Annotated in this window: 53 protein-coding genes, 1 tRNA gene and 1 pseudogene (2 of these 55 cut by a window edge); 38 read left to right on the top strand and 17 right to left on the bottom strand. The window is 54.2% G+C overall.

Annotated features, from left to right (window positions below; genetic code table 11):
- On the top strand, positions 1-260 hold the end of the coding sequence (locus tag HCH49_RS12145; RefSeq protein WP_023310496.1) for a class II glutamine amidotransferase. It extends 508 nt beyond the left edge of the window; 260 of the gene's 768 nt are visible here — the last part of the coding sequence; the start codon falls outside the window, past its left edge; the stop codon is at positions 258-260.
- On the opposite strand, the gene dpaA is transcribed toward HCH49_RS12145, so the two are convergent.
- Positions 231-971, bottom strand: coding sequence for a peptidoglycan meso-diaminopimelic acid protein amidase (gene dpaA, locus HCH49_RS12140; RefSeq protein WP_033144698.1), 741 nt, complete (start codon positions 969-971; stop codon positions 231-233). The genes HCH49_RS12145 and dpaA overlap by 30 nt on opposite strands.
- Before the next feature lie 298 nt (positions 972-1,269).
- Here dpaA and HCH49_RS12135 point away from each other — a divergent pair, with 298 nt between their 5' ends.
- From HCH49_RS12135 to dinB, 8 genes are all read left to right on the top strand, one after another.
- Positions 1,270-2,613, top strand: coding sequence for a Na(+)-translocating NADH-quinone reductase subunit A (locus HCH49_RS12135; RefSeq protein WP_221702741.1), 1,344 nt, complete (start codon positions 1,270-1,272; stop codon positions 2,611-2,613).
- Positions 2,614-2,616: 3 nt separating this feature from the next.
- Positions 2,617-3,852 (top strand): NADH:ubiquinone reductase (Na(+)-transporting) subunit B, encoded by a 1,236-nt coding sequence (locus HCH49_RS12130; RefSeq protein WP_029739701.1) that lies wholly within the window; start codon positions 2,617-2,619, stop codon positions 3,850-3,852.
- A complete protein-coding gene (locus HCH49_RS12125) occupies positions 3,845-4,639 on the top strand; it encodes a Na(+)-translocating NADH-quinone reductase subunit C (protein WP_033144700.1) in 795 nt (264 codons plus the stop codon). Before HCH49_RS12130 ends, HCH49_RS12125 begins: the two co-directional genes overlap by 8 nt.
- Positions 4,632-5,270, top strand: a complete 639-nt coding sequence (locus tag HCH49_RS12120) for an NADH:ubiquinone reductase (Na(+)-transporting) subunit D (RefSeq protein ID WP_033144701.1) — start codon at positions 4,632-4,634, stop codon at positions 5,268-5,270. Before HCH49_RS12125 ends, HCH49_RS12120 begins: the two co-directional genes overlap by 8 nt.
- Positions 5,271-5,276: 6 nt before the next feature.
- A complete protein-coding gene (gene nqrE, locus HCH49_RS12115) occupies positions 5,277-5,873 on the top strand; it encodes an NADH:ubiquinone reductase (Na(+)-transporting) subunit E (protein ID WP_008500255.1) in 597 nt (198 codons plus the stop codon).
- A 10-nt stretch (positions 5,874-5,883) separates the two neighbouring features.
- A complete protein-coding gene (gene nqrF, locus HCH49_RS12110) occupies positions 5,884-7,107 on the top strand; it encodes an NADH:ubiquinone reductase (Na(+)-transporting) subunit F (protein ID WP_023310501.1) in 1,224 nt (407 codons plus the stop codon).
- Entirely contained in the window at positions 7,107-7,310 is a 204-nt protein-coding gene (gene nqrM / locus HCH49_RS12105) for a (Na+)-NQR maturation NqrM (protein ID WP_023615899.1), read from the top strand. Before nqrF ends, nqrM begins: the two co-directional genes overlap by 1 nt.
- A gap of 108 nt (positions 7,311-7,418) precedes the next feature.
- Complete coding sequence (gene dinB, locus HCH49_RS12100; RefSeq protein ID WP_023334616.1) at positions 7,419-8,477, top strand: DNA polymerase IV; 1,059 nt, start codon at positions 7,419-7,421, stop codon at positions 8,475-8,477.
- A gap of 77 nt (positions 8,478-8,554) precedes the next feature.
- Here dinB and pepD read toward each other — a convergent pair whose 3' ends face one another.
- Positions 8,555-10,012, bottom strand: coding sequence for a cytosol nonspecific dipeptidase (pepD, locus tag HCH49_RS12095; protein WP_221702740.1), 1,458 nt, complete (start codon positions 10,010-10,012; stop codon positions 8,555-8,557).
- Positions 10,013-10,272: 260 nt separating this feature from the next.
- On the opposite strand from pepD, the gene gpt reads away from it, so the two are divergent.
- From gpt to crl, 3 genes are all read left to right on the top strand, one after another.
- Positions 10,273-10,731 (top strand): xanthine phosphoribosyltransferase, encoded by a 459-nt coding sequence (gpt, locus tag HCH49_RS12090; protein ID WP_010427903.1) that lies wholly within the window; start codon positions 10,273-10,275, stop codon positions 10,729-10,731.
- A 104-nt stretch (positions 10,732-10,835) separates the two neighbouring features.
- Positions 10,836-12,080 carry an esterase FrsA gene (gene frsA, locus HCH49_RS12085; RefSeq protein ID WP_221702739.1) on the top strand — a complete coding sequence of 415 codons (1,245 nt, stop codon included), beginning with the start codon at positions 10,836-10,838 and terminating at the stop codon, positions 12,078-12,080.
- Positions 12,081-12,137: 57 nt separating this feature from the next.
- On the top strand, positions 12,138-12,539 hold the full coding sequence (gene crl / locus HCH49_RS12080; protein ID WP_023310506.1) for a sigma factor-binding protein Crl: 402 nt from the start codon (positions 12,138-12,140) through the stop codon (positions 12,537-12,539).
- 138 nt (positions 12,540-12,677) lie between these two features.
- Here the strand turns inward: crl and phoE are convergent, their stop codons facing one another.
- Positions 12,678-13,730: a phosphoporin PhoE gene (gene phoE / locus HCH49_RS12075; protein ID WP_033144705.1), complete on the bottom strand. Its 1,053-nt coding sequence runs from the start codon at positions 13,728-13,730 to the stop codon at positions 12,678-12,680.
- A gap of 304 nt (positions 13,731-14,034) precedes the next feature.
- On the opposite strand from phoE, the gene proB reads away from it, so the two are divergent.
- The 4 genes and pseudogenes from proB to HCH49_RS12055 all read left to right on the top strand — a co-directional run.
- Complete coding sequence (proB, locus tag HCH49_RS12070; RefSeq protein ID WP_221702738.1) at positions 14,035-15,138, top strand: glutamate 5-kinase; 1,104 nt, start codon at positions 14,035-14,037, stop codon at positions 15,136-15,138.
- 11 nt (positions 15,139-15,149) lie between these two features.
- Positions 15,150-16,403 (top strand): glutamate-5-semialdehyde dehydrogenase, encoded by a 1,254-nt coding sequence (gene proA, locus HCH49_RS12065; protein WP_069303699.1) that lies wholly within the window; start codon positions 15,150-15,152, stop codon positions 16,401-16,403.
- Between the two features lie 111 nt (positions 16,404-16,514).
- Positions 16,515-16,590: transfer RNA gene (locus HCH49_RS12060), tRNA-Thr, on the top strand.
- 165 nt (positions 16,591-16,755) lie between these two features.
- Positions 16,756-16,888 (top strand): annotated as a pseudogene (locus HCH49_RS12055) (integrase arm-type DNA-binding domain-containing protein); the annotation flags it as partial.
- 766 nt (positions 16,889-17,654) lie between these two features.
- Here HCH49_RS12055 and HCH49_RS12050 read toward each other — a convergent pair.
- Positions 17,655-19,010, bottom strand: a complete 1,356-nt coding sequence (locus HCH49_RS12050; RefSeq protein WP_221702737.1) for an FRG domain-containing protein — start codon at positions 19,008-19,010, stop codon at positions 17,655-17,657.
- Between the two features lie 383 nt (positions 19,011-19,393).
- Between HCH49_RS12050 and HCH49_RS12045 the strand changes: the two genes are divergently transcribed.
- Positions 19,394-20,332, top strand: a complete 939-nt coding sequence (locus HCH49_RS12045; RefSeq protein WP_221702736.1) for a HEPN domain-containing protein — start codon at positions 19,394-19,396, stop codon at positions 20,330-20,332.
- Positions 20,333-20,552: 220 nt separating this feature from the next.
- Here the strand turns inward: HCH49_RS12045 and catA are convergent, their stop codons facing one another.
- From catA to HCH49_RS12020, 5 genes are all read right to left on the bottom strand, one after another.
- On the bottom strand, positions 20,553-21,230 hold the full coding sequence (gene catA, locus HCH49_RS12040) for a type A chloramphenicol O-acetyltransferase (protein ID WP_221702735.1): 678 nt from the start codon (positions 21,228-21,230) through the stop codon (positions 20,553-20,555).
- A gap of 63 nt (positions 21,231-21,293) precedes the next feature.
- On the bottom strand, positions 21,294-23,225 hold the full coding sequence (locus tag HCH49_RS12035) for a putative bifunctional diguanylate cyclase/phosphodiesterase (protein WP_087822967.1): 1,932 nt from the start codon (positions 23,223-23,225) through the stop codon (positions 21,294-21,296).
- A gap of 17 nt (positions 23,226-23,242) precedes the next feature.
- Complete coding sequence (locus HCH49_RS12030; protein ID WP_039263874.1) at positions 23,243-23,737, bottom strand: molybdopterin-dependent oxidoreductase; 495 nt, start codon at positions 23,735-23,737, stop codon at positions 23,243-23,245.
- Between the two features lie 400 nt (positions 23,738-24,137).
- Positions 24,138-24,725 (bottom strand): cytochrome b, encoded by a 588-nt coding sequence (locus HCH49_RS12025; RefSeq protein WP_221702734.1) that lies wholly within the window; start codon positions 24,723-24,725, stop codon positions 24,138-24,140.
- Positions 24,722-25,795: a catalase family peroxidase gene (locus HCH49_RS12020; protein WP_047061213.1), complete on the bottom strand. Its 1,074-nt coding sequence runs from the start codon at positions 25,793-25,795 to the stop codon at positions 24,722-24,724. Before HCH49_RS12020 ends, HCH49_RS12025 begins: the two co-directional genes overlap by 4 nt.
- Before the next feature lie 365 nt (positions 25,796-26,160).
- Here HCH49_RS12020 and HCH49_RS12015 point away from each other — a divergent pair, with 365 nt between their 5' ends.
- Positions 26,161-26,454: a hypothetical protein gene (locus HCH49_RS12015; RefSeq protein WP_221702733.1), complete on the top strand. Its 294-nt coding sequence runs from the start codon at positions 26,161-26,163 to the stop codon at positions 26,452-26,454.
- Here the strand turns inward: HCH49_RS12015 and HCH49_RS12010 are convergent.
- Both HCH49_RS12010 and HCH49_RS12005 read right to left on the bottom strand, forming a co-directional pair.
- A complete protein-coding gene (locus HCH49_RS12010; protein WP_221702732.1) occupies positions 26,451-28,235 on the bottom strand; it encodes a diguanylate cyclase in 1,785 nt (594 codons plus the stop codon). The two genes, HCH49_RS12015 and HCH49_RS12010, sit on opposite strands and share 4 nt — an antisense overlap.
- 120 nt (positions 28,236-28,355) lie before the next feature.
- Positions 28,356-29,465 (bottom strand): AI-2E family transporter, encoded by a 1,110-nt coding sequence (locus HCH49_RS12005; protein ID WP_033144729.1) that lies wholly within the window; start codon positions 29,463-29,465, stop codon positions 28,356-28,358.
- A 362-nt stretch (positions 29,466-29,827) separates the two neighbouring features.
- Here HCH49_RS12005 and mmuP point away from each other — a divergent pair, with 362 nt between their 5' ends.
- The 6 genes from mmuP to tauD all read left to right on the top strand — a co-directional run bounded on the left by mmuP (position 29,828) and on the right by tauD (position 35,738).
- Complete coding sequence (gene mmuP / locus HCH49_RS12000; protein WP_023334652.1) at positions 29,828-31,228, top strand: S-methylmethionine permease; 1,401 nt, start codon at positions 29,828-29,830, stop codon at positions 31,226-31,228.
- Positions 31,215-32,147 (top strand): homocysteine S-methyltransferase, encoded by a 933-nt coding sequence (mmuM, locus tag HCH49_RS11995; RefSeq protein ID WP_196354777.1) that lies wholly within the window; start codon positions 31,215-31,217, stop codon positions 32,145-32,147. Before mmuP ends, mmuM begins: the two co-directional genes overlap by 14 nt.
- A gap of 178 nt (positions 32,148-32,325) precedes the next feature.
- On the top strand, positions 32,326-33,288 hold the full coding sequence (gene tauA / locus HCH49_RS11990; RefSeq protein ID WP_023293188.1) for a taurine ABC transporter substrate-binding protein: 963 nt from the start codon (positions 32,326-32,328) through the stop codon (positions 33,286-33,288).
- A 10-nt stretch (positions 33,289-33,298) separates the two neighbouring features.
- Entirely contained in the window at positions 33,299-34,066 is a 768-nt protein-coding gene (tauB, locus tag HCH49_RS11985; protein WP_023334655.1) for a taurine ABC transporter ATP-binding subunit, read from the top strand.
- Positions 34,063-34,890 (top strand): taurine ABC transporter permease TauC, encoded by an 828-nt coding sequence (tauC, locus tag HCH49_RS11980; RefSeq protein ID WP_010427972.1) that lies wholly within the window; start codon positions 34,063-34,065, stop codon positions 34,888-34,890. Before tauB ends, tauC begins: the two co-directional genes overlap by 4 nt.
- Positions 34,887-35,738: a taurine dioxygenase gene (gene tauD, locus HCH49_RS11975; RefSeq protein WP_221702731.1), complete on the top strand. Its 852-nt coding sequence runs from the start codon at positions 34,887-34,889 to the stop codon at positions 35,736-35,738. The genes tauC and tauD overlap by 4 nt, the downstream gene beginning before the upstream one ends.
- A 69-nt stretch (positions 35,739-35,807) precedes the next feature.
- On the opposite strand, the gene HCH49_RS11970 is transcribed toward tauD, so the two are convergent.
- Positions 35,808-37,532 (bottom strand): lysophospholipid acyltransferase family protein, encoded by a 1,725-nt coding sequence (locus tag HCH49_RS11970; protein WP_033144733.1) that lies wholly within the window; start codon positions 37,530-37,532, stop codon positions 35,808-35,810.
- A 120-nt stretch (positions 37,533-37,652) separates the two neighbouring features.
- Entirely contained in the window at positions 37,653-38,627 is a 975-nt protein-coding gene (gene hemB / locus HCH49_RS11965; protein WP_221702730.1) for a porphobilinogen synthase, read from the bottom strand.
- 451 nt (positions 38,628-39,078) lie between these two features.
- Here hemB and HCH49_RS11960 point away from each other — a divergent pair, with 451 nt between their 5' ends.
- Positions 39,079-41,853, top strand: a complete 2,775-nt coding sequence (locus HCH49_RS11960; protein ID WP_221702729.1) for an autotransporter outer membrane beta-barrel domain-containing protein — start codon at positions 39,079-39,081, stop codon at positions 41,851-41,853.
- Between the two features lie 94 nt (positions 41,854-41,947).
- Positions 41,948-42,571, top strand: coding sequence for a helix-turn-helix domain-containing protein (locus HCH49_RS11955; RefSeq protein ID WP_033144736.1), 624 nt, complete (start codon positions 41,948-41,950; stop codon positions 42,569-42,571).
- A gap of 1 nt (position 42,572) precedes the next feature.
- Here the strand turns inward: HCH49_RS11955 and ampH are convergent, their stop codons facing one another.
- Positions 42,573-43,733, bottom strand: coding sequence for a D-alanyl-D-alanine-carboxypeptidase/endopeptidase AmpH (ampH, locus tag HCH49_RS11950; protein WP_221702728.1), 1,161 nt, complete (start codon positions 43,731-43,733; stop codon positions 42,573-42,575).
- 204 nt (positions 43,734-43,937) lie between these two features.
- Here ampH and HCH49_RS11945 point away from each other — a divergent pair, with 204 nt between their 5' ends.
- The 3 genes from HCH49_RS11945 to HCH49_RS11935 all read left to right on the top strand — a co-directional run bounded on the left by HCH49_RS11945 (position 43,938) and on the right by HCH49_RS11935 (position 46,919).
- A complete protein-coding gene (locus HCH49_RS11945) occupies positions 43,938-44,471 on the top strand; it encodes an isochorismatase family protein (protein WP_221702727.1) in 534 nt (177 codons plus the stop codon).
- 115 nt (positions 44,472-44,586) lie between these two features.
- Positions 44,587-45,807 (top strand): peptide antibiotic transporter SbmA, encoded by a 1,221-nt coding sequence (sbmA, locus tag HCH49_RS11940; protein WP_033144739.1) that lies wholly within the window; start codon positions 44,587-44,589, stop codon positions 45,805-45,807.
- 14 nt (positions 45,808-45,821) lie between these two features.
- Positions 45,822-46,919 carry a DUF1615 domain-containing protein gene (locus HCH49_RS11935; RefSeq protein ID WP_126796918.1) on the top strand — a complete coding sequence of 366 codons (1,098 nt, stop codon included), beginning with the start codon at positions 45,822-45,824 and terminating at the stop codon, positions 46,917-46,919.
- Here HCH49_RS11935 and HCH49_RS11930 read toward each other — a convergent pair.
- Entirely contained in the window at positions 46,916-47,215 is a 300-nt protein-coding gene (locus HCH49_RS11930) for a DUF2755 family protein (RefSeq protein ID WP_008503287.1), read from the bottom strand. The two genes, HCH49_RS11935 and HCH49_RS11930, sit on opposite strands and share 4 nt — an antisense overlap.
- Positions 47,216-47,464: 249 nt before the next feature.
- Here HCH49_RS11930 and HCH49_RS11925 point away from each other — a divergent pair, with 249 nt between their 5' ends.
- Positions 47,465-47,692, top strand: coding sequence for a DUF2754 domain-containing protein (locus tag HCH49_RS11925; RefSeq protein ID WP_094934777.1), 228 nt, complete (start codon positions 47,465-47,467; stop codon positions 47,690-47,692).
- On the opposite strand, the gene ddlA is transcribed toward HCH49_RS11925, so the two are convergent.
- Positions 47,689-48,789 (bottom strand): D-alanine--D-alanine ligase, encoded by a 1,101-nt coding sequence (gene ddlA / locus HCH49_RS11920; protein ID WP_033144742.1) that lies wholly within the window; start codon positions 48,787-48,789, stop codon positions 47,689-47,691. The two genes, HCH49_RS11925 and ddlA, sit on opposite strands and share 4 nt — an antisense overlap.
- 103 nt (positions 48,790-48,892) lie before the next feature.
- Between ddlA and HCH49_RS11915 the strand changes: the two genes are divergently transcribed.
- The 6 genes from HCH49_RS11915 (at position 48,893) to adrA (ending at position 54,562) form a co-directional block, all read left to right on the top strand.
- Positions 48,893-49,576, top strand: coding sequence for an extensin family protein (locus HCH49_RS11915; protein ID WP_221702726.1), 684 nt, complete (start codon positions 48,893-48,895; stop codon positions 49,574-49,576).
- 168 nt (positions 49,577-49,744) lie between these two features.
- A complete protein-coding gene (locus HCH49_RS11910) occupies positions 49,745-50,959 on the top strand; it encodes a multidrug efflux MFS transporter (protein ID WP_029739748.1) in 1,215 nt (404 codons plus the stop codon).
- A 210-nt stretch (positions 50,960-51,169) separates the two neighbouring features.
- The gene (gene iraP / locus HCH49_RS11905; protein WP_024906786.1) at positions 51,170-51,430 is read left to right on the top strand and encodes an anti-adapter protein IraP; all 261 of its coding nucleotides are present in this window, start codon (positions 51,170-51,172) and stop codon (positions 51,428-51,430) included.
- A 100-nt stretch (positions 51,431-51,530) separates the two neighbouring features.
- Positions 51,531-52,946, top strand: coding sequence for an alkaline phosphatase (gene phoA / locus HCH49_RS11900; protein ID WP_221702725.1), 1,416 nt, complete (start codon positions 51,531-51,533; stop codon positions 52,944-52,946).
- Positions 52,947-53,035: 89 nt separating this feature from the next.
- Positions 53,036-53,356, top strand: coding sequence for a phosphate starvation-inducible protein PsiF (gene psiF, locus HCH49_RS11895; protein WP_023334671.1), 321 nt, complete (start codon positions 53,036-53,038; stop codon positions 53,354-53,356).
- Positions 53,357-53,458: 102 nt separating this feature from the next.
- Positions 53,459-54,562, top strand: coding sequence for a diguanylate cyclase AdrA (gene adrA / locus HCH49_RS11890; RefSeq protein ID WP_047061223.1), 1,104 nt, complete (start codon positions 53,459-53,461; stop codon positions 54,560-54,562).
- Between the two features lie 14 nt (positions 54,563-54,576).
- On the opposite strand, the gene proC is transcribed toward adrA, so the two are convergent.
- The gene (gene proC, locus HCH49_RS11885; protein ID WP_023310536.1) at positions 54,577-55,386 is read right to left on the bottom strand and encodes a pyrroline-5-carboxylate reductase; all 810 of its coding nucleotides are present in this window, start codon (positions 55,384-55,386) and stop codon (positions 54,577-54,579) included.
- 97 nt (positions 55,387-55,483) lie between these two features.
- Here proC and HCH49_RS11880 point away from each other — a divergent pair, with 97 nt between their 5' ends.
- Positions 55,484-55,942 carry a YaiI/YqxD family protein gene (locus HCH49_RS11880; RefSeq protein WP_033144747.1) on the top strand — a complete coding sequence of 153 codons (459 nt, stop codon included), beginning with the start codon at positions 55,484-55,486 and terminating at the stop codon, positions 55,940-55,942.
- 143 nt (positions 55,943-56,085) lie between these two features.
- Positions 56,086-56,156, top strand: the beginning of a protein-coding gene (gene aroL, locus HCH49_RS11875) for a shikimate kinase AroL (RefSeq protein WP_039263897.1). It continues 454 nt past the right edge of the window; the window shows 71 of its 525 coding nt (coding positions 1-71); its start codon is at positions 56,086-56,088; its stop codon lies beyond the right edge, outside the window.

The raw sequence follows: 56,156 nt of genomic DNA, 5'->3' as shown, positions 1-56,156 counted from the left end.
GCGTGTTCAACATGCTGCTCTCTGATGGCCGCTATGTGATGGCGTTCTGCTCGACGAATCTGTTCTGGATCACCCGCCGTGCGCCGTTTGGCGTTGCGACGCTGCTCGATCAGGATGTGGAGATAGACTTTCAGAAGGAGACCACACCGAACGATGTGGTCACTGTTATCGCAACGCAGCCGCTGACGGGCAACGAAACCTGGCAAAAGATTATGCCAGGCGAGTGGGTGCTATTTTGTCTCGGGGACCGTGTAATTTGACGCCAGCTGTGGATGGACGACTTCGTGGCTCAGCGGTTTGCTGACCACGTAACGGCCATCGACGATAGAGACCACAGGTGGCTTGTGGGTCTGCTCAAAGTAGTCGTAACCCGGCTTCAGCTGTTTCCAGAAATCCGCGTAGTATGAGTACTTGTGACGCGTCATGTTGGCGTCCGTCATGCGGAACGGATAGATGCTGACCTGTACGTTAGGCTGCCCAAAGACCAGCGCGCCCGTCACGAACTGGAAAATCTCATCAATGCCGGAGTCGGTCATCGCATAACAGCCGATAGACACGCAGGCGCCGTGGATCATCAGATATTTACCTTCATAACCGTGTGCACGGTCATAGGCATTCGGGAAGCCGATATTAATGGCTTTATAGAAGCGGCTGTCAGGCTTGAGCTGGCTGCGCTGAACGTTGTAGAACCCTTCCGGACTTTTGAAGTCGCCCTGACGCTGTTTTGGCCCCAGTCCGCCGGAGTAGTTACAAATTTTGTAACTATCAAGCAGCTGATATGTCTCGCCCATTTTGACAAACAGATCGAGAGTGCGCTCTTCCTTGAAGATCTGAATATAAACCGGCGATCCCATTAACTGCTGTTTATATTCCTTGCTGACCGGCGTCGTTGAGCTATTACTGCTGAGCAGTCCGGCAAACGACATGCACGGCATCAGAAGCATCGCAATGAACAATGCGATTTTACGCATACTACTAGTTCCTTGATAAAACCATGACCAACTTGCCAGGACGGCAAAAGAGACCCGAAATCAGATTATTCTGTTAGGAGCGCTCACATTAGCACCGCTATAGATTTTCGCAAGAGCCGGGCAGTGAGTTTACAAATTAGTTTTACTTTATAAACCATCAAAATTGCGATGGCTCCAGGAACTTTGCGCATTAGCTCGCAATTTGGCGCGCGTGACGGCGGATTCCCTGCCCGCGTGAAGGGGAAAATGTTACACTTTGCGCCCACTGGATTGTTGTTCATGGAAACCTGCTAACCACATGTTTAAAATTAAAAAAGGACTTGATCTGCCGATTGCAGGCGTGCCAGCGCAGCACGTTTCGACAGGCGCAAGTGTCCGTCATGTCGCCATTTTGGGCGAAGACTACCTGGGTATGCGTCCTTCAATGCTGGTACAGGAGGGCGATCGCGTTATCAAAGGACAGCCGCTCTTTGAGGACAAAAAAAATCCCGGCGTGATGTTCACGGCCCCCGCGAGCGGCACCGTTGTGGCCATCAACCGTGGCGAACGGCGCGTTCTGCAGTCGGTGGTTATCCGCATTGAGGGCGATGAAAAGCGTGAATTTGCCCATTACGATATAGCAGAACTCGCGTCGCTGAACCGCGACGCCGTTCAGGATCAGCTCCTGGCATCCGGTTTATGGACCGCGCTTCGTACGCGCCCCTTCAGCAAATCCCCTGTTCCGGGCACGGAACCGGCCGCGATTTTCGTCACGGCCATCGACACCAACCCGCTCAGCGTGGATCCGGAACCGATTATCCTGGCGCAGCGAAAAGCTTTTGATGCTGGTCTAACCGTTTTAACCCGCCTCACATCCGGAAAAGTGCACGTTTGCCAGGCCGGCGGCGGCAAGCCTGGCGGGCATCCGCAGGGGCAGGTCACGTTTAATGAATTTTCTGGCCCGCATCCGGCGGGGCTGGTCGGGACGCACATCCATTTCCTTGAGCCGGTGAGCCTGACGAAACAGGTCTGGCACCTTAACTATCAGGACGTCATCGCCATCGGTAAGCTCTTTACTACGGGTGAACTCTGCGCTGAACGGATAATCGCCATCGGCGGACCGCAGGCTGCAAATCCGCGCCTGGTGAAGACGCTGCTGGGTGCTGACATCAATGAACTGCTGGTGGGGGAAACGAAAGAGGGCGAAAACCGCCTGATTTCCGGCTCGGTCCTCAGCGGCCGCCATGCGGCCAATGCGCACGCGTACCTGGGACGCTTCCATTTGCAGGTCAGCATTGTGCAGGAAGGGCGTGAGAAAGAGCTGTTTGGCTGGGTTCTGCCAGGCGCAGAAAAATACTCCGTCACCCGAACCACGTTGGGCCACTTCCTGCGTAATAAGCTGTTTAGCTTCTCAACCAGCACGCACGGCGGCGAGCGCGCCATGGTCCCGATTGGCAATTACGAACGCGTCATGCCGCTGGATATTCTGCCCACCGTGCTGCTGCGCGATCTGCTTGCTGGCGATACCGACGGCGCGCAGGCGCTGGGCTGTCTGGAGCTTGACGAGGAAGATCTGGCGCTCTGTACCTATGTCTGTCCGGGCAAATACGAATATGGACCGGTATTGCGCGAGGTGTTAACCCGCATTGAGCAGGAAGGATAACCGATGGGCTTAAAACACCTCTTTGAAAAAATTGAGCCGCACTTTACCGAAGGAAAGCTCAAAAAGTACTACCCGCTGTATGAAGCAACGACGACCATTTTCTACACGCCGGGGCTGGTGACGAAAGGGGCGGCGCACGTTCGCGATGCTATCGACCTGAAGCGCATGATGATCCTGGTGTGGTTTGCGGTCTTCCCGGCGATGTTCTGGGGAATGTACAACGTCGGCCTGCAGACCATTCCGGCGCTGCACCACATGTACGATGCACAGCAGCTGGCGCAGGTGATCCAGTCCGACTGGCACTACCGTCTGGCCCAGTCGTTAGGGGTAAGCTTCGCTGCAGACGCGGGCTGGCTGAGCATGATGACGCTGGGTGCCGTGTTCTTCCTGCCGATTTACATCACGGTATTTGTCGTGGGCGGCTTCTGGGAAGTGCTGTTTGCCATCATCCGTAAACATGAGATCAACGAAGGCTTCTTCGTGACCTCTATTCTGTTTGCCCTGATTGTTCCCCCGACGCTACCGCTCTGGCAGGCGGCGCTTGGCATCAGCTTCGGCGTGGTGATTGCCAAAGAGATCTTCGGCGGCACCGGGCGGAACTTCCTCAACCCGGCGCTGGCGGGACGCGCGTTTCTATTCTTTGCTTATCCGGCGCAAATCTCGGGCGACCTCGTGTGGACGGCGGCAGACGGTTTTTCCGGCGCAACGCCGCTTTCACAGTGGGCGGCACACGGCGGCGAAACGCTGGTTAACAACGCGACGGGTCAGCCAGTCACTTGGTTTGATGCCTTTATTGGCAACATTCCGGGCTCCATCGGAGAAGTCTCTACGCTGATGATTTTGCTTGGCGGCGCGATCATTCTTTTTGGTCGCGTGGCCTCCTGGCGGATCGTTGCGGGCGTGATGATCGGCATGGTGCTGACCGCCACCCTGTTCAACGTTATCGGTTCGACCACCAATCCGATGTTCTCCATGCCGTGGTACTGGCATCTGGTGCTGGGTGGCTTCGCGTTCGGCATGATGTTCATGGCGACGGACCCCGTCTCTGCCTCGTTTACAGACAAAGGTAAATGGAGCTATGGCGTGCTCATTGGCGCGATGTGCGTTCTGATCCGCGTGGTCAACCCGGCGTATCCGGAAGGGATGATGTTGGCCATTCTGTTTGCCAACCTGTTTGCACCGCTCTTCGATTACCTGGTGGTGCGGGCCAACATTAAGCGGAGGAAGGCGCGTGGCTGAGGTTAAAAATAACGACAGCATCAGCAAAACGCTGCTGGTGGTGCTGGTGCTCTGTCTGGTCTGTTCTATTGTCGTAGCCGGTTCTGCCGTGGGGTTAAAACCCCTGCAGCAGGAGCAACGTGCGCTGGATAAACAGCGCAACATCCTGGCCGTCGCCGGGCTGATGCAGGAAGGAATGAGCGCGGACGACGTTTCGGCCGTCTTTGCTGAACGTATTTCGGCGCGTCTGGTGGATTTAAAAACGGGTGAACTGCTGGATAAAGACCCGGCAAAATTCAACCAGGCGCTGGCGCTTAAAGATCCGCAGATGAGCCTGACGCTGGAGGCATCGCAAGATCCCGCCGGGATTAAGCGTCGCAGCAACCTGGCCGAAATCTATCTGGTTCGCGATCCCCAAAAACGCATTCAGGAAGTGGTACTGCCTGTTTACGGTAACGGTCTGTGGTCAATGATGTACGCGTTTGTGGCCCTTGATACCGATGGGCGCACGGTCAAAGGCATTACGTATTACGACCAGGGTGAAACGCCGGGGCTGGGTGGCGAAGTTGAAAACCCTAACTGGCGGGCACAGTTTGTCGGCAAAAAAGTGCTCGACGATAACGGCCTGCCTGCGCTGAAGGTGATGAAAGGGGCGGCACGTCCCGGTGACGACTACGCCGTTGACGGGCTTTCCGGCGCCACGCTCACCTCAAAAGGCGTGCAGCACAGTTTTGATTTCTGGATGGGCGAGCTGGGCTTTGGTCCTTTCCTGAAAAACGTACGTGAAGGAGCGCTGAACAATGGCTGATACCGGTGAACTGAAAGAAGTTAAAAAGGTGCTCGTTGGCCCACTGTTAGCCAATAACCCGATCACGCTCCAGGTGCTGGGTGTCTGTTCGGCTCTGGCTGTGACGACCAAGCTGGAAACGGCGGTTGTGATGACGCTGGCGGTCACGCTGGTCACGGCGTTCTCCAGCATGTTTATCTCGATGATCCGCCACCATATCCCCAACAGCGTGAGGATCATCGTACAGATGGCGATCATCGCCTCGCTGGTGATCGTGGTCGATCAGCTGCTGCGCGCCTTCGCCTATGAAACCTCCAAACAGCTCTCGGTGTTTGTCGGGCTGATTATCACCAACTGTATCGTCATGGGGCGTGCGGAAGCCTACGCCATGAAAATGCCGCCGCTGGCGAGCTTTATGGACGGCATCGGCAACGGCCTGGGCTACGGCGTGATCCTGCTGACCGTGGGGTTCCTGCGCGAGCTGATTGGCAGCGGCAAGCTGTTTGGCATCACGGTGCTGGACACGGTGCAGAACGGCGGCTGGTATCTGCCAAACGGCCTGTTCCTGCTGGCCCCTAGCGCATTTTTCATTATCGGTTTGTTGATCTGGCTGATTCGTACGCTGAAGCCAGAACAGCAGGAAAAGGAGTAACCGACGATGGCTCATTACCTGAGTTTGTTTGTGCGGGCGGTGTTTGTTGAAAACATGGCGCTCGCGTTTTTCCTCGGCATGTGTACGTTCCTTGCGGTTTCCAAAAAAGTGTCGACGGCATTTGGTCTCGGTATCGCGGTCACCGTGGTGCTCGGCTTATCTGTACCGATCAACAATCTGGTGTACAACTTTGTGCTGCGGGACGGCGCGCTGGTGGAAGGGGTTGATCTCAGCTTCCTGAACTTCATCACCTTTATCGGGGTGATCGCGGCGCTGGTGCAAATCCTCGAGATGATCCTCGATAAGTATTTCCCGTCGCTCTACAACGCGCTGGGGATCTTCCTGCCGCTGATCGCGGTGAACTGCGCCATCTTCGGTGGCGTCTCGTTTATGGTTCAGCGTGATTACAACTTCAGCGAATCCGTGGTGTACGGTTTTGGTTCCGGCATCGGCTGGATGCTGGCGATTGTCACCATGGCGGGGATCCGCGAGAAAATGAAATATGCCAACGTGCCTGCGGGTCTGCGTGGCCTGGGGATCACCTTTATCACCACCGGGCTGATGGCGCTGGGCTTTATGTCCTTCTCCGGTGTGCAGCTATAAGGGCAAACAGATGGAAATTATCCTTGGCGTGGTGATGTTCACGCTGATTGTACTGGTGCTGTCAGGGCTTATTCTGGCGGCGCGCGCGAAGCTGGTGAATTCCGGCGACGTGGTCATTGATATTAACGACGAGCCGCAGAATCAGATCCGCACGCCGGCCGGAGACAAGCTGCTCAACACGCTCTCCGGTAACGGCATTTTTGTCTCCTCAGCCTGCGGCGGCGGCGGTTCCTGCGGGCAGTGCCGCGTGACGGTAAAAGAGGGCGGCGGCGATATTCTGCCAACCGAACTGGCGCATATCACAAAGCGTGAGGCAAAAGAGGGCTGTCGTCTGGCCTGCCAGGTCGCGGTACGCCAGAACATGAAGATTGAGCTGCCGGAAGAGATCTTCGGCGTCAAAAAATGGGAGTGCGAGGTTATCTCTAATGATAACAAAGCCACCTTTATAAAAGAGCTGAAGCTGCGGGTGCCGGAAGGCGAGCATGTCCCGTTCCGCGCCGGAGGCTACATTCAGATCGAGTGCCCGGAGCACGCTGTGGCCTATGCGGACTTTGACGTTCCGCATGAGTACCGCGCCGACTGGGACAAATTCAATCTCTTCCGCTTTGTATCTGAGGTGAAAGAGCCGACGCTGCGCGCCTACTCAATGGCCAACTATCCGGAAGAGAAGGGCATTATCATGCTCAACGTGCGTATCGCCACGCCGCCACCGAATGTGCCGGATGCACCGCCGGGCGTCATGTCGTCATACATCTGGTCGCTGAAGCCTGGCGATAAGGTGACGATCTCCGGCCCGTTCGGGGAGTTCTTCGCGAAAGATACCGATGCGGAAATGGTCTTTATCGGCGGCGGTGCCGGTATGGCCCCGATGCGCTCGCACATCTTTGACCAGCTCAAGCGGCTGGGTAGCCAGCGTAAGATCAGCTTCTGGTACGGGGCGCGCTCGCTGCGCGAGATGTTCTATGAAGATGAGTTTGAACAGCTGGCGCGTGAAAACCCGAACTTCACCTTCCATGTGGCGCTTTCCGATCCGCAGCCGGAAGATAACTGGACGGGCTATACGGGGTTCATCCACAACGTGCTGTATGAAAACTACCTTAAACAGCACCCGGCGCCTGAGGACTGCGAGTTCTATATGTGTGGTCCGCCGATGATGAACGCCGCCGTGATTAAGATGCTGAAAGATCTCGGTGTCGAAGATGAGAACATCTTGCTCGATGACTTTGGAGGCTGATGATGCTGACGTTTCTGGCAACCTTTGTGGTGTTTGTGCTTGTCATCTTCGGCATGTCGTTAGGCTGGATCGTTAAGCGGAAAAGCATTCAGGGCAGCTGCGGCGGTATTTCCTCTATTGGGATGGAAAAGGTTTGCGACTGCCCGGAACCGTGCGATGCGCGGAAGAAAAGGATGGCCCGCGAGCAGCAGCGCATTATTTAATTTTTTGCAGGCCGGGTAAGGCAAAGCCGCCACCCGGCGTTCTCACATCTTCTTCTCAACCCTCATTTGTTTACTGTATACTTATCCAGTGATGAGTGAGGGCTTACTATGCGCAAAATAATCCATGTCGATATGGACTGCTTTTTTGCCGCAGTGGAGATGCGTGACAACCCGGCGCTGCGGGATATTCCCATCGCCATTGGCGGCAGCCGCGTTCAGCGTGGTGTCATCAGCACCGCCAACTATCCTGCGCGCAAATTTGGCGTGCGCAGCGCGATGCCGACGGCGATGGCCTTAAAGCTTTGCCCTCATCTCACGCTTCTGCCCGGCCGGTTTGAAGCCTATAAAGAGGCTTCCCTCCATATTCGGGAAATCTTCTCCCGCTATACCTCTCTGATAGAGCCGCTGTCGCTGGACGAAGCCTATCTGGATGTGACCGACAGCGTGCACTGCCACGGCTCCGCCACGCTGATGGCGCAGGAGATCCGCCAGACGATTTTCAACGAGCTGAATCTGACGGCATCGGCGGGCGTCGCGCCCGTTAAATTCCTCGCCAAAATTGCCTCCGATTTAAATAAGCCCAACGGTCAATACGTCATCACGCCTGACGAGGTGCCGGCGTTTTTGAAAACGCTGCCGCTCGGCAAAATCCCCGGCGTGGGAAAAGTCTCCGCCGCAAAGCTGGAAAGCATGGGGCTACGGACCTGCGAAGACGTGCAGCGAAGCGATCTCGCCATGCTGCTCAAGCGCTTTGGAAAGTTTGGCCGCGTGCTGTGGGAGCGCAGCCAGGGGATTGACGATCGCGATGTGAACAGCGAGCGGCTACGTAAATCCGTCGGCGTTGAGCGCACCCTCATTGAAGATATTCATGACTGGTCCGAATGCGAAACCATTATCACGGAACAGCTTTACCCGGAGCTGGAACGACGCTTAAGCAAGGTGAAGCCGGATCTGCTCATCGCCCGTCAGGGCATCAAGCTTAAATTCAACGACTTCCAGCAGACAACGCAGGAACACGTCTGGCCGCGTCTGAATAAAGACGATCTTATCGCGACGGCGAAAAAGGCATGGGAAGAGCGCCGGGGCGGGCGAGGGGTGAGGCTGGTGGGATTACACGTTACGCTGCTGGATCCGCAGCTAGAGCGCCAGCTGGTTCTGGGATTGTAAAAAAGCCCGGTGGCGCTACGCTTACCGGGCCTACGTTTTTCACCCTCTCCCTTTGGGAGAGGGCTGGGGTGAGGGTATTACTTAACTGGGATCGCTTTCAGCAGTTCAGTCAGCAGCGTCCAGTAGTGACCGACGCTTTCGATATGAACCTGCTCATCCGGCGAGTGCGGACCGGTAATGGTTGGCCCGATGGACACCATGTCCATGTCCGGATACGGTTTCTTGAACAGACCACATTCCAGACCGGCGTGGATCACCTGAATGTTCGGCGTGCTGTTGAACAGACGCTGATAGGTTTCACGCACCAGCGCCATCACCGGAGAACTTGCATCCGGCTGCCAGCCCGGGTAGCTGCCTTTTGCAGACGTTTTTGCGCCCGCCAGCGTGCCCAGAGATTCCAGCATGCTCACCACGTACTCTTTACCGCTGTCGATAAGGGAGCGGATCAGGCAGATGATTTCCGCGCTGTCGTCGCTCATGGTCACCACGCCCACGTTCAGTGAGGTTTCCACCACGCCTTTCGCCACGTCAGAGTTGCGGATCACGCCGTTTGGCGTCGCGTTCAGCAGCTGAACGAAGGTGTCACGAGACTGCGCGGTCAGCGCGGCTTTATCTGTAGAAACAGATTCCAGCACCACGGTCAGGTTTTTCTCTTTCGCCGACAGTTCGTTCTTCAGGATATCCAGGTATACGGTGGAGAGTTTTTTCAGCTCGTCCGCTTTTGCCGCTGGAACCGCTACGGTGGCGAACGCTTCGCGCGGGATCGCGTTACGCAGGGTACCGCCGTTGAAGTCCACCAGACGCAGATCCAGCTCGGCCGCATGGCCTGCCAGGAAGCGCGCCAGCAGCTTGTTGGCGTTACCCAGACCCAGGTGAATATCGCCGCCGGAGTGGCCGCCTTTCAGCCCTTTCAGCGTCAGCTTGAAGGTCTGGAAGCCAGCAGGAATCGCTTCGCGCGAGAGCGGCAGGGTAGAGATGAAATCAATCCCGCCCGCGCAGCCCATGTAGATCTCACCTTCTTCTTCAGAGTCGGTGTTGATCAGGATGTCCGCCTGCAGCCAGTTCGCCTGCAGACCGAACGCGCCGTCCATGCCCGCTTCTTCGGTCATGGTCAGCAGCACTTCCAGCGGACCGTGCTCAACGCTTTCGTCGGCCAGCACGGCCAGCGCAGAGGCCATACCGATGCCGTTATCCGCGCCCAGCGTGGTGCCGCGTGCTTTCACCCAGTCGCCGTCGATGTACGGTTGAATCGGGTCTTTGGTGAAGTCGTGAACGGTGTCGTTGTTCTTCTGTGGCACCATGTCCAGGTGCGCCTGCAGCACAACCGGTTTACGGTTTTCCATGCCTGCGGTAGCCGGTTTGCGGATCAGAATGTTGCCAACCTGGTCACGTTCAGCATGCAGACCTTTTTCCTTCGCCCAACCCATAATATGTTCGGCAAGCTGTTCTTCATGGTAGGAAGGGTGTGGAATGGAGCAGATTTTCGCAAAAATATCCCACAGCGGCTGCGGAGATAATTGAGACAGTTCAGACACGATAAGTCTCCTTGTCGAGGCGCTGCAAACAGGGTTGCAGGTCACAGGGTTAGCAGGTTAATAGTTACCACAAGTCAGGCTTGCGAGATGAAACTGAGAATACCACTTTCTCTGCTGGCTGGTAGCATAAAGCATGTAAAAACTCAGGCAGAGGGCGCTAAACACTGGTTTTTAGTGCGTCAGATCTCTATAATCTCGCGCAACCTATTTCCCCCTCGAACACTTTTTAAGCCGTATAAAAACAGGCTGGGACACTTCACATGAGCGAAAAATACGTCGTCACCTGGGACATGTTGCAGATTCACGCACGCAAACTGGCTGCGCGTCTGATGCCTTCCGAACAGTGGAAAGGCATTATTGCCGTCAGCCGTGGCGGTCTGGTACCGGGGGCGCTGCTGGCACGTGAGCTGGGTATTCGTCATGTCGATACCGTTTGCATCTCCAGCTATGACCATGACAACCAGCGCGAGCTGACCGTGCTGAAACGTGCGGAAGGCGACGGCGAAGGCTTCATCGTTATTGATGACCTGGTAGATACCGGTGGTACTGCGGTCGCTATCCGCGAAATGTATCCGAAAGCGCATTTCGTCACTATCTTCGCGAAGCCTGCTGGCCGCCCGCTGGTTGACGATTACGTGATTGATATCCCGCAGGACACCTGGATTGAACAGCCATGGGATATGGGCGTGGTCTTCGTACCGCCTATTTCAGGCCGTTAATACCAGTACGTAACTTTACACGCCCGACTATGTCGGGCGTTGTTCTTTTTGGCCTGCCACGCGTTACAATAGTCTCTATACGACGTATTCATGGAGGCAACGCAATGACGCAGGCGAATCTCACCGAGACTCTCTTCAAACCCCGTTTCAAACACCCTGAAACGTCGACGCTGGTGCGTCGCTTCAATCCGGGTACCCAGCCTGCCGTCCAGTCCGCGTTAGACGGAAAAAACGTGCCTCACTGGTATCGCATGATTAACCGCCTGATGTGGATCTGGCGCGGTATCGACCCCCGTGAAATCCTTGATGTGCAGGCACGTATCGTGATGAGTGAAGCCGAACGTACCGACAGCGAACTCTACGATACGGTGGTGGGCTACCGTGGCGGAAACTGGATCTACGAGTGGTCTAAACAGGCGATGCTCTGGCAGCAAAAAGCCAGCCAGGAAGAGGATGCCACGCGCAGCGGCAAGCACTGGCTACACGCCGCTAATCTTTACGGCATTGCCGCTTACCCCCATTTAAAAGGGGATGAACTGGCAGAGCAGGCTCAGGCGCTGGCGAATCGCGCCTATCAGGAGGCGGCTCAACGTCTACCGGGCCGGATGCGTGAACTTGAGTTCACCATTTCAGGGGGCGCGTCCGTGACCGGATTCCTGCATATGCCTGAAGGTGAAGGTCCGTTCCCGACCGTCCTCATGTGCGGCGGACTGGATTCGCTGCAAATTGATTATTACAGCCTGTATGAGCGTTACTTCGCACCAAAAGGGATCGCGATGCTGACGCTTGATATGCCTTCAATTGGTTTCTCATCCAAATGGAAACTGACTCAGGATTCCAGCCTGCTGCACCAGCATGCGCTAAAAGCGCTGGAAAACATTCCGTGGGTTGACCACACCCGCGTGGCGGCATTCGGCTTCCGTTTCGGCGCGAACGTCGCGGTGCGTCTGGCTTATCTTGAATCTTCTCGTCTGAAAGCTGTCGCCTGCCTCGGCCCGGTCGTACACGCTCTGCTCAGCGATCCTGCACGCCAGGGGAGCGTACCTGAAATGTACCTTGATGTGCTGGCCAGCCGTCTTGGCATGCATGATGCATCAGACGAAGCGCTGCGCGTTGAGCTCAATCGTTACTCGTTAAAAACGCAGGGGTTGCTGGGACGTCGCTGCCCAACGCCGATGCTGTCAGGGTTCTGGAAAAACGATCCGTTCAGCCCGGAAGAAGAGTCGCGATTAATCACTTCGTCATCTGCGGATGGCAAATTGCTTGAGGTGCCGTTCAGCCCGGTCTATCAGAATTTCGACAAATCACTGAAAGAGATTACGCGCTGGATCGCTAAGAGATTGTGTTAATAGATTGCTAAATTTCGCTGGTTTGGTAAAACAGTGGCTTCACAAAAGGAGATCGCAATGACGTTACCGAGTGGACACCCGAAAAGTAGACTGATTAAGAAGTTTATGGCTCTCGGCCCGTATATTCGAGAAGAGCAGTGTGAAGAGAATCGCTTTTTTTTCGACTGCCTGGCTGTATGCGTCAACGTGAAGCCTGCACCCGAAAAACGTGAATTCTGGGGCTGGTGGATGGAAATGGAAGCAGAGGAAAAACGCTTTACGTATAGCTACCAGTTTGGCCTGTTTAATAAAGACGGCAACTGGCAGGCCACCACTATTAAAGATCAGGAAGTGATTGACCGCCTGGAATATACGCTAAAAGAGTTTCACGATAAGGCACGCGCACTGCTGGCTACCCTGGATCTCAAGTTCGAACCTGCGGATGACTTTTCCAGCGAAGCGGTGAAGCTGACTGCCTGATGGTGTCACAGCGCCGGGTGGCGGCTTCGCCTTACTCGGCCTACAAATTCTCCCTCTCACCGTGGGAGAGGGCACCAGACCGCATTAATCCCGACAATAAAAAAACCGGCATCAAGCCGGTTTTTTTATTTCACATCATCAGAACTGGTAGGTCATACCTACAGCAACGATGTCATCGCTGCTCACGCCCAGTTTATTTTTGTCGTCAATCTGGTTGATTTTATAATCAACAAAGGTGGACATATTTTTGTTGAAGTAATAGGTCGCGCCAACGTCAATATATTTCACCAGATCTTCGTCGCCAATACCTTCGATATCTTTGCCTTTAGACTGGACATAGCCCAGGGACGGGCGCAGACCAAAGTCGAACTGATATTGTGCGACAACTTCAAAGTTCTGCGCTTTATTTGCAAAGCCGCCGGAAATTGGCGTCATATTGCGGGTTTCAGAATACATTGCAGCCAGATAAATATCGTTCGCATCATATTTCAGACCGGTTGCCCAGGCTTCTGCTTTCTGACCCTGGCCACGTGCCAGCAGGTTCTGAGCATTGGTGCGGTCAGAGTTGGTGTAGGCGCCGCTGACGGCGAAATCGCTGCCGCCGAAGTCATAGGTCAGAGAGGTACCAAAACCGTCACCGTTCTGTTTTTTGGCGTCACGGTTTTCGTTTTTGCCCTGGTACTGCAGCGTCATGTCCAGACCGTCAACCGCGCCGAAGAAATCGGTGTTACGGTAGGTGGCCAGGCCGGTAGCACGCTTGGTCATGAAGTTATCGGTCTGCGCGGAAGAGTCGCCGCCGAACTCAGGGAACATATCGGTCCATGCTTCGACGTCATACAGGGCGCCCAGGTTACGACCATAATCCAGTGAACCAAAGTTTTTCAGCTTCAGGCCCGCAAACGCCAGACGCGTTTTCTGAGTAGAGTCGCTCTCGGCTTTGTTACCTGCAAATTCAGATTCCCAACGGCCATAGCCCGTCAGCTGATCGTTAATCTGCGTTTCGCCTTTAAAACCGAAACGAACGTAAGTCTGATCGCCATCTTTGGTGGCATCATCACTGATGTAGTGCATGGCTTTCACTTTGCCGTACACGTCCAGTTTATTACCATCTTTATTATAAACTTCAGCTGCGTGAACGGATGCAGAAGCCACTACGCCCATAACCATTAATGCCAGAGTGCTCTTTTTCATTTTCGATCCTGTCTTATAAACGCGCTAAAAAATTCGCTGGACGATAAGCTCATGCTTAAGTCCCGTGAAAAAACAGGAAGGGTTTTATCGTTCTGGAATGAAACTTTTATGACAAACTAAGAATAATTTTAAAAAACTGTGATTTATTATTTCGGTAATAAAATTGTCAAAATTTCCCGCTAGGCTTCCTGATCCCGCGCAACAAAGTGTTTCGCGATGTGCTAAGGCAGTTGGCAACGGGGCTGACTCCTGTTAAAACGTTCGTTCGACATTACTTTCCCTTATCGTTGAACGGCAGAGAATCATGAGTGACAGCCAGACGCTGGTGGTAAAACTCGGTACCAGTGTTTTAACAGGCGGATCGCGCCGCCTAAATCGCGCCCACATTGTTGAGCTTGTACGTCAGTGCGCTCAGCTACATGCCGCAGGGCATCGTATTGTGATTGTGACCTCCGGGGCGATTGCCGCCGGGCGTGAACACCTGGGTTACCCCGAACTCCCCGCGACGATCGCTTCCAAACAGTTGCTGGCCGCCGTGGGGCAAAGCCGACTCATTCAACTCTGGGAACAGCTGTTCTCCATCTATGGTATTCACGTCGGGCAGATGCTGCTGACGCGTGCGGATATGGAAGACAGAGAGCGCTTCCTGAACGCCCGCGATACTCTGCGCGCGCTGCTGGACAACAACATTGTTCCGGTCATTAACGAGAACGATGCCGTTGCTACCGCTGAAATCAAAGTGGGTGATAACGATAACCTCTCGGCGCTGGCCGCGATTCTGGCCGGTGCCGATAAATTACTGCTTCTGACCGATCAGAAGGGGCTGTTCACCGCCGACCCGCGCTCGAATCCGGAAGCCGAGCTGATTACCGACGTTCAAGGCATCGACGATGCGCTGCGCGCTATCGCCGGTGACAGCGTTTCAGGCCTGGGAACGGGCGGTATGGGGACCAAGCTGCAGGCCGCTGACGTCGCATGCCGCGCCGGTATCGACACCATCATTGCAGCGGGCAGCCGCCCCGGCGTGATTGGCGACGTAATGGAAGGCATCTCCGTCGGCACCCGCTTCCACGCCCAGGAATCCCCGCTGGAAAACCGCAAGCGCTGGATATTTGGCGCGCCTCCTGCTGGCGAACTCGTTGTCGATGAAGGGGCAACCGCCGCGATTCTGGAACGAGGAAGTTCATTGCTTCCTAAAGGAATTAAAAGCGTGACAGGCAACTTCTCCCGTGGTGAAGTGATCCGTATCCGTAACCTCGAAGGTCGCGACATCGCCCACGGCGTAAGCCGTTACAACAGCGACGCGCTGCGCCGCATCGCGGGTCACCACTCGCAGCAGATCGACGCCATTCTGGGCTATGAATATGGCCCGGTTGCCGTGCATCGCGATGACATGATTATTCGTTAAGGAGCCAGAACATGCTGGAACAAATGGGCGCTGCCGCGAAGGCTGCCTCTTACAAACTGGCGCTCCTTTCCAGCCGCGAGAAAAACCGCGTGCTGGAAAAAATCGCTGATTATCTGGAATCCCAGTCTCAGGAAATTTTGCTCGCCAACGAGCAGGATCTGCTGGAAGCGCATCGCAACGGCTTGAGCGAAGCGATGCTCGACCGTCTGGCGCTGAACCCGGCACGCCTGAAAGGCATCGCCGACGATGTGCGTCAGGTCTGCAATCTGGCCGACCCGGTAGGGCAGGTGATCGACGGCGGGCTGCTCGACAGTGGTTTACGCCTGGAGCGCCGCCGCGTGCCGCTCGGCGTCATCGGCGTTATTTATGAAGCCCGTCCAAACGTGACGGTGGATGTCGCCTCCCTGTGCCTGAAAACCGGTAACGCCGCTATTCTGCGCGGTGGGAAAGAGACCTGGCGTACCAACGCCGCGACGGTGAAAGTCATTCAGCAGGCGCTGGAAGAGTGTGGCTTACCGGCGGGGGCCGTACAGGCGATCGAGAGCCCAGACCGCGCGCTGGTCAACGAAATGCTGCGCATGGACAAATACATCGACATGCTGATCCCACGCGGTGGCGCGGGCCTGCACAAGCTGTGCCGCGAGCAGTCAACGATTCCGGTGATCACCGGCGGTATCGGCGTGTGCCATATCGTGGTGGATGACAGCGCGGAGATTGAACCGGCGCTGAAGATTATCGTTAACGCGAAAACCCAGCGTCCAAGCACCTGTAACACCGTAGAAACGCTGCTGGTGCATCAGGATATAGCGAACAGCTTCCTGCCGGCCCTGAGCAAACAGATGGCAGAGAGCGGCGTGACGCTGCATGCTGACGCCAGCGCGCTCGCACTGCTTCAGGATGGCCCGGCTAACGTTGTTCCCGTAAAAGCGGAGCAGTACGACGACGAGTTCCTGTCACTGGATCTAAACGTGAAAATCGTTGCCGATCTCGACGACGCCATTGCGCACATTCGTGAACACGGCACGCAGCATTCTGACGCGATCCTGACGCGTACCCTGCGCAATGCCGATCGCTTCGTGAACGAAGTGGATTCTTCAGCAGTATATGTGAATGCCTCCACCCGCTTCACCGACGGCGGCCAGTTCGGCCTCGGCGCTGAGGTGGCGGTCAGCACGCAGAAACTGCACGCGCGCGGCCCGATGGGGCTGGAAGCGTTGACCACGTACAAGTGGATCGGCTTCGGTGACGATACGATTCGTGCGTAAATAATCACGGGTGATGCAAAAATAGCCGTTTGATTCAAAAGGGCATTGACGCATCACCCGGATAGATCTAACCTTTTGCCCCGTGGTTACGCTCGTAACCGGCCTCTCAGGGCCGATATAGCTCAGTTGGTAGAGCAGCGCATTCGTAATGCGAAGGTCGTAGGTTCGACTCCTATTATCGGCACCATTCTAACGTCTCCCAAGGTTTACTAAAGTTCACTGAAACCCCTTATGCATTGAGCTTTATAGCCCCTTTTAGTATTCCAGCATCGACTAAAGTTTCCTGAAATCTACAGTCTTTTTGGGGACTTATGTTTAGATTTGCTGTTCGGTCTAAAGAAGGTACCCCCAGGTGAAACTAAACGCCCGGCAGGTATACGCCGCCAAGCCTAAAGATAAGCCTTACAAGCTGACTGATGGTGGCTGGTATCTATCTCCTGATCAAATCTGATGGAGGCAAATTCTGGCGGCTCAAATATCGTGTATTGGAGCATGATGGCAGGAAAAGCTGCCGGCTGATGTTGATGCTGGCCGGCGGATAGAGGCAGCTGCCGCTGAGCTGGATTTTGATGTTCAGCACGAACCCGAAGAGCAACTAATGATTCTCTTCCGGCCGGATTAAGAAACCCACAACTTCTATGGCAAAGACCGTGCAGCAGGCGCTTTACGGTTTCTTCGTACTGAGCTGGCCTACGTTGCCACAATGCACCCCGATACGCCGGATGACAGGAACAAAACTCGCTCTGCCTGCTGGACGGCGAAAAACTGTAAACCCCCCAGCCCCTCAAACTTGACACTTTTTCGCGAGAAACTGGGAAAAGTGTCAACCCAACCTAACGGATCCTGACGCCTACGAACAGCAGCTACAGCAGAACTGTAAAGGGCTGGCGTTGAGATTTGTTGAGCCTTGGCTGTTAGCTTTTGTTAATCCTGATGCGAAGCAGGGCAGGTGTCAGCCTGCTATGGTTTGTTATGCCTTACTAGGGAAAACTAGGGGTAAAGTGCCAACCGCTACCGCTTTAGAAAACTTCAGGTACACGAACTCGGGAAGGGGAGGTGTTAAGCACTCCCCCTTTGCAACTATCCTCGAGCTTCTTTCAGATCGCTGTTCTGGTTTGCCCGGACGCTGGCGTTCAGATTGAGTTGTCAAAAGTTGTCACCCACCGTCAGCGCCAGTGGGGATTTTTGGCAGAACGCGCTCTAAGTTACAGTTGCTTCAGTCAGTATTTTCATGAGAACAACTATTAAACTTTATATTTTTGAAATATCATATTTTTTTGCAATTTCCCCTGCCGCTTTTTCAATGCCTGGATAAACTGTACTTTCGTTGATACCAAAGCGTGCGAGCTCTTTCATTAAACCACTTTTGTTTTGTATACGTATTTTTTTTATTTTTATCTCACTAAAACCTGTTTCAGGAAGAACGGCGTCTTCACCGAATATTAAGAATGCCCCTGACTGAGAGTTAATTCTTGGGTTTGTCATTCTTCCCTTCACAACAAGTAGGCTTCTTAAGTCAGAAGGTTCAATGACATCTTTGAAATATGATTTTTCATCCTTGATTAAATGTAAGAGTTGCGCACAAGGATCAGTTTTATTAAATTCATGCTTGTTAAGGTTGAAATCTAATTCCTTTTTTAGATGTTCAGGCAAACGCGAAAGGTTTGCAATACAACTAACCGTATCAGAGTCAAAGAACTTAATTTGATTTTTTTTTGTGGTAATGATTATCACATTACCATCAACCTCACTTCCCTTTTCTATTTTTTTACTGGAACATGCGAAGTAAAGGGCAATGAGAGGATTTGTGGTTACATCAAGTAAACGTGTTGGAAGACCGTAGTGTTGCATTCGAACCAGTTTGTCGAGCATATATCTATCGGTAGTAAATTCGGATGGTTGGACTGTTAATAGTTCTGTAATCATTTCTGATTCATGTTGCCTATAACGAAAAAACCCCTGCGGACTTTTACGGTATAATGATGGTTCCAATTCATACCGATGATCTGAATGTCCGCGATAAAATACCTCTTCATCCTCATCAAAGTTATGTTTCAATACTTTATCAAGATAGGTATTAACATCAGATATTACGATATCTTCGGTTTTGTTTGGGAGGTTGGTTTTTTTAGGCTGAACTGGTGGTAATTGTCCCTCTATACCAAGTAAATCTAATACTGTGTCAATATCAAGTCGTTTTATTGACCAGTGAGTTCTGTGTAGTCCGAAGCCACCTAGGGATAGAGCATCGGAATAATGACTTTCATCATTTAACTTGCATTTGCCGAGATTTCTTTCAATTTTAAAGTTGAATGCAATAACTGTATCTCGCCCCAATTTAGTGATTTTTAAATCACTAATGCTACCTATTCTTATCTCAGAGTATTCAGATGTGTCAAAATCCTCGCCCCACTCTCTTTCCGGTTCCGTCATAAATAATACAGGTAATGAAGAAAGATATTCTAGAGATTCATCAGTGAGAGGTAGTAAATTATTTCTAATATCCTCTGGTGTTGATTCAAGTAAACGTGAAACTGAAAAGTTTTCTCGGCCAGAATCTTCTTTGATGAAGTTATAAATATCACCAGCAACTATTAAATTAAACATAAACAATCCTTTTAATAAGAAGTGACAATAAAATTAATTGTTATATAACAAATAGTTATTATACCTTGTTTTGTTATGAATATCGATTAATAAAACATACATAAAAATAACACGTGGCTTGTGCAAAGTATTATAAACAAAAATTCGAATGTGCAACCTTGATCACATATTTATTGAAAATAAATGATTTCTATAAGCTGCTTGTAATCTTACAATAGACTTGAAATCACAAAATTATCATTAATTTAGTTGTTCATTTGGTTTTATCCTTATATAGTCTACATTAAATTTTATTCTGCTAACATGCTTATGGTTTACAGTCGAGTCATTTCAATAAGCTCTATGGTCTAAGGTATATGAAGCTATCTAAGGAGCTGTAAAATATGGAAAAAGAGTATAGTAAGGATAGGTTATTGGATTTAACAGCCCACTTTAAGCGGCGTAAGCAATACGCGTCGGAAAAAATAAAGCATTTACGAGAGCAACATGAAATATGTTTTGCTTTGTCTGGTCTAACCTTTAGTAAAAGTCCCTATATTTTTGAGGGTATCGGCGTTTTAAGAGAAGTACTTTATCCGCCAGGAGAAATCGAGCTTGCTGCTGCCCTTAAGAATAAATCCTTACTAAGCCCTATTGCTCGCCATATGCCTGCATTAACGCATGAACTTGCTTTGCAATGCTGTAATTCAACTCTTCAACAGACAGAGTTAAACATAGGATGGTGGATCTTATCGGCGATCAGATGTCGTACTCTCATTGAGGTACTTGTCCCCGCGGTAGCAAATGTATCATGGGATGTTTTCCCCGCGATGAACTCAAACTCCTGCGAAGTACAACTTCTTGAAGACGTACCTGCAACTCGTCGAATAGATACCGTTAAAGAACTATCGCTTGAGGCTCTCGATTGGGTTCAACAATACTTAGAAAATTGGATAACTTTGCTTGAGTTCCCGGCCTTTAGACTAGCTATAGATTCTCTTACGACCCACAACCAACACGCCAATTTACGGATGTCTGCCGCGGCGTTATGGGCAGGAATTGAGGCTCTTTTTGGCATAAACTCCGAACTTCGTTTCCGGCTGGCGCTCATGGCGGCGGCATATCTTGAAGAAAGAGGGGTACAGCGTTTAGAGGCGTATCGCAGGATAAAGAAACTGTATGATTATCGCTCTAAAGCGGTACACGGTGGAGTTACGTCAGATCATCACTTAGTTGAGCATATAATTGAGGTAAGGAAGCTCCTATCGCAACTAGTTTGCCGGATGACAGAGCTAGGCAGAATGCCAACTGTTGAAGATTATGAAGAAAGACTTCTTACTTAAAATCACTTAAATAGTTGCGCGGTAACATTAAGCGAATTACCTCAAAAAATTTACACTTGAAAGTAATTCGGTCAATTTAATTTTAAGCTAAAACTATTTGGGGGTACTTATGGGGGTATCTAATAAAACACAATATTATTAAATGTATAAATAACAGTTGCTTATGAAGGTTTGTTTTATTCCTATTATCGCACCATCTTTTAAAACCGCCTTCGGCGTATCAGCTATTTAGTCCCTCCGACAGCTCCGGCAAACCATCACACATCTCCTGCAGCTCATTAAACATTCTTGCCACATGGAAACCATCGCACACCGAGTGATGTACCTGTACCGCCATAGGCAACAACACTTTCCCATCCTGCTCGTAGTATTTTCCAAACGTGAACATAGGGGAAAAGAAGTTCTTCATGTGCGCAATGTTCATCGTAAAGTTCGTAAACGTCACCCAGGGAATAGACGATACGAAAAAGACATTTTCCCGGGACTCTTCTTTCGGCCAATAAGAAAGGTTATTGCCATAGCGCGCAACATCTTCTGCATAGGTGTTCTGGAAGTGCTGAATATTGCCGTCGAAATGGCTCCACAATGACGAAAAGGTCTCTGTTTCAGGGTGGAAAATGGTATAGCTGGGATGAATTTCATTCCATATGACAAGCTCATTGTCCTTCATGGCCATACGGAATTCCGGATGCCGGTTCATGATTTTAGAGAGGAGGAAAATAATCGTTGGGTAAAACTTCCAGCCGACCTTTTTGATATGTTTTCGCAGCGCGGTGATGTCGATCAGAACCGTTTGGTTAATTGTACACTCAGCAAATGACTGGAATACTTCAAAATGCTCCTTCCTGGCCCAACGAGATAAATCAACAGGCGTATATTCCGGGGCTGCTTTTTTCATTTTTTAACCTTTGATTATCAATCGCCTAAAGGATTTTGGGCCAGAAAAAGCCGCGCAACCATTTCAACCGTATCTAATCTTCCTGTCAATCTCAGCCTGTGGTTTTCCGAACAGATATCCCTGCACGAGATCGCAGCCTAGCGCCTGAAGACGTTCGAGCTGCGCTTCGGTTTCAACACCTTCTGCAATGACCCTCATATTGAGGCTCTTCGCCATGCCGGTTATCAATTTAACGATATTAAGGGCATCATCCTGCGTGGATATCGGGTTCACAAAGGATTTGTCGATTTTAATTTTATCAAAATTCAGTTCACTCAGACGTGAGAGCGATGAATAACCCGTCCCGAAATCATCGATTGAAATTCTTACACCCAGCGTTCTCAGCTTTTTGAGAATAGTGATCGGCGTGTTGCTGTCGCTGAAGAGCGATGACTCCGTAACCTCTAATTCAAGACGGTTTGCCGGAAGTCCTGTCTCCTTCAGGATGGACTGTACCATTGCCGTAAAGGATTTTGTGCCCAGCTGAACGGGTGAGACGTTCACAGAGATCCTTGCCGGAACCGCCCAGGAAACCGCTTCCCGGCAGGCAAGCTCCAGCACGGTTTTGCCGATCTGGTTGATCATCCCCGTTTTTTCAGCGACGGAAATAAAGTAATCGGGTGACAGTAGCCCCTTCACCGGGTGTATCCAGCGAATAAGCGCTTCATAGCCGTAAATTTCATTGCTGAATGAATCGACAATAGGCTGGTAATAAACAACGAATTCATGGTTATCGATCGCTAGTGCCATATCATGTTCAAGGGTTCTGCTTTCCTGCAACTTTTGCAGCATCCACTGACGGAAGACTTTTATCTGCTGTGAGCCCTCTTTTTTGGCTTCGTAGAGCGCCAGATCGGCAAATTTATAAAGGTAGTCAGAGCGCCGTTCATTATCAGATAAAACGATACCCACACAGGTGGCGATTTTTATCAGCTGGTTATTAATCGTATAGGGCTGGCTGATATGTTCGCTGATTTCTTTGGCGCGCGAAACGGCGGCTGCTTCAGTGAGTCCACTGGACAACAGGGCGAACTCATCTCCGCCCAAACGGTAAAACGTATCAGTGGCGCTGCTCATTGAGGTGAGGCGTCTGGATACCTGATTCAGCAGCAAATCTCCGGCATCATGGCCATAGGTATCGTTGACCTCTTTGAAGCGGTCTAAATCAAATAACATCACCGTGACGGGGATATGGTTTTTATCTGCCTGAAGATTAATTTTGTTGAGATCGTCCCAGAAGAAAAGACGGTTTTTCATGCCGGTGAGGGAGTCATGATAAACATCATATTCCAGCTTCGAGTTCTGAATTTGCAGCGTTTCTTTTGATATCTGAAGCTCGTCAGCAAGGCTTTTAACCTGCATGTGCGCTTTGAGAATGTTTTTATTCTGGTAGATCATTAAGAAACCCAGAATAAAGCTTAATATTACCAGTAATAATGAAAGCACCGAATAAATATAATAAAGAATCTGTATTTTATGGTTGGATTCATTAACCGTGTTAATATCTTTCGTCAATGCCGTTGCTGAAAGCTGGCTCAGTGGCGCATCAAGGTCATGCATATTTGTCAGGTATGCCTGTAGCTCTGGGTGGCTCATTTTTTCAAGATGGCTATCCAGATAGGCCAGTATTTTCTCTAAGCGCAAAGCGAGCTCCTGATGCGCTTTATCACTGTCAATATAGCGACCTAAATCACCCCCTTTCATTAAATCGCTCTGGCTTAGCATAATTTCAAGACGCATGCGGACCTGGTCTATCGTAACGTCATCGGTATCGGTTGCGTATAGACCAAGCCATGATTCAAAACGGTAATACTCTGATACCAGTTGTGCCACGGACCAGGACTCAGTGTATTGAGTCAGTTTTTGCAATTCCTGCTGTCGATCGTAAACAAGGAATGCAATATATCCTGTCGTGATAAAAAGAGAAAAAATGATACCAACCAGTATCCTGTTCATTATGTTCTCCTGAACGACTACTCAATCTTCATTTTGCTAACCTGCCATGCTGATCGTGAGTAATAAATCTGATTATTCAACTCAGGAAGACTGTCATAGGGGTATACAATGAACGATGGGCCTTTATCGCGGATGCGCATATATTCGCCATTGACCTTTAAGGCAAGTATGGCGTTGTATTTTTTAAAGTCGCTGAGAGGGATCACGGTAGAGTAATCATTGAGCGCAATAACATTAACGTTAGTTCCCTTCGCACCCACATACTCCATGAGTTTGTTCATTGGAACACCCTCAAACTTCGTACGACCATTATACCAGGGAGATGTCGTCTCGAAACTCACTACTCCGAGTTTTTCAAGGCTGGCGAGATCAAACACTGCTTTTCCATTTTCATTGGTATTTTCTATATTACCGTAAATCGTTAAAATGGGTTTACCAACTGGTTTTGGCAGGTCGCCAGCCCAGGTTACACTTTGTACGAGACAGCATAACAGCAGTAGGGTTAATCGCATTTTGACCTCCACCTTTTGAACATAAGTATAAGAATTATAATTTAGATATCACACGAGTTTATATATTTTGTTGAGGAGTAAGGGGTTTTATCGTTTTTGTTGATATAAACCCATTTTAATCAATGGGTTAGGTGTTGCGGGTGACAGGGTGTTTGATACTAGAGCGACGCTTAACTTTTTGATAAAAGCTAAAATTGCGGGCATAAATGCTCTTCTGTTTAAAAAATAACCGCTTTAATTGATGGATATTAACTTCCGCGACAATTTTAGGATGTCCTTGGCTTTTTGGGGCGCGAATCTGGAGACTAAATACGCACCCCGGTTGTGTCCGTTGTTTCAGGATGACGACGATAAGCGAGAACACGACCATTCTGATGGTGCGTGTCCCATATCGCTTGCCTTACTTCATGTCATCCTGGATGGCTGACGCCGACTTCCCCCCTTTCGCCATGCTGGAAAACACTGCGTCCCGGTAGATCCACGCATGAACGAGTGCGGCAGAGATATGGACCAGCACCACAGCAAAAAGCAACTTTGCCAGAAGGCTATGGGCGTCGTGACACCAGGCATACAGTGCTGGACTGTTCGGGGCAATCGCCGGCAGGTTGACGCCACTAAACATCACAATCGGCAGCCCGGCTGCCGACAGTTGCGCCCAGCCCAGCAGCGGCATTGCCAGCATTAACCCATACAGCATCCAGTGTGATGCCTTTGCTGCAAGCTCCTGCCAGACGGGCAAATCAGCAGGAAGTGGGGGCGTCCGGCTGAGGAGCCGGTTGACCAGACGCACCAGTGCCAGCAGTAAAATGGCGACACCCAGCGGCCGGTGCAGGTCGATTAACCAAATCCGGTGATGTAACGACGTCATCATTGCGGCACCGATGAAAAGCATGGCCAGGATCATCACCGCCATCAGCCAATGCAGGCTTCGCGCCAGGATATTGAAATGCTGCGGCGCGTGCTCTCGCATATCTTTATTCGAGCTCATTTTACCTCCTGCTTTTGCACAGCTTCGGTGGCCTTGCCGTAGCCGATTTCCCGCTCACGGCGACTGAAAGAGTGGGAATAGGCAGCGGAACGGGCGTTTAAGATGGGATCATCAGACACTGCAACGCCTGCAGGAACAATCGAAGGGTCAAAGTTAACGTCGCGGCACGCGCCCTCGGATTGTGCTTCGACACGCGTCACTTCCAGCGTGCCGGCAACCATCTGTTTGCGATCGTCCGGCCATGGCTGGGAAGGGTCATCCACCGGATCGCCCCGCTGTGCGAGCTGCAAAACGTAATCCCAATAGAGTGGCTTCTGCGCCAGGCGCTGACGCAGGTTTTCGAACAGGAAGTTGTCATCGGCTTTCTGTCGTTGTTCATCGCTCATAGAAAGGAAAGGCTCGTGCGGACGCATCATCCAGCGAACGGCCTGGCGATCTCCCTGCGAGTTCACAAGATAAAAGGCGTTAATGCTGTAAAACGTCGCGCCCGCGAAGCTGCCGGGCGCGGGTTTTTGTGCCGCCCATTTAAGGTATTTCTCCGCCTCCGGGTACGCTTTCAAAAAGTCTGCGAGACGCTGTGGATCCGGTTTGCCAGTGGCTGCATCGACAGCCGTGGCTTTTCGCAAGGCCAGAAAACCTTCCGGACTGTGCGTGGCGAAGAAAGGCTCGTTGTTCATCGCCATTCGCCATTGCTGCTTGTCATCTGTCTTCAGCAGCAGCGCCATGCTCAGGGTTTTGGTCGTACTATCCGGGGCATGGGGATCGCCAGTACCAATAGAGAATCGGCCCACCACGGGCACTTCCTGCTGTGAGAAGAGGCGGGAGGTTGAAAGAGAATTTGCCGAGCCGTTTGGCGTAAAGGTGCCAGCAAAGCAGATGCCTTTTCCATGCGCGCGGCGAAAACCCGGCGGGAAGGGTTTCGGTGTTTCACCCACCAGTGCCTGGCTGACCGTGCGTGAACCAAGCCAGCCCGCCGTCCATGCAAAAGCAAATGCCAGCGTACCGGCGACAACGGCGATCGATGCCAGCGCGCCCCAGGTTTTTTTGGATCTCAAATCCAGTTTCGACATAGACGTTTTTCCATAACAAAATATCTTCACATGTCATGCACAACGTATTGCGCGTGACATGTGTTAATACAGTGGCGAATATGGTTTGAGTATAAAAATTAAGGGGCGTAAAGAAAGAATATCACGAAAAGTTTAAACCTTTTCGCCGTCCCAAAGGAGGGCTACTTATCACAACGGTAATTGTGGCAGGACAGGTTCTTACTGAGAAATAGTGACGAAATATGTAATTTAAAGTTTTCTATTTCTCAAGCGAGAACGTGTAAGGTTTGTTGTTCCTGACGAATTAGATTCATTGATGTAAATCAGATTATCTCTTTCATTCGCCGCTTATCGTGTGCACACCCTTCCTTAAAACGAATCAAAAAATGAAAAAAAGACCATTCTTGATGGTGCTTTGCGCTGTGTGCTGCTTTTTTGTTGCGGACATCGCTATGGCAAAAAACAGTTCAGTTTCCAGTGAACAGGTTAAAGAGAACGTTATTGCAGAGTCGATCGCATCTTATCCCGGAGTATGCGCCTGTCCTTTTAACCGGGCCAGAAACGGAAGCGCCTGCGGCAGACGCAGCGCATGGAGTAAAGCGGGAGGCTATGCTCCCATTTGTTATAAAAATGAAGTTACGGATGAGAAGGTAAAGCAGTGGCGTGAAAATAATAGCTAACCCGCCTCCAGCATCCCAAAGCTCACAATCCGCGCGCGGCCCAGCTCTTTCGCCCGGTACAAGGCCACATCCGCGGCGCGCAGCAGGTTGTCAGTCTGGGCATGTTGCGGGTAGCTGGCAATGCCAATCGACACATCCACCGGCCCAATCTCGGTCAGCCCGTAGCGAAGCGACAGCTCATGCACGCTATTGTAAATCTTCTGCGCGCAGGCGTGCGCCTCTGGTTCATCGGCACCGGGAAGCAGGACCAGAAACTCCTCGCCCCCGTAGCGGAATGCGAGTCCGTTGTCATGTGCGGCCCGCTGAACAATTGACGCCACGCTTTTAATCACCTGATCGCCCGCTTCATGGCCGAAGCGGTCATTGATGCTCTTGAAGTGATCGATGTCGATCATCATGCAGCTTAACGGTTCGCCGGTGCGCAACGCCTGTGCCGTTTGGGTTTGCAGGGTATCTTCCAGATGATGACGATTACGCAGGCCGGTGAGCGGGTCGAACAAGGCTTTTTCCAGCAACGCGTCGCGCAGACGCTGGTTGGCCAGCGCCAGCCCGAGCGCTTCGGCCATCAGCTCCAGATAGGCGCGGGAAGGGGCGTTGTCCGCCGTAATATTCTGGAAGGAGAGCAGGCCAATGGCCTCGCCCTGGGCGATAAGCGGCACGCACAGCGAGCTTTCCGCCTGGGAGGACGGCAGATGGTAGCAGGCGATATCCGGCTCACCGTTTACCGGCGGGTGGCTCTGCCCGCGGCGCACGGCCCAGCACTCGTCCGGGTGGAAGCTCGTCTCTTCACCAACCGGTGAAAGCCAGTGTGCGACGCAGCGCATCTGCCATGGCTCCCGGTCAAGGACGTAAAGTCGCCCCGCGATCCCCGGCGCGATATTAGGCGCAAACAGCTCCGCCACGTTAATCACATCGTTAAAGTTCTCACACCCCTGCAGCCGCTGGGTCATGCGCGCCAGCAGCTCGCGGATGGCCCAGTCGGCATCGCGCTCTTTTTCCAGACGCTGTCGCGCCAGGCCGTTTTCGCGGAAGATGCGGATGGCCTGGGCCATGTCGCCAATCTCATCAATCTGGTTGAAATTGGGCGTTTCAACCGCGTAATCCTGGGATGCCAGGCGGTGCACCACGTCGCTCAGGCGCACCACGGGGCGCAGCACGCGGCGCTTTAATATAAAGCCGAGAACAAACAGGAACAGCAGGGCGGTCAGGCCGACCATCAGCTCAGAGGCCGTACGCAGCGCTTTCGATGTTTTTGTCGCGTCCTGAACGGAGGCGATGACGCGTTTGTCGAGTATCTGGCGGAAGTGATCGAGCTGGTTCTGCGCGCGCTCCAGCTCCTGCTCATAGGGCGCACCGTAGAGTAGCGCAACGGCCTGCGCGTCTTCTCCTCGCTCAAGGCTGGAAAGGGCGGTTTGCTGTTCGTCCTGCAGCTCATCGACGATCTTTATTCCTTCATGCAGCAGGGCCAGTTCTTCATCCGATGCGCCGTTATCCTGCAACTTTTCCAGCCGAAGCTCGATGCTCTTCAGGCTGTTTTCCGCCTGGTTATATTCCTTGAGAACCTGAGGATCTTTTTTAATGACGTACAGCCGTGCTAAATCAGATTGGGCCCAGATATCGGTTTCGATATCTTCCGTGAGCTGATCAAATTTCTGCCGTTGTTCAACGGCCTGACGCTCGAGGGTATCAGCGCTGGACGCCATCAGCATGATGATGCCGGAGGCGATGGTCAGGCAGACCGTGGCACCATAGGCCCAGTTTGTTATCGTCGCGATTCGCACCTGATGATCCTTTTACGACATGAGTAGGATGGCGTTCTTTCAAATTATAGAAAACGTTTGATTTAAGGCGAAAAAAAAGGCGGCACAGCGCCGCCTGGTGTGATCTATATCGTCACATCCTCACAATTCTGGAGGATTTTTTCCTTCTTCGATGAAGTCGGGGTCCAGCTCTTCGGCGTTACCTTCGTGATCGCGCCCTGAGAAGAGGTTCCAGCAGGCGATAAACAGCGCGGCAATGAGCGGCCCAATCACAAAGCCGTTAATGCCGTACAGCTCCATGCCGCCGAGGGTGGAGATCAGAATCAGGTAGTCCGGCATTTTGGTGTCTTTCCCGACCAGCAGCGGGCGCAGGATATTGTCCACCAGCCCGACGATAATCACGAAGAAGCCGACAATAAACAGCCCTTGCCAAAGCTGATGGGTGGCGAACAGGAAGATGGCGGCGGGAACCCAGACAATCGCCGAGCCGATGGCGGGCACCAGCGAGAGGAAGGCCATCAGCGCCCCCCAGAGCACGCTACCGTCAATACCGGCAATAGCAAACGCAATCCCGCCGAGGATGCCCTGAACCACCGCCACCGCCGCCGTACCTTTTACCGTGGCTCGCGACACGCCGACGAATTTGGCGAACAGGTGCTGTTTGGCGAAATCAGACAGCGGCAGGGAGTCAAGGATCTGGCGCACCAGATACGGGCCGTCTTTCAGCAGGAAGAACAGCAGATAAAGCATGATGCCGAAGCTAATCGCAAAGCCAAACGTGCCCTTGCCAATCAGGAACGCGCTGCCGGCGAGATATTGCCCGCCCTGCAGGGCGACATCAGAGAGTTTTTTCTGGATCTGCGCCGCGTTGGTCAGGTTGTGATCCGCCAGGAAGCCGCTGGCCCAGTCAGGCAGATGGTTGAAGATGCTCGCCACCACTTCCGGAAACTGGGTGTTGTTCTCCTGAAGCTTCGTGTAAACCACGTTCAGCTCAATGGCGAGCGAGGAGAGGATCACCATCAACGGAATAAAAACGATCAGGCAGATAATGCCAATGGTCAACAGCGAGGCGAGCCCGTTGCGATCCCCCAGCGCGGCGCGCAGCCTGTTTTTTACCGGATTGAAGATGACGGTCAGAATGGCGGCCCACAGTATCGCGGAGAAGTAGGGCGACAGTATGTCGAAGAAGGCCCAGGTGACGAGGGCGAGAATAAAAATGAAGAAACCTTTAGTCAGTCCGTTAAAGCGCATCAGTCAGTCCTGTTACTAAGAAACTGTGTCGACTATAGAACTGATTGTGAGAATTACCAACCCTGTACCGGGTAGCGGCTGCGCCTTACCCGTCCTGCGGGCAGTGTCGCGGTATGATTCCGCTCTTCACGTATACCACTTTCGACTGACCGAAGATCGCCTTTTCCCGCACCATGCTGTAAGTATCTGCTTGCGGAGGTGCTTATGGCCTGGCGTCCGATTCTCTATGTGATCCTCACGACCCACCCCAGACTCAGCGCGAGGCGTGCCCGTTTGCGTCTGGTCATCTAGCTTTTTATTAACAATCGCGGTATAACACACCTTCTTTGGATGTTTAGATGTCCATACGTATAGAAGGTAATATGCAAACACAACAAGAAAATGGGCAGCTTAAGCGCACCATGAAAACACGCCACCTGATTATGCTCTCGCTGGGTGGTGTGATTGGGACAGGGTTATTCTTCAATACCGGATACATCATTTCAACGACCGGGGCGGCGGGCACGCTGCTGGCGTACCTGATAGGCGCGCTGGTGGTCTGGCTGGTGATGCAGTGTCTGGGCGAGCTCTCCGTGGCGATGCCGGAAACCGGCGCGTTCCACGTCTATGCCGCCCGCTATCTTGGCCCGGCGACGGGCTACACCGTGGCGTGGCTCTACTGGCTCACCTGGACGGTGGCGCTCGGCTCCAGCTTCACCGCCGCGGGCTTTTGCATGCAGTACTGGTTCCCCCAGGTGCCCGTCTGGGCATGGTGCGTGGTCTTCTGCGTGGTGATTTTTGGCCTGAACGTCATCTCTACGCGCTTCTTTGCGGAAGGCGAGTTCTGGTTCTCCCTGGTGAAAGTCATCACCATCATCGCCTTTATTATTCTTGGCGGGGCGGCGGTCTTTGGCTTTATCCCGATGCAGGACGGTTCCCCCGCACCGGGCTTAAGCAACATCACCGCCGAAGGCTGGTTCCCGCACGGCGGCCTGCCGATCCTGATGACCATGGTGGCGGTGAACTTTGCCTTCTCCGGGACGGAGCTCATCGGTATCGCGGCGGGCGAAACGGAAAATCCGCACAAGGTGATTCCGGTTGCGATCCGCACCACCATTGCGCGCCTGATTATCTTCTTTATCGGCACCGTGTTTGTGCTGGCGGCGCTGATCCCGATGCAGCAGGCGGGCGTGGAAAAGAGCCCGTTCGTGCTGGTGTTTGAAAAGGTCGGTATTCCTTACGCGGCAGACATCGTTAACTTCGTGATCCTGACGGCGATCCTCTCGGCGGCGAACTCGGGACTGTACGCTTCCGGGCGCATGCTGTGGTCGCTGTCGAACGAGAAAACGCTGCCGCGCTGCTTTGCCCGCGTGAACAAAAACGGCGTGCCGCTGACGGCGCTCTCGGTCTCTATGCTCGGCGGCGTGCTGGCGCTGTTCTCAAGCGTCGTGGCCCCGGACACGGTGTTTGTCGCGCTCTCGGCGATTTCTGGCTTTGCGGTGGTGGCGGTGTGGATCAGCATCTGCGCGTCGCACTTCGTTTTCCGTCGCCGTCATCTGCAGTCCGGCCAGCCGCTCTCTGCGCTGCAGTACCGCGCGCCGTGGTATCCGCTGGTGCCGGTGCTCGGTTTTATCCTCTGCGTGGTGGCCTGTGTCGGCCTGTGGTTTGACCCAAGCCAGCGCATTGCCCTTTATTGCGGGCTTCCGTTTGTCGCCCTGTGTTATGGTGCGTACTACCTGACCCGAAATATGACATCGCAGGAGCCTGAACATGTCGCAGAATAACCCGCTTACCGCCATCCTTGAAAAACAGCCGTTTGTGGTGCTGGATGGCGCGATGGCGACGGAGCTGGAAGCGCGCGGCTGTAACCTGGCAGACAGCCTCTGGTCAGCCAAAGTGCTGGTGGAAAACCCGGAACTCATTCGCGAAGTGCATCTCGATTACTACCGGGCGGGCGCGCAGGTGGCGATCACCGCCAGCTATCAGGCCACGCCTGCGGGCTTTGCGGCGCGCGGTCTGGACGAAGCGCAGTCCCGCGCGCTGATCGGTAAAAGTGTGGAGCTGGCGCGTAAGGCGCGCGAAGCGTATCTGGCTGAAAACCCGCACGCGGGCACGCTGCTGGTGGCGGGATCCGTTGGGCCGTATGGCGCGTATCTGGCGGATGGCTCAGAGTATCGCGGCGACTACGTGCGCAGCGCCGGGGAGTTTACTGCCTTCCACCGCCCGCGCGTGGAAGCGCTGCTGGATGCGGGCGCTGACCTGCTGGCCTGCGAAACGCTGCCTTCGTTTGTGGAGATCAAGGCGCTGGCGGCGCTTCTGGCCGGGTACCCCCGCGCCCGGGCGTGGTTCTCCTTTACCCTGCGCGACAGCGAACACCTGAGCGACGGCACGCCGCTGCGCGAGGTGGTCAGCGCGCTGGCAAACTCTCCGCAGATTGTCGCGCTGGGCATTAACTGCATCGCCCTGGAAAACACTACGGCGGCGCTGAAGCATCTGCAAAGCCTGACGTCGCTGCCGCTGGTGGTCTATCCGAACTCGGGCGAGCATTATGACGCGGTAACCAAAACCTGGCACCACCACGGTGAAGCGTGCGAGACGCTGGTAGGGTATCTGCCGCAGTGGCTGGAAGCCGGCGCGAAGCTGATTGGCGGATGCTGTCGCACCACGCCGAAGGATATTGCTGAGCTGAACGCGCAGCGCTGATGCCCTCACCCTGACCCTCTCCCACGGGGAGAGGGAAAAAAACGAACCGCACAAAACCAACTATCCTTTCCCGCTTTTTATCTAAAAACGAATCGTTATGAGCGATTCATTTTTATTCCTTTATCAAAATTCCCGCGCCGGAAATACTGCCCTCATAACAACAAGGGGAGCAGACATTATGGCAATTTCATCGCGAATCACACTTCTCGGCGCACTGGCGCTGTGGGCATTTCAGGCGCAGGCGGTGGACGTCACCGTCGCGTATCAAACTTCTGCGGAACCGGCGAAAGTCGCGCAGGCGGACAACACCTTTGCGAAAGAGAGCGGCGCGAAAGTCGACTGGCGCAAGTTCGACAGCGGGGCGTCCGTCGTGCGTGCGTTAGCCTCCGGCGACGTGCAGATCGGCAATATCGGCTCCAGCCCGCTGGCGGTTGCGGCCAGCCAGCAGGTGCCGATCGAGGTTTTCCTGCTCGCCTCGCAGCTCGGTAACTCTGAAGCGCTGGTGGTGAAGAAAAACATCACCAAACCCGAAGATCTGATCGGCAAACGTATCGCCGTGCCGTTTATCTCCACCACCCACTACAGCCTGCTGGCGGCGCTCAAACACTGGGGCATCAAGCCGGGTCAGGTACAAATTATCAACCTGCAGCCGCCGGCGATTATCGCCGCCTGGCAGCGCGGGGATATTGACGGGGCTTACGTCTGGGCTCCGGCAGTGAACGAACTGGAAAAAGACGGCACCGTGCTGACCGACTCTGAAAAAGTGGGCCAGTGGGGCGCGCCAACCCTCGACGTGTGGGTCGTGCGCAAGGACTTCGCCGAGAAACATCCTGAAGTGGTGAAAGCCTTCGCCAAAAGCGCGATTGACGCCCAGCAGCCGTATATCAGCAACCCGGATGAATGGCTGAAGCAGCCCGCCAACCTGGAAAAACTCTCCCGCCTGAGCGGCGTGCCGGAAGCGGACGTGCCGGGGCTGGTGAAAGGCAATACCTATCTGACCCCCGCGCAGCAGGTGCAGCAGCTGACCGGGCCGGTGAACAAAGCGATTGTGGATACCGCCACCTTCCTGAAAGAGCAGGGCAAAGTGCCTGCGGTGGCGGCGGATTACAGCCAGTACGTGACCGATCGTTTTGTGAAATAAGGAGTCCGCCATGCTGAATATTACGAACCTGTACGCCGATTACGGCGGGAAACCCGCGCTGGAGGACATCAACCTGACGCTGGACAGCGGTGAACTGCTGGTGGTGCTGGGCCCGTCCGGGTGCGGAAAAACCACGCTGCTGAATCTGATCGCCGGGTTTGTCCCTTATCAGCATGGCACTATTCAACTGGAAGGCAAAAAGGTGGAAGGCCCGGGCGCCGAGCGCGGCGTGGTCTTCCAGAACGAAGGGTTGCTTCCCTGGCGCAACGTGCAGGAAAACGTGGCGTTTGGGCTACAGCTTGCGGGCATCAACCGCGAACAGCGGCTGGAAACGGCGCGGGCGATGCTGAAAAAAGTGGGGCTGGAAGGGGCGGAAAAACGCTTTATCTGGCAGCTTTCCGGCGGCCAGCGGCAGCGCGTCGGTATTGCCCGCGCGCTGGCCGCGAATCCGCAGCTGTTGCTGCTGGACGAGCCGTTCGGGGCGCTGGATGCCTTCACCCGCGAGCAGATGCAAACCCTGCTGCTGCGCCTGTGGCACGAGACGGGCAAGCAGGTGCTGCTGATTACCCACGATATCGAAGAGGCGGTGTTTATGGCGACGGAGCTGGTGCTGCTCTCGCCGGGGCCGGGCCGCGTGCTGGAGCGCTTGCCGCTGGATTTCGCCCGCCGCTACGTCGCGGGAGAGCCCGTGCGCAGCATCAAATCCGATCCGCTGTTTATCGAACAGCGTGAATACGTTTTAAGCCGCGTGTTTGAACAACGGGAGGCTTTCTCATGAGCATCGTCTTCAGTGAAAAAACGCGCCGCACGCGTCTGGCGCTGCGCTGGCCTTTCTCGCGCCAAATCACGTTGAGCGTCGGTACGCTGCTGGTGCTTCTGGCGGTGTGGTGGGCGGTTGCTGCCCAGCAGTGGGTCAGCCCGCTGTTTCTGCCGCCGCCGGGCCAGGTGCTGGCCAAACTCATTACCATCGCCGGGCCGCAGGGCTTTATGGATGCCACGCTCTGGCAGCATCTTGGAGCCAGTCTGGCGCGTATTCTGGTGGCGCTGCTGGCTGCCGTCATCATCGGCATTCCCGTGGGCATTGCGATGGGGCTGAGCCCGACGGTGCGCGGTATCCTCGATCCGCTGATTGAGCTTTACCGTCCAGTGCCGCCGCTGGCCTATCTGCCGCTGATGGTGATCTGGTTTGGCATCGGTGAAACGTCAAAAATCCTGCTGATTTATCTGGCGATTTTCGCCCCGGTTGCCATGTCGGCGCTGGCGGGCGTGAAGAGCGCCCAGCAGGTGCGGATCCGCGCGGCGCAGTCGCTGGGTGCCAGCCGCACGCAGGTGCTGCTGTTCGTGATTTTACCGGGCGCGCTGCCGGAGATTTTAACCGGGCTGCGCATCGGCCTTGGCGTGGGCTGGTCCACGCTGGTGGCGGCAGAGCTGATTGCGGCCACGCGCGGCCTTGGGTTTATGGTGCAGTCGGCGGGAGAGTTCCTGGCGACTGACGTGGTGCTGGCAGGGATCGCGGTGATCGCCGCGATCGCCTTCGGATTAGAACTGGGGCTGCGCGCGTTACAGCGCCGCCTGACGCCCTGGCATGGAGAAATACAATGAGTGAACGTCTGACCATTACCCCGCTGGGGCCGTACATTGGCGCGCAGGTGTCGGGCCTGGATGTGACCCGTCCGCTGAGCGATAACCAGTTCGAGCAGCTGTACCACGCGGTGCTGCGTCATCAGGTTGTTTTCCTGCGCGAACAGGCGATCACCCCGCAGCAGCAGCGCGCGCTGGCCCTGCGCTTTGGCGATCTGCATATCCACCCTGTCTATCCGCATGCGGAGGGGGTGGAGGAGATTATCGTTCTGGATACCCACAACGATAACCCGCCGGACAACGACAACTGGCATACCGACGTGACCTTTATCGAGACGCCGCCCGCCGGGGCGATTCTGGCGGCGAAGCTGCTGCCGGAAACCGGGGGGGATACGCTGTGGACCAGCGGGATTGCGGCGTATGAGGCGCTCTCCGCGCCGTTCCGGACGCTGCTGAGCGGGCTGCGGGCGGAGCACGACTTCAAAAAATCGTTCCAGGAGTACAAGTACCGCAAAACGGAAGAGGAGCATCAGCGCTGGCAGGAGGCGGTTGCGAAACATCCTCCATTGCTGCACCCGGTCGTGCGGACCCATCCGGTCACCGGCAAGCAGGCGCTGTTCGTGAACGAAGGGTTCACGACGCGCATTGTGGATGTGACGGAGAAAGAGAGCGAGGCGCTGTTAAGCTTCCTCTTCGCGCATATCACCAGGCCGGAGTTTCAGGTGCGCTGGCGCTGGCAGGAGAATGACCTGGCGATCTGGGATAACCGCGTGACGCAGCACTATGCCAATGCGGACTATCTTCCGCAGCGCCGGATTATGCAGCGGGCGACGATCCTGGGGGATAAGCCGTTCTACCGTGCGTCTTGATCCCCTCACCCTAACCCTCTCCCCAAAGGGGCGAGGGGACTGCCCGGTGCGGTTTTCACCCTCTCCCTGTTAGGGAGAGGGCTGGGGTGAGGGTATTAAATGCGCCTCTATATACCGCTGATAGCGGTTCGCCTTCAGGTAACACAAATCCACCAGCACCAGTCCGTCGACGCAGTCGTTAAACGCCGGGTCGCTGCCAAAATCAATAAACTGCACGCCGCCGGGTTCACACAGCTCGGAATACTGCTTGTAGAGCGGCGGAATGCCGCAGCCCAGATTGCCGAGCAGGGATTTGAGCTTTGTCAGATCGTCCACGTAATCCACGCCGCCAAACTGCGCGAGCACGTCCGGCAGTGATGCGGGATACGGCTGACGTGACGCGGCGAGCGGATGCGTTGCCGGGAACCACAGGCGGTAAAAGGCCACCAGCAGATCCCGCGCGGCAGGCGGTAAGCCGCCGGAAATGGAGACCGGGCCAAACAGGTAGCGGTAGTTCGGATAACGCGCCAGGTAAGCCCCAATGCCGGACCATAAATAGTCCAGGCCGCGGCGTCCCCAGTAGCGGGGCTGAATAAAGCTGCGCCCCAGCTCAATGCCGTGTTCCAGCACGTCCTGCATTTTGTCGTCGTAGTGGAACAGGCTATAGCTATACAACCCTTCCAGACCGCGACGTTCAACCTGTCTGGCGGTCGGCATAAAGCGATACGCGCCGACGATCTCCAGATCCTCATCATCCCACAGGATCAGGTGCAGATAATCATCATCGTAGCAGTCGGTGTCACGGCGTTTGCCGCTCCCTTCCTCGACCGCGCGAAAGGCAATCTCGCGCAGGCGGCCCAGCTCGCGCAGCAGCGGGGCGTCTTCCTGACCGTTGCGTTGCCAAAGATAAATGGTTTTACCGTCGCTGGTATTGCCCAGACATTCGGCCTGCGCCAGCGCGCGTTTAAGGGTGGCCCGGTCTTCCGGACGGGCAATGGCGCACTGGGTTTTAAAGACGCCAGGCAATCCCTTGCCAAGACGCATCACGTGCTGACGGCACTGTTCGGCCATCTCACGCGACGAAAGGGTGGCGCTGTGCCAGTGATGCCAGGCAATCTGCTGGCCGATTTTAATCGGCAGCTGGCTATGGCGGCGGCGGAACATCTGCTGCATCAGCAGCAGCATCGACAGCGTCGGGGAAACCAGCGTGCTGGCATAGAAGAGCAGGCTGTTATGCGCCTGAATATGCACCGGCAGCAGCGGGGCGCGCAGCTTGCTGGCGAGTTTGATAAAGCCAGAGTGCCACTTTTTGTCGCGAATGCCTTTGCGCGTGGGGCGGGAAACTTCTCCGGCCGGGAAGAAGATCAGCACGCCCGCGTTTTGCAGATGCTGTTCCATCTGCACCAGGGACGATTTCGCCGTCCTGCCGCCCATGTTATCCACCGGAATAAACAGCGAGCTGAGGGGCTCAAGGTGGGTCAGCATCCGGTTGGTCACGACTTTAACGTCGCGTCGCACGCGGGAGACGGCGTACATCAGCGCCAGGCCGTCCAGCGTACCCGTCGGGTGGTTGGCAATAATGACCAGCGGGCCATGTTCGGGGATTTGTTCAAGATCGCGGGCGGAAACGGTGCAGAGAATATCAAGGTGTTCCAGAACTTGCTCCACCATATCCAGTCCTTTCAGGTGGCGGTGTGCTGCGGCAAATTGCTGAAATTCGTCTTCGTAAAACAGTCTTTTTAACAGACTTTTTTGCCAGGGTGCAGGCCTCGCCTGAGGCCAAAGATCGTCGAGAACGCTATCGAGGCTAAACATGGTTACTCCTCCTGCCGTCTTGCGAAGACAGTAGAAGGAGCAGATGTCGGTTGTATTGCAGTTTGGTGAAGATTAGAGCAGGCCGGGTAAGGTGAAGCCGCTACCCGGCGCTAGAGCGGATTAACGCAGGATTTTCTTCTCGGCCAGACCCAGCGCGAAGTAGCTGAAGATCAGATCCGCGCCTGCGCGTTTGATGGCGCCGAGGCTTTCGAGGACCACTTTCTCTTCATCAATCGCACCGGCCAGCGCGGCGAATTTGATCATCGCGTACTCGCCGCTGACCTGGTAAGCGCCCAATGGCAGCTCGGTGCGCTCGCGGATGTCGCGCAGGATATCGAGATACGCGCCCGCTGGTTTCACCATCAGGCAGTCTGCGCCCTGGGCTTCGTCGAGCAGGGATTCGCGAATCGCTTCCCGACGGTTCAGCGGGTTCATCTGATAGGTTTTACGATCGCCCTTCAGCGCCGTACCGGCCGCTTCGCGGAACGGGCCGTAGAAGGAGGAGGCAAATTTGGTGGAGTAAGACATGATTGCGGTGTCGGTAAAGCCCGCCGCGTCCAGCGCCTGACGGATCGCCTGAACCTGTCCGTCCATTGCGGCAGAGGGCGCGATGAAGTCCGCACCGGCAGCGGCAGCCACGACCGCCTGTTTGCCGAGGTTCAGCAGGGTGGCATCGTTATCGACACCGTGATCGCACAGCACGCCGCAGTGGCCGTGAGAGGTATATTCGCAGAAGCAGGTGTCTGACATTACCACCATTTCCGGCACGGTCTCTTTGCAGATGCGCGACATGCGGGCAACGAGGCCATCTTCTTTCCACGCGTCGCTGCCGGTGGCATCGGTATGGTGAGAGATGCCGAAGGTCATCACCGAGCGGATCCCCGCGTTGGCGATGCGTTCAATCTCACGCGCCAGATATTTCTCCGGAATGCGCATTACGCCCGGCATGGCTTCGATGGCTTTGTAGTCATCGATCTCTTCTTCGACAAAAATCGGCAACACCAGATCGTTTAAGGTCAGGGTTGTCTCTTCAAACATAGCGCGCAGTGCAGGTGACTTGCGCAGGCGGCGGGGACGTGCAATTAAATCGGTCATGGTATGCCTGATGTTTGTGGAACAAAGAAGGCTAGTGTACCTCAAAGTGAAGACAGGTGTTTTGGTAAAAGTGGGCATTTTATTTTTGTAAAATGTGATGGGTCTGGCTTTCTGGCATCAATATATAATGCAGGGCAGTATAACGCCGAAATGGAGATGAGTTATTCATATTGTTTTTATATTAAATAGAAAACATCATTGAAAATGATTCATTATATATTTTTATATGTGTCTTATTGTTGTGTCTGTATTTTAATGCTTTGTTTTTATAATATTTATCTGTAGTGACAGATGCTTTCTCGGTTTTGATGTGTTATTAGTCTGGATACGGACTTAATGGAAACATTCATTGAACCTTTTCGAAATGAAAATGCATAATTCCCTCCGCAATTAAACATTGCAAAATCATTGATGGACAAACTTGCTTACGTCCCTGAGGAGGGATGACCCAATGCAAACATGGAAAAAGAAACTCGTTGTATCTCAACTTGCATTAGCCTGCACCCTGGCTATCGCTTCTCAGGCAAATGCGAAGGATATTTCCGGTACGACATATAATACATTCGGATACGATAATACCGCTTCCACTCCCTGGTATTATGGCTATGCCGACTGGGATTACTCAGGCGCTACCCATGACGGTGATATTTATCCGGTGATTAATAAAAGCACCGTGAATGGTGTTATTTCAACATACTATCTGGATGATGGCATCAATGGTCGGGCGAATGCATTAAGCATTTCCAACAGTACCATTAATGGCATGATTACCTCTAAGTGTATGACCCCCTCGTGTGCTGACGGCGTGGATACCGATGGCACCAACCATTCTCAATACGATCGTTTTAGCCTGACCGTAGATAATTCCACCATTAACGATACCTATGAGCATTATGCGTATGATGTCGTGAATGGGGAAAATACGGAAAGACACTATCTGGATACGTATAATCTGGGTAATGCGATCACCCTGGATGTGGAGTCCGATATTGTTATCCAGAACAATTCCCACATTGCCGGTATTACCCTGACGCAGGGTTATCAGGAGCCGGATAATACACCTTACGACGGTGTGGAAGGCGTAGCCAACAGCAGCAAAGTATTTACCGACACGCTGGTGGTGAAAGACTCCGTACTGACCTCAGGCGCGTACCGCGATCTGGGGACCAGCGGGTTCTACGGTCAAACCGCGAAACCGAGCGACTACGGTGAAACGAATGCCACGCCAGCAGATGATGCGGCGCTGATCGTTGCCGCTAGCGCGTCTGATAACGCGATGCAGACCACTGCCACGTTCGATCATTCCACCGTTACTGGCGATATTCTGTTCTCCAGCACCTTCGACAACAACTTCTATCCGAACGGCGATCCGGCAACGGATACGACTGCAGACGGTGTCTATAACCCAACCACCAACGGCTGGGATGGCACCGATAAGCTGGATGTCACCCTGACCAACGGCAGCAAATGGGTCGGCGCAGCACAGTCCAGCGTCGAGGCTATCGGCCCAGCGCAGATGTATGGACTGGGCTACAGCAACGTAGACTGGAGTAGCTTATCCCCTAACAGCATTTGGCCGGATTCCATTTATGACAGCAACGGACACGTTGCGGGTGAAGCTGTGTATCAGAGCGGGCTGTTTAACATCGCGCTGGATAACGGCTCTGAGTGGGATACCCGCAAGCTTTCAAACATCGACACGCTGACGGTAAACAACCAGTCTCAGGTTAACGTTGAAGACTCTGATCTGCTGGCGGACTCCATCACCCTGACCAATGCTTCATCAATGAATATTGGAGACAGCGGTGCTGTGGCGACCGACCATCTGTATCTGGACAGCTATAGCCGTGCGGCACTGACGGAAGAAACGTCCCAACTGTATGCCAACACCATCACCGTGGATAACGGTGCTGAGCTGGCGCTGGGGCTGGGTCAGGTTGATACGCATAATATGGAACTGACCGATGGCGGGGTGCTGAACGTTGCCAGTCGTGATTACGTCCTGAACAGCGATCTGAACAACGCACGCTATATCACTAACGATAAGTACAATGCCGATTACGACTATGGTGTTGTGGCGATTAACTCAGATGGCCATCTGTCAGTTAACGGTGATGTTGCAGGTAACTACCAGGTGCGCATCGACGATGCGACCGGTGCCGGTTCCGTTGCCGATTACAAAAACAAAGAGATTATTCGCGTCTATGACAATAACGCGGATACCACAGCCAGCTTTACTGCCGCAAACAAAGCCGATTTAGGTGCTTACACCTATCAGGCGCAGCAGCAGGGTGACGCCGTTGTCCTTCAGCAGAAAGAGCTGACTGACTCTGCCAACATTGCGCTGAGCATCCCATCTGCCAATACCAATATCTGGAATCTGCAGCAGGATACCGTCGGCACGCGTCTGACCAACAGCCGTCACGGCCTGGCGGATAACGGCGGGGCGTGGGTGAGCTACTTCGGTGGCAACTTCGACGGTGACAATGGCGTTATCAGCTACGATCAGGACGTGAGCGGTATTATGGTGGGTCTGGACACCCAGATTGACGGTAATAACGCGAAGTGGATCGTCGGTGGTGCGGCAGGTTTCGCGAAGGGTGATATCAGCGATCGTACCGGTCAGGTCGATCAGGATAGCCAGACAGCGATGATCTATGCGTCAGCGAAGTTCATGAACGATCTGTTCCTCGACAGCTCCCTGAGCTACACCCGCTTCAACAGCGATCTCTCTGCCAACATGAGCAACGGTAAGTATGTTGACGGCAATACCACGAATGATGCTGTTGGTTTTGGGCTGAAGCTGGGCTATGACTGGAAACCAAACCTCTCTGGCTACGTTACGCCATATGCAGCCGTATCTGGCCTGTTCCAGTCTGGCGATGATTATCGTCTGAGCAATGACATGCGCGTAGATGGACAATCATACGATAGCCTGCGTTATGAACTCGGTGTTGATACGGGTTACACCTTCAACTACGGCGGCGAACAGGCTCTGACGCCTTACTTCAAACTGGCCTACGTCTATGACGATGCCGATAACAATGCCGATATTAACGGTGACAGCATTGATAACGGCGTGAAAGGCTCCGCTGTGCGGGTAGGGCTGGGCACCCAGTTTAGCTTCACGAAGAACTTCAGTGCGTACACCGATGCCACTTATCTGGGCGGCGGCGACGTTGATCAGAACTGGGGCGCAAATCTGGGCGTGAAATATACCTGGTAATGAATAAAAGCGGGGGAGTGGTTATCTCCCCCGCTTTTTATAGAAGCAATAAAAATAATATTGGACCGACAAATACGGATGACTTGAGGTCTGCATGAACGTTAATGCGAAACCGCTTTCTGAATTACGCCGGCTCGAACAGTATTTAACAGCGGCCAGTACCCCTTTTACATGTGCGCCCCAGCAATTAATTACGTCAGGCGAATGGAATGAGCCTTGTACGATCGTATTACAAACCGGCGTTATTGAGGTTTATCGAACTTCTGATGAATTGCTGGTGGGGATTGCGACTGCCCCTTTTATATTCGGGCTGTCTACGGTGGTGATTAATCACTCTCACGAATACAGGGTGATTGCTAAAACGGCCTGTACCGGTTTTTATTTGCCCACGGAAACCACCCGTCAACTCATCCAGCAGTATTCACTCTGGAAAGAGGCCTTCTGCTGGTTATCCTGGATAACTTACATTCTTGAGAAACGCGATAAGCAGCTGGTGGGAAATAATTCCTATCACCAGATCCGCTCGATGCTGCTGAATATGGCGGAATGGGATGAAACGCTGCGTTCAAAAATCGGTGTGATGAATCATATTCAACAGAGCACACGAATTTCACGTTCCGTTGTTGCCGAGGTGCTTGCCGCCCTGAGGCAGGGAAACTATATCAACATGAGCCGGGGCAAGCTGGTCAGCATCAACCGCTTGCCCACGGAATATTAGATTAGTTAGACGCGGTGAGAACCTGGGCTTTATTGGCGCTCAGTTCAGCCACTAAGTTATTAATCCCGTCACTCATATTGACGAAACGCGTATGCGGGGAGCGGGTGACCACCACAAATGCGCCCACGTTTGACTGCGGGATCATGGCCATATAGGTGATGAATCCGCCGCCGCCGCCGGTTTTCTGAATAATACCCGGACGGCCATTTTTCGGAGCCATATAGACCCAGCCCATACCGAGCGCGTCGGCTTTACCCGGCACGTCCATCCCGATGACGCGTTGCAGCTGAGTGCGCTGATAAATCAGGGTCTGCATGCGATCGGCCTGGCTGCTGCGTGCGTAGAAATCTGAGGAAAGGAACTGTTGCATCCAGCGCATCATGTCGCCAGGTGTGGAATAGACCCCGCCGCTGCCCACGGCCGCCAGCGTATTATTACAGGGGCTAGCGCCTTTCTCCGCCACCATCAGGCGACGACACTGATCCGGAGACGGGGTAAAGGTGGTGTCTTTCATACCCAGCGGACGGGTTATCTGTTCTTCAAACAGCTGCGTGTAGGGTTTACCAGCCGCCGTTGAAAGGGCGTCCGCCAGCAGGTCAAAGGCCAGGTTTGAATAAGAGGCCTGCGAACCCGGCGCCACCTTCAGCGTGGCGGTACTCAGGTAGCTCCAGCGCTGGTCGCGCGTTGGCCAGACAAATACGTCACGGTGCGCCGCCCCGCCTGGCTGCTCACGCGGCAGGGCGCTGGTGTGGGTGGCAAGGTTCACAAGCCGAATCGGCGTACCCTGATAGGTTGGAACCCGGGCGCCTGGAGGCGCGTATTTGCTGAGCGGGTCGTCGAGTTTTACCACGCCCTGATCGAGCAATTTCACCAGCATTTCGCTGGTCATCAGCTTGGTTAAGGACGCGATGCGAATAACGGAATCCAGCTGCGGGTGAACGTTATTTCCTGGGCGCGTCTCGCCAAAGCTTCGGAACACACGCTGGTTGCCGTCGATGACGACCATCGCCATCCCGGTCGCACCGCTGCCGTAATAGATAAGGTTCGCGTAGCGGTCGGCAATATCTGAAGCTAAAACGGGCGCCGTCAGCGGTTGGGCTGCCTGGGCGGTAGAAAAGCTCACCGCACACAGCGCGGCAAAAGAGAGCAGACAACGTTTCAACGAAAAGCATCCATGAAGTGAATGAAGAAAGTAATGGGTATTTATACTACTAATCGGTACCGCGCAATGCCCCGAATTGCATAACGATAGCGAGAAAAACGTAACCATGGGTAAATATGAACAATTTACTTACGAGCCATCTCCCATTTTGTGACATCGGGCTTATGATAGGCACCAGTGTCACTCAATCTTACGGAGAACGGTATGTCTGAGAAGCGTGTGGTTATGGTTGTCGATATGCAGAACGGGGTATTTGAAACCCCTCGTCATCAGCGCGAAAAATGTGTCTCTCTGATCAACCAGCTTACGCAGGCAGCCGACAAGGTCATTTTTATTCAGCATACCGATGCAGGGGGCCTGGAAGAGGGAAGTGAAGGGTTTGCGCTACTGCCTGAACTCCATCAGCCAGCTGACGCGCTATATGTGACCAAAACCGCCTGTGATGCCTTCTATAACACCGTGCTTGAGGCGCTGCTGCGTGAGCAGGGCATTCGCGAGTTTGTCATCTGCGGCTGCGCCACCGATTACTGCGTCGATGCGACGATCAAGAACGGCGTCAGCCGGGGTTATCACATCACCGTGGCGGAAGATGCCCATACTACCGCCAATCGCCCGGCGGCAGATGCGCAGATCCTGATTAACCACCACAACGACGTCTGGCGTAACTTCATCGCGCCGGCGAATCCTCTCGCGGTGAAACGCACCGAAACAATTCTCGAAAACTGGAAAGCGAACTAATAATCAACCCTCGGGTCTGACCTTTTTGCCTGAGTCGGGAGGCTGGCCTGGGCAGGTTTTTCGTGTGGTAACGTGTTGTGCACAGCAACAGCCATAACAACAAGAAGGAAGCATTATGTTTAAGTCTTTTTTCCCAAAGCCGGGGCCTTTTTTCCTGTCGGCATTTATTTGGGCACTCATCGCTGTCATTTTCTGGCAGGCGGGCGGCGGCGCATGGCTGACGCGCATCACGGGAGCAACGGGCGAGGTGCCGATTAGCGCGGCGCGCTTCTGGTCGCTCAGCTATCTACTGTTTTACGCCTACTACACGGTGTGCGTAGGGCTGTTTGCCCTGTTCTGGTTTATGTATTCTCCGCACCGCTGGCAGTACTGGTCTATCCTCGGCACATCGCTAATTATCTTTGTAACCTGGTTCCTCGTGGAGGTGGGCGTGGCGGTTAACGCCTGGTATGCGCCGTTCTACGATCTGATCCAGACCGCGCTGAGCTCGCCGCATAAGGTGACCATCAACCAGTTCTATCATGAAGTCGGCGTCTTCCTCGGTATCGCCCTTATTGCGGTGATTATCGGCGTGATGAACAACTTCTTCGTCAGCCACTACGTTTTCCGCTGGCGTACCGCGATGAACGAACATTATATGGCGCACTGGCAGCACCTGCGCCATATCGAAGGTGCCGCACAGCGTGTGCAGGAAGACACCATGCGTTTTGCCTCCACCCTTGAAGACATGGGCGTCAGCTTTATCAACGCCATCATGACGCTGATCGCCTTCCTGCCGGTGCTGGTGACGCTCTCGGCGCACGTGCCGGATCTGCCGATTGTCGGCCATATTCCTTATGGTCTGGTGATTGCCGCGATCGTCTGGTCGCTGATGGGCACGGGCCTGCTGGCGGTGGTGGGGATCAAACTGCCGGGCCTGGAGTTTAAAAATCAACGCGTGGAAGCCGCTTACCGTAAAGAACTGGTTTACGGCGAAGATGACGCCAACCGCGCCTCGCCGCCAACCGTCCGCGAGCTGTTTGGCGCCGTGCGTCGTAACTACTTCCGACTCTACTTCCACTATATGTATTTCAACATTGCCCGTATTTTATATCTGCAGGTGGATAACGTTTTCGGTTTGTTCCTGCTGTTCCCGTCGATTGTTGCGGGTACGATTACGCTCGGTCTGATGACGCAGATCACCAACGTGTTCGGTCAGGTTCGCGGGTCGTTCCAGTACCTGATCAGCTCCTGGACCACCCTGGTAGAACTGATGTCCATCTACAAACGTCTGCGCAGTTTTGAACGTGAGCTGGACGATCGTGACCTGCAGGAAGTCACCAACACATTTAGCTAATACAGGAAGTTGCTATGTCTTTTGCCGTACCGCGCGCGTTACCGTTGTCCTTGCTGGCCGCTCTTGTGCTGGCAGGCTGTGCCGAAAAAGGGGCCGCTCCGCTCAAAAAGGGGGAGAAGCCCGTCGATGTGGCGAGCGTTGTGCGGCAGAAAATGCCCGCCAGCGTGAAGGATCGCAACGCGTGGGCAGATGCGCTGGCAAAAACCTTTGAAAGCCAAAAGATCGCGCCGACCGAGGAGAATATCTGCTCGGTGCTGGCGGTGGCGCAGCAGGAGTCGATGTATCAGTCAGACCCGGTGGTGCCGGGCCTGAACAAAATTGCCTGGAAAGAGATCGACCGCCGCGCGGAGTCCATGCATATCCCGGTTTTCCTCGTGCATACCGCGCTTAAAATCACCTCGCCGAACGGCAAAAGCTACAGCGAACGGCTGGACGCGGTGAAAACCGAAAAACAGCTCAGCGCCATCTTTGATGATTTCATCAGTATGGTCCCGATGGGGCAGAAGCTGTTTGGCTCACTGAACCCGGTACATACCGGTGGCCCGATGCAGGTGAGCATTGCGTTCGCGGAGAAGCATACCGACGGCTACCCGTGGAAAATCGACGGTACGGTACGCCAGGAGGTCTTCTCCCTGCGCGGTGGGCTATGGTTCGGCACGTATCATCTGCTGAACTATCCGGCGAACTACAATGAGCCGCTGTACCGCTTTGCCGACTTTAACGCGGGCTGGTACGCCAGCCGTAACGCGGCATTCCAGAGTGCGGTCAGCCGCGCAAGCGGCGTCAAGCTCGCACTGGACGGCGATCTCATCGCTTACGGCAGCAGCGAGGCGGGAAGCACCGAGCTGGCAGTACGGAAATTATCCACCACGCTTGGCTTGAGCAATAGCGACATTCGTCATCAGCTTGAGAAAGGCGATAGCCTGGCATTTGAGAAAACGGATCTGTACAACAAGGTGTTTGCGCTTGCAGAGAAGAAGAGTGGGAAAGCGTTACCGAGGGCTATCCTGCCGGGGATCCAGCTGGAAAGCCCGAAGATCACGCGTAACCTGACCACCGCATGGTTCGCAAAACGCGTGGACGATCGTCGGGCGCGCTGTATGGGGCTTTAACGGCGACGGCGAAAGCGCAAAACTAACGCCACAACGCCCAGAATCATACATCCCGCGAGGAAGGGGATCAGGCCGAACAGGGTGCTGACGCCAAAGCCAATCTCAACTCGCGGGCGTCCGTTATCCTGCACCTGCATCAGGTGTTCATAAACGCCCGGCGCATGGACCAGCATATTGAGCAGCTGTGAGCCGGCCCAGAAGCAGAACAGGACAAACAGGGCATAAGCGATATTACCCGCCGTGGAGGTTTTTGGTTTGCCGCCAAAAATCGGTTTCGACAATGTAAAGTCAGCCATGTTGACCTCCCGTGGTATCACTCTGTTTTAATACGCGTCTTACGGGGTGAGTTTGACAGGTCATCGCATTTGTCAATATCAGAATCGTGGTAATTTACGCGCCGGAATCCTCCTGGATTGTCGATTTCTGCAGCACATCACAATTTCATCACTTAAGTGAAATTGCGTCGCGTTTCAGAATTTCCGTATCTGCCACAGACCTGGCCGTAAAACTGTGAGAGGATGTCTTTTTTTCCTGCCGGAGTTGTTATGAAGCTCACGTCCAAACTACGCCGTGACTGGCACTACTACGCCTTTGCTATCGGGCTGATCTTTATTCTTAATGGTGTCGTGGGCCTGTTGGGGTTTGAAGCAAAAGGATGGCAAACCTATGCCGTCGGGCTGGTGACCTGGGTGATAAGTTTCTGGCTGGCGGGGTTGATTATCCGCCGTCGTCCTGAAGAGACGACAGCGGATGATGCGAAGCGCGCCGATTAACCGTTTACGGAACTTTTAAGCGCGCTGTCGGCGGCGTGACGCTCCAGCGCCAGTTCGATCAGGCGGGTGATCAGTTCCGGGTAGCTCAGGCCGCTGGCCTGCCACAGTTTCGGATACATGCTGATGTTTGTGAACCCCGGCAGCGTGTTGATTTCATTGATCACCACTTCGTTTTCCGGCGTCAGGAACACATCCACGCGCGCCATGCCGCAGCAGCCGAGCGTCTGATAAGCGCGAATGGCGATCGCCCGGATCTTATCGTTAATCGCCGGATCGATATCCGCAGGAACGACAACCTGCGCGCCTTTGTCATCAATGTATTTGGTGTCGTACGAGTAGAAGTCGCTGTTTAAGACCACTTCGCCGCAGGTGCTCGCCTGTGGAAAATCGTTGCCCAGCACGGCGCACTCAATTTCACGGCCTTTGATGCCCTGCTCAACCACCACTTTATGGTCGAACTCAAACGCCAGACGGACGGCCTGCGTGAACTCTGCTTCGCTGGTGACTTTGCTGACGCCCACGGAGGAGCCCTGGTTTGCCGGCTTCACAAACAGCGGCAGACCCAGCTCTCCGCTAATTTGCGCGAAGCTGTGCTTGTCGCGGTTGGCGCGGGTGAGGGTCACAAATGGCGCAATATTCAGCCCGGCATCGCGCAGCAGGCGTTTGGTGACGTCTTTGTCCATGCACGCGGCAGAGCCGAGGACGTCCGAGCCGACGAACGGCAGGTTGGCCATGCGCAGCATTCCCTGCAGGGAACCATCTTCGCCCAGGGTGCCGTGAACGATAGGGAAGACAACGTCGATCTGGGCGAGAGCCTGTGCGTTGCCGGCGTCGATGAGCTGCCCCTTCGCGACGCCGGGTACGGTGGCGACGCTCACTTCCGAAGGATTAAGGGCGATATGCGCCGGATCGTGAGCATTCAGCAGATACTGGCTGGCATCGTTAACGTGCCACTGCCCCTGTTTATCAATGCCCAGCAGCACCACGTCGAAACGGCTTTTATCGATCGCATCAACGATATTTTTGGCCGATTGCAATGACACTTCGTGCTCCGCTGATTTTCCCCCAAAGACAATACCTACGCGCTGCTTAGCCATCTCACTCTCTTCCAGTCTGACGAAAAGCCAATAACATACCACGATGCCCGGCGGGTTTCGCGGCCTTCTGCCATAATGTTTTGGGGAATGTTGAGGGGGGAGAGTGAAAGGAAAAACGCTGCTGACCGTATTCATCATTGTGGCCGTTGCAACGGTGGGTTACCGCTGGTTGCCGCCTTACTACAACCCTTTCATGCCGCTGACGCTTGACGACCCGCCGGGCCGAATCACCCAGTATAAGCTTCGGCGCTTAAGTCCCGAGGCGTGCGCAAGCCTGCTTTCGCAGGCCAACCAAAGGGATCTTATCCGCACCCAGCCGGTGGCCGACAGCGGCGGCGCGTGCCCGCTTAACAACGTCGTGCGCGTGCGTGACTTCGGCTCGGTCGGCCTGAACAGCAGTTTTCTTGCCAGCTGTCCGCTGGCGCTCAGCTCTGCGCTGTTTATCAGCCAGCAGGCCCGGCCATTGACAAAACGCTATACGGGCAGCGACCTGGCGCGTATCGATCATCTCGGCAGCTTTGCCTGCCGCAACATTTACCACCGCCCTGATGCGCGACGCAGTGAGCATGCCACGGCGGAGGCGCTGGATATCGCCGCCTTTCGGCTGGCGAACGGGGAGCGCGTCACGGTGCTGAACGGCTGGAAGGCGGCAACAACGCAGCCATGGCTGAAGGCCATGCTGGCGGCAAGCTGCGGCTACTACGGAAACGGCCTCGGGCCGGAGTATAACGCGGCGCATGCCAACCATTTTCATCTGGGAATGCGCGGTTTCGGACTCTGTCGGTGAAGCATAATATTCCGCCAGAAAATGGATGAATTGTGACTTATTTCACAAATATGATGACTGGGAAGATAAAACACCAAAGTCAGTCAGGCCGCATCTCTGGTGCGACGTCAAAACGCGTAACTTGCTAATCTGTCGGCGAATTCGCCTAAAAATGAAGACTATTTCTTTATGGAATCCTGGAAAGTTAATCTCATCTCGGTCTGGTTCGGCTGCTTCTTTACCGGGCTGGCCATTAGCCAGATCCTGCCGTTCCTGCCGCTGTACGTCTCGCAGCTGGGGGTGACCTCGCATGAAGCGCTCTCCATGTGGTCCGGCCTGACGTTCAGCGTCACGTTTCTGGTCTCCGCCATTGTGTCACCGATGTGGGGCAGCCTGGCGGATCGTAAAGGCCGAAAACTGATGCTGCTGCGCGCCTCGCTCGGGATGGCGATTGCCATTCTGCTCCAGGCCTTCGCCACCAACGTCTGGCAGCTGTTTTTCCTGCGTGCGGTGATGGGGCTGACGTCCGGGTACATTCCAAACGCCATGGCGCTGGTCGCCTCTCAGGTGCCGCGCGAGCGTAGCGGCTGGGCGCTGAGTACGCTCTCCACGGCCCAAATAAGCGGCGTCATCGGCGGTCCGCTGCTGGGCGGTTTTCTGGCGGATCACGTCGGGCTGCGGGCGGTATTTATCATCACCGCGATCCTGTTGGTGGTCAGTTTTCTGGTCACGCTCTTTCTTATCAAAGAGGGAGGCCGCCCGGTTATCAGTAAATCTGAACGCCTGAGCGGCAAGGCCGTCTTCGCCTCGCTGCCCTATCCTGGACTGATGATCAGCCTGTTTGTGACCACTATGGTTATCCAGCTTTGTAACGGTTCGGTCGGTCCGATTCTGGCGCTGTTTATCAAGTCGATGGAGCCGGAAAGTACAAATATCGCTTTTCTGAGCGGCATGATTGCCGCCGTGCCGGGCGTATCCGCCCTGATTTCCGCGCCGCGTCTGGGAAAACTGGGTGACAGGATCGGCACGGCGCGCATCCTGATGGCGACGCTGATCTTTGCGGTCGTGCTCTTCTTCGCGATGTCGTTTGTCACCTCTCCGCTTCAGCTTGGCGTATTGCGATTCCTGCTCGGGTTTGCTGATGGTGCAATGTTGCCTGCGGTACAGACCCTGCTGGTTAAATATTCCAGCGACCAGGTGACGGGGCGTATTTTTGGATATAACCAGTCATTTATGTATCTGGGGAATGTTGCCGGTCCGCTTATAGGCGCATCCGTTTCCGCGATGGCCGGTTTTCGTTGGGTATTCGCCGCCACGGCGATTGTCGTTTTAATCAATATTATCCAGCTGGCTATTGCGCTGCGTCGCCGCAGACAAATGGCGGAAGCGAAATCGTCGAGATAATCGTTTCGTTGATGTATTATATATTCTTATGGTAGCCGCATTTTTATATAACAAAATGCGGCGCTTTTTTATAGAAAAACGTTTCGCTCACCGCGGCGGTCCTTTATTTCCATTCCTGCATCACTTTTGCATACCATAATAAATTTCTTCTCTTTGCATTATGGATTCAGAATGCTAACTTCAGACAAAACTGAAAAAGGAACTGGCACGATGAAAAATCTCATTGCTGAATTGCTGGTCAAGCTGGCACAAAAGGAAGAGGAGTCAAAAGAGCTGGTTGCTCAGGTCGAAGCGCTGGAAATTGTGGTCACCGCGCTGCTGCGACAAATGGCGAAAACCGATCAACAGGCGTTGATTGAGAGCGTGGAAGGCGCGCTGGACAGCGTCAGGCCTGAATCGCAGGTTCCGGTTGAGGATGCCGAGATGCTCCACCAGTACGTAAAGAAGCTGTTAAGGCATCCGCGCAGCTAAACCGTCACAGGACGTAACGACGTGTCATAGAATTGTCATGCAGGATGCCTATAGTCGCTCTGTTTTTATTTTTTATGTATTTGTACATGGAGAAAATAAATTGAAACAGAGCGCACTTTTCATCGCATTACTTCCCCTGTTAATTACCCCTGCCGTTTATGCCGATACTGCCCAAACCAGCGTGCTGGATAATCGCGCGGCAAAAGGGGATATCACCCAGCCTGGCGGCGCACGCCGTTTATCAGAAGATCAAACTGCCGCTATTCGCGCTTCGCTGAATGATAAGGCGGCGAAAAATATTATTCTGCTTATTGGCGATGGAATGGGGGATTCCGAAATCACGGCGGCGCGAAATTATGCCGAGGGTGCGGGCGGCTTTTTTAAAGGCATCGACGCATTACCGCTGACCGGACAATATACCCATTACGCGCTGGATAAAAAAACCGGTAAACCGGATTATGTCACGGACTCCGCGGCCTCTGCTACGGCGTGGTCCACCGGCGTGAAAACCTATAATGGCGCGCTGGGTGTGGATATTCACGAAAAAGATCATCAAACCCTTCTTGAGATGGCAAAAGCGGCGGGCCTGGCGACCGGCAACGTCTCCACCGCTGAACTTCAGGATGCAACGCCTGCGGCGCTGGTGGCGCACGTGACCTCGCGTAAATGCTACGGTCCGTCAGTGACCAGCGAAAAATGCCCGACGAACGCGCTGGAAAAAGGCGGCAAAGGCTCGATTACGGAACAGCTGCTGAACGCGCGTCCTGACGTGACCCTCGGCGGCGGCGCGAAAACCTTCGCAGAAACCGCAACGGCGGGCGAGTGGCAGGGCAAAACGCTGCGCGAGCAGGCGCAGGCCCGCGGCTATCAGCTGGTGAGTGATGCAAATTCGCTGGCAGCCATCACCGAGGCGAACCAGGACAAGCCGCTGCTGGGGCTATTCTCTGACGGCAACATGCCCGTGCGCTGGGAAGGTCCAAAAGCCTCTTATCACGGCAATATCGATAAACCTGCCGTAACCTGTACGCCTAACCCGAAACGCACGGACAGCGTACCGACGCTGGCAGCGATGACTGATAAAGCCATCTCTCTGCTGAGCAAGAGCGAAAAAGGGTTCTTCCTGCAGGTTGAGGGCGCGTCGATCGATAAGCAGGATCATGCGGCGAATCCGTGCGGTCAGATTGGCGAAACCGTCGATCTGGACGAAGCGGTGCAGAAGGCGCTTGAGTTCGCGAAAAAAGACGGTAACACCCTGGTGATCGTCACCGCGGACCATGCGCACGCCAGCCAGATCATCCCGGCAGATACCAAAGCCCCGGGCCTGACGCAGGCGCTGAATACCAAGGATGGCGCCGTTATGGTGTTGAGCTACGGCAACTCTGAGGAAGAGTCCATGGAGCACACCGGCACCCAGCTGCGCATTGCAGCCTACGGTCCGCACGCGGCAAATGTGGTAGGCCTGACCGATCAAACGGATCTGTTCTACACCATGAAGGCGGCGCTGGGTCTTAAATGATAAAATCCCGGCGGAAATCACATCTGTCGGCTGGTTTTTTTCCTGTCACGAACCAGACTTACAGGGAATGTTCACAAAAGGATGGTGCAATGAAAACAACATTACTGGTTACTCTGCTCTCCGGCCTGTTCCTGGTCGCATCGGCGAACGCGGAAGAGAAGACGCTAACGCCGCAACAACAGCGTATGACCACCTGTAATCAACAGGCGACGTCGCAGAGTCTGAAGGGAGATGCCCGCAAGACCTACATGAGCGACTGCCTTAAAAATGGCGCCGCGAAGCCAGCTGAAAAAAGCCTGACGCCGCAGCAGCAAAAAATGCGCGAGTGTAATGCGAAAGCGACCGAGCAGTCCCTGAAGGGGGACGACCGCAGCAAGTTCATGAGCGCGTGCCTGAAGAAAAAAGTGTAGTTCAAACGGGTGAGCGGTTCCGGCGGCTCACCCGAAATTTCATACTTTCCCCGCAGACCCCCTCTCTATAATTTGGGAAAATGTTTCAGAATATTCCCAAAAATGATGAATGATGAAACGTATTACAACAAAAAGCGCATTCGGGAAGAGTGGAATCTAACCCTTTCTCAGGATGACCCTCACCGCGCCGGCATTCAGTTTGCCCGGCGAGTTCGGCTGGCGCGCGCCGTCGGGCTGGCGGCGATGTTTTTCCCCGTTGCGGGGATGCTGGTCACCCATTTTTTACCCGGTGGCTGGTGGCTTTTACTGGTGGGATGGTCGTTCGTCTGGCCCCATTTTGCCTGGCAGCTGTCCTGCCGTGCCGCTTCACCTCATCAGCAGGAAATTTTCAATCTTAAAATCGATGCCATTATCGCCGGGCTCTGGATAGGCGTGATGGGGATGAATGCGTTACCCACCGCAGCGCTGGTGATGATGGTGGGGATGAATATGATGGGTTCCGGCGGCTGTCGTCTGTTTATCCCGGGGATCGCGTTGACGCTGCTCTCCGCGCTGGTGACCCTGCCACTCGTCGGGAAAGTGGCCGTCTTCAACCCCGACCTCGTGGAGTGGGGCTTAACGTTACCCGTGCTCGTGCTGTATCCCATGCTGTTTGCCTGGCTCAGCCACCGAACCGCCGTCAGGCTTGCGGAACATAAGCAGCGGCTGGAAATGATGAGCACCCGCGACGGGATGACCGGGGTCTTTAACCGTCGGCACTGGGAAATGCTGCTGCGAAATGAATTTGAGCATTGTCGGCGCGACCACAGCACCGCCACGATATTGCTGATTGATATCGACCACTTTAAAAACATCAACGACACCTGGGGGCACGACGTGGGCGACGAGGCGATCATTGCCATTACGCGTCAGCTCCAGCGGTCGGTACGGTCAGGCGATGCGATCGGTCGGTTTGGCGGGGATGAGTTTGCGGTGATCATGTCGCAGACCGCGGCGGAAAGCGCCATCGCCGTGATGTCGCGACTGCATGAGCGGCTGGAAAAACTGACGTTACCGTGCGCGCCAAAAGAAGCGCTGCGCATCAGCGTAGGCGTTGCCCCCTGGGGGCCGCAGTTTGGACATTATCGGGAATGGCTGAAGGCGGCGGACGTGGCGCTGTACAGGGCGAAAAATGCCGGGCGCGGCCGCACCGAAGTGGCTGCCTGACGCCCGGTCAGAAATCAGGATTTACTCAGCTTCTCTGATTTTTCCATGCATTTTGCCATCGCTTCAATGACGGCCGAGCGGAATCCGCGCTCTTCCAGCACCCGCACCGCTTCGATGGTGGTACCGCCCGGGGAGCAGACCATATCTTTCAGTTCACCCGGGTGTTTGCCGGTTTCCAGCACCATTTTGGCGGAGCCCATGACGGCCTGCGCGGCGAACTTATACGCCTGCGCGCGCGGCATTCCGCCAAGCACGGCGGCGTCGGCCATCGCTTCTAAAAACATGAACACATAGGCAGGGGCTGAGCCACTCACGCCGACCACCGGATGGATCATCGATTCGGCAATCACTTCTGCCTCACCGAAGCAGCGGAAAATATTCAGCACGTCGGCCACTTCTTCTGTGGTCACCAGCGCGTTAGGCGTGACGGAGGTCATTCCGGCATTGACCAGCGAGGGGGTATTGGGCATGGCGCGGACGATTTTACGATCGTGACCCAGCGCGCGCGCCAGCTGATCGAGCGTGACGCCTGCGGCAATCGACACGACCAGCGTCTCTTTATTCAGGCTGGAGGTGATATCGCTCAGCACTTTGATCATGATGTTCGGCTTGACGGCGCCAAAGACGATATCGGCGACCTGGGCGACTTCCTGCGCGCTTTCGGCGGCGTTGATCCCATATTGATCGCGCAACTCGGCGACTTTGTCCGGTGACGGGGTATAGACCCAAATCTGACCCGGCAGCACCTGCCCGCTGGCGATCAGACCGCCCAGGATGGCTTTGCCCATGTTACCGCAGCCGATAAACCCGATTTTCTTGTCCATCACGATTCTCCGTCATTATGCGTTGTTTTCTCTGATTGATAGCTTAACAACGAAATGCAGGCGACAATAGTCGGCAGACTCATTATGGGGAGACAATATGGCGATTTGGGTTGATGCGGACGCGTGTCCGAACGTGATTAAAGAGATTTTATTTCGCGCCGCCGAGCGCGTTCAGATGCCGCTGACGCTGGTGGCGAACCAGAATATCCGCGTACCGCCTTCGCGGTTCATCCGCTCCTTGCGCGTGCCGGCCGGGTTCGACGTGGCGGATAACGAAATTGTTCGCCTGTGCAGCGTGGAGGATCTGGTGATCACGGCGGATATTCCGCTGGCTGCCGAAGTGCTGGAGAAAGGGGCGGCGGCGCTCAATCCGCGCGGGGAGCGTTACTCGCCTTCGACCATTCGGGAAAAGCTCACCATGCGCGATTTTATGGATACGATGCGGGCCAGCGGCGTGCAGACCGGTGGACCGGACAGCCTGTCCCAGCGCGATCGCCAGCAGTTCGCTGCCGAGCTGGATAAATGGCTGCTGGAAGTGAAGCGCCGCACAGCGTAATGATAATTATTGTCAATTTGTGGTACAGTGTGGCCTCCACAGGGTTGTCATCCCGTACCGCTTTGCAGTAAAGTAATCGCAACATCTTCTGCAATTATTTCTTTACACTCTTCAGCCATTCGGCATCAAGGGGAACACCTGGCATGACCCAACCCATCTTTTTAGTTGGCCCCCGCGGCTGTGGGAAAACCACCGTTGGCCTGGAGCTGGCACG

This window comes from Enterobacter sp. Y17 (genome assembly GCF_019730495.1).
Taxonomy (GTDB): domain Bacteria; phylum Pseudomonadota; class Gammaproteobacteria; order Enterobacterales; family Enterobacteriaceae; genus Enterobacter; species Enterobacter asburiae_B.
This window is presented reverse-complemented; position numbering and strand designations above follow the sequence as displayed.

What these genes read in the sequence shown, in the direction of transcription:
- HCH49_RS12030 (WP_039263874.1), bottom strand. Translation starts at nt 23,737, where the DNA reads ATGCGATTAACCCTACTGCTGTTATGCTGTCTCGTACAAAGTGTAACC.
- HCH49_RS11945 (WP_221702727.1), top strand. Translation starts at nt 43,938, where the DNA reads ATGTCTGAGAAGCGTGTGGTTATGGTTGTCGATATGCAGAACGGGGTA.
- proB (WP_221702738.1), top strand. Translation starts at nt 14,035, where the DNA reads ATGAGTGACAGCCAGACGCTGGTGGTAAAACTCGGTACCAGTGTTTTA.
- HCH49_RS12005 (WP_033144729.1), bottom strand. Translation starts at nt 29,465, where the DNA reads ATGCGCTTTAACGGACTGACTAAAGGTTTCTTCATTTTTATTCTCGCC.
- sbmA (WP_033144739.1), top strand. Translation starts at nt 44,587, where the DNA reads ATGTTTAAGTCTTTTTTCCCAAAGCCGGGGCCTTTTTTCCTGTCGGCA.
- phoE (WP_033144705.1), bottom strand. Translation starts at nt 13,730, where the DNA reads ATGAAAAAGAGCACTCTGGCATTAATGGTTATGGGCGTAGTGGCTTCT.
- HCH49_RS12050 (WP_221702737.1), bottom strand. Translation starts at nt 19,010, where the DNA reads ATGTTTAATTTAATAGTTGCTGGTGATATTTATAACTTCATCAAAGAA.
- proC (WP_023310536.1), bottom strand. Translation starts at nt 55,386, where the DNA reads ATGGACAAGAAAATCGGGTTTATCGGCTGCGGTAACATGGGCAAAGCC.
- hemB (WP_221702730.1), bottom strand. Translation starts at nt 38,627, where the DNA reads ATGACCGATTTAATTGCACGTCCCCGCCGCCTGCGCAAGTCACCTGCA.
- nqrM (WP_023615899.1), top strand. Translation starts at nt 7,107, where the DNA reads ATGATGCTGACGTTTCTGGCAACCTTTGTGGTGTTTGTGCTTGTCATC.
- dinB (WP_023334616.1), top strand. Translation starts at nt 7,419, where the DNA reads ATGCGCAAAATAATCCATGTCGATATGGACTGCTTTTTTGCCGCAGTG.
- proA (WP_069303699.1), top strand. Translation starts at nt 15,150, where the DNA reads ATGCTGGAACAAATGGGCGCTGCCGCGAAGGCTGCCTCTTACAAACTG.
- nqrE (WP_008500255.1), top strand. Translation starts at nt 5,277, where the DNA reads ATGGCTCATTACCTGAGTTTGTTTGTGCGGGCGGTGTTTGTTGAAAAC.
- tauC (WP_010427972.1), top strand. Translation starts at nt 34,063, where the DNA reads ATGAGCATCGTCTTCAGTGAAAAAACGCGCCGCACGCGTCTGGCGCTG.
- HCH49_RS11930 (WP_008503287.1), bottom strand. Translation starts at nt 47,215, where the DNA reads ATGGCTGACTTTACATTGTCGAAACCGATTTTTGGCGGCAAACCAAAA.
- catA (WP_221702735.1), bottom strand. Translation starts at nt 21,230, where the DNA reads ATGAAAAAAGCAGCCCCGGAATATACGCCTGTTGATTTATCTCGTTGG.
- frsA (WP_221702739.1), top strand. Translation starts at nt 10,836, where the DNA reads ATGACGCAGGCGAATCTCACCGAGACTCTCTTCAAACCCCGTTTCAAA.
- mmuP (WP_023334652.1), top strand. Translation starts at nt 29,828, where the DNA reads ATGCAAACACAACAAGAAAATGGGCAGCTTAAGCGCACCATGAAAACA.
- nqrF (WP_023310501.1), top strand. Translation starts at nt 5,884, where the DNA reads ATGGAAATTATCCTTGGCGTGGTGATGTTCACGCTGATTGTACTGGTG.
- HCH49_RS12135 (WP_221702741.1), top strand. Translation starts at nt 1,270, where the DNA reads ATGTTTAAAATTAAAAAAGGACTTGATCTGCCGATTGCAGGCGTGCCA.
- iraP (WP_024906786.1), top strand. Translation starts at nt 51,170, where the DNA reads ATGAAAAATCTCATTGCTGAATTGCTGGTCAAGCTGGCACAAAAGGAA.
- ddlA (WP_033144742.1), bottom strand. Translation starts at nt 48,789, where the DNA reads ATGGCTAAGCAGCGCGTAGGTATTGTCTTTGGGGGAAAATCAGCGGAG.
- HCH49_RS12130 (WP_029739701.1), top strand. Translation starts at nt 2,617, where the DNA reads ATGGGCTTAAAACACCTCTTTGAAAAAATTGAGCCGCACTTTACCGAA.
- HCH49_RS11960 (WP_221702729.1), top strand. Translation starts at nt 39,079, where the DNA reads ATGCAAACATGGAAAAAGAAACTCGTTGTATCTCAACTTGCATTAGCC.
- HCH49_RS11935 (WP_126796918.1), top strand. Translation starts at nt 45,822, where the DNA reads ATGTCTTTTGCCGTACCGCGCGCGTTACCGTTGTCCTTGCTGGCCGCT.
- tauB (WP_023334655.1), top strand. Translation starts at nt 33,299, where the DNA reads ATGCTGAATATTACGAACCTGTACGCCGATTACGGCGGGAAACCCGCG.
- HCH49_RS12120 (WP_033144701.1), top strand. Translation starts at nt 4,632, where the DNA reads ATGGCTGATACCGGTGAACTGAAAGAAGTTAAAAAGGTGCTCGTTGGC.
- HCH49_RS12015 (WP_221702733.1), top strand. Translation starts at nt 26,161, where the DNA reads ATGAAAAAAAGACCATTCTTGATGGTGCTTTGCGCTGTGTGCTGCTTT.
- HCH49_RS11955 (WP_033144736.1), top strand. Translation starts at nt 41,948, where the DNA reads ATGAACGTTAATGCGAAACCGCTTTCTGAATTACGCCGGCTCGAACAG.
- HCH49_RS11925 (WP_094934777.1), top strand. Translation starts at nt 47,465, where the DNA reads ATGAAGCTCACGTCCAAACTACGCCGTGACTGGCACTACTACGCCTTT.
- HCH49_RS11970 (WP_033144733.1), bottom strand. Translation starts at nt 37,532, where the DNA reads ATGTTTAGCCTCGATAGCGTTCTCGACGATCTTTGGCCTCAGGCGAGG.
- adrA (WP_047061223.1), top strand. Translation starts at nt 53,459, where the DNA reads ATGATGAATGATGAAACGTATTACAACAAAAAGCGCATTCGGGAAGAG.
- HCH49_RS12035 (WP_087822967.1), bottom strand. Translation starts at nt 23,225, where the DNA reads ATGAACAGGATACTGGTTGGTATCATTTTTTCTCTTTTTATCACGACA.
- mmuM (WP_196354777.1), top strand. Translation starts at nt 31,215, where the DNA reads ATGTCGCAGAATAACCCGCTTACCGCCATCCTTGAAAAACAGCCGTTT.
- gpt (WP_010427903.1), top strand. Translation starts at nt 10,273, where the DNA reads ATGAGCGAAAAATACGTCGTCACCTGGGACATGTTGCAGATTCACGCA.
- HCH49_RS12025 (WP_221702734.1), bottom strand. Translation starts at nt 24,725, where the DNA reads ATGAGCTCGAATAAAGATATGCGAGAGCACGCGCCGCAGCATTTCAAT.
- psiF (WP_023334671.1), top strand. Translation starts at nt 53,036, where the DNA reads ATGAAAACAACATTACTGGTTACTCTGCTCTCCGGCCTGTTCCTGGTC.
- crl (WP_023310506.1), top strand. Translation starts at nt 12,138, where the DNA reads ATGACGTTACCGAGTGGACACCCGAAAAGTAGACTGATTAAGAAGTTT.
- tauD (WP_221702731.1), top strand. Translation starts at nt 34,887, where the DNA reads ATGAGTGAACGTCTGACCATTACCCCGCTGGGGCCGTACATTGGCGCG.
- HCH49_RS11910 (WP_029739748.1), top strand. Translation starts at nt 49,745, where the DNA reads ATGGAATCCTGGAAAGTTAATCTCATCTCGGTCTGGTTCGGCTGCTTC.
- HCH49_RS12020 (WP_047061213.1), bottom strand. Translation starts at nt 25,795, where the DNA reads ATGTCGAAACTGGATTTGAGATCCAAAAAAACCTGGGGCGCGCTGGCA.
- HCH49_RS11880 (WP_033144747.1), top strand. Translation starts at nt 55,484, where the DNA reads ATGGCGATTTGGGTTGATGCGGACGCGTGTCCGAACGTGATTAAAGAG.
- tauA (WP_023293188.1), top strand. Translation starts at nt 32,326, where the DNA reads ATGGCAATTTCATCGCGAATCACACTTCTCGGCGCACTGGCGCTGTGG.
- HCH49_RS12045 (WP_221702736.1), top strand. Translation starts at nt 19,394, where the DNA reads ATGGAAAAAGAGTATAGTAAGGATAGGTTATTGGATTTAACAGCCCAC.
- dpaA (WP_033144698.1), bottom strand. Translation starts at nt 971, where the DNA reads ATGCGTAAAATCGCATTGTTCATTGCGATGCTTCTGATGCCGTGCATG.